Genomic DNA, 41,543 nt, shown 5'->3' on the forward strand with positions numbered 1-41,543 from the left:
GGGATTCCCACTTGGCATGGATGGCGCCGCCACGCAGCGTCTCGGCGAGCTGCTCGGGGCCGGGAGGATCGTTGAATCGGGCTGCGATGTCGCGGATCTGGCCCATCAGAGCGTAGGCCGCGTTGCCCGGGCACTCGGTGGCGCCGACGTCGCGGTGGGTGAAGATCGCCGGCAGCGTCGGCGACGAGCCGAACGGGAACTTGGTGAACGAGCCGCCCTCGGACGGCAGCACCACCGTGCCGAGCGGATCGACCCCGGACTGGCCCAGCACCCACCCCAGAAGCCTTGCGGTGTTGCGCAATTGGATCGGTGTCGGGGGGACGACGTCGAAGTTGCCCAGCATCGCCACGCCCCACGTGTTGTGGTTGAAGCCGCCGGTATGCGCACCCTCGACGGGTCGGTTCATGCCGCCCGCACGTCCTTCGAAGACCTGGCCGTACTTGTCGACCATCGCGTTGTAGGCGATGTCGCACCAGCCCAGGGTCCGGGTGTGGTACTCGTAGATCGATCTGATGATCCCCGCCGAGTCCTGCGGGGTGTAGTCGTTACTCCCCGCGGTGTGGTGCACCACGCCGGCACGGACCCTGCTGTCGTAGCGCGGTTCGCCGCACCGCATGCCTTCGTCGGCGCCCCATTCGGCCCGGTTGATGATGCGCGGCGGCTGACCTGCGGGCGTCGCGGCGTTGGGCATCGGCACCAGGTCCGGCGGCGCCTGCGGCGGGCTGATCAACACCGCGGTGATGTTCTGCGGCAGCGGTTGCTCGACGTTGGCCGGGATGTAGCCGAGTTCGGGGCCGGCGGGTGGCTGCCCGGGCGCGGCCGGCCCGGTCGCGGGCGCGTCGGCGGGGCGGGTCACCGCGATCTGCACGGTTGTGGTGCGCCCGACGAAGATCGGGTCGGTGCCTCGGACCCCGCCCGGTGCGGGCTGGTCGGCGCCGACACCCTCGAGGGGTTCGGCGTCATACCACGGCCCCCACGAGCCGTCGTCCTTTCTGGCGCGCAACCGCACGGTCGTGCCGCCGAAGTCCTGCGAGGTCAGGGCCACCATCGAGAACGGGGTGTCCTGGTGGACTTCGCGGATCGTCTCGCCGCCTCCGAGGTAGGCCAGCGGTTGCTCGACCACCTGCGGTGCGGCCGTCGACGGGGAATCGCCGGAGTCGGGGACTCCGGCGATCGCCAACGGCAGCAGCACCACTGTCGCCGCGAGCGCGGAAAACAGTATCGAAGGTGCGGGACGCCGATACAGCACGGACTGATGTTACTTATGTGCCGTATGTTGCTTGTGTTGCGACACGCGCGCAACGGCACCGCAGAGCGCTCAGGCGCTTCTGCGGTGCCGTTCCGCGACAGGACTGCGGCCGGGCGGTGCTACGCGCCCGGTTCGATCGCGGCCTCGGCGGCCCCCAGCGGGGCGGCCTCGGCCTCGGCGCCCGCTTCACCCGCGGCCTGCGCGACCGGAGCGGCGGGCGGGGCGACCGGCGGCTTGACCGCCGACATGATCGCCGGCATCAGCACGCCCTTGAGGAGGTCGATCGCTTCCCCGGCGCCCAGGGAGTTCGCCGCGCTGGTCAGATCCCCGAGCAGTCCGCCGCTGCTGGAGGCGACCGGCTGGGTCGCGGCCAGCGACGGATCGCCGAGGATCGGGTAGGACCCGAGGGCGGGATCCAGGCCGACCGGCGCGGAGATCGGAATCTCACCGGTGGCGGGCAAGCCCGACGTCGAGATGGGCAGCGCCCCGAGCGCCGGATCGGTCAGCGCCGGCGGGGTGGACAAGCCCGGCGTCGACAGCCCCGGGGTCGCCAGGCCGGGGTCAGCCAGCGACGGCGTGGTCAGGCCGGGGGAGGCCAGTGCCGGGTCGGTCAGGCTCGGGGTGGCCAGGCCGGGGTCGGCCAGCGACGGGGTGGTCAGACCCGGGGTCGCCCCGGTCGGGCTGGTCAGCGCAGGATTGGTCAGGGCCGGATTGGCCAGCCCCGGATCCGTCAACGCCGGAGCGGTCAGGCCCGGCATGGTCAGCCCGGGGGAGGCCAGGCTGGGTGTGCCCAGACCCGGTGCGTAGGTGGTCGGGGACGAGGCTCCGGTCCCGGTGAGCAGACTCGTCGGCATCGGCGGCAGGTTGATGCCGAACTGGGAGAGGCCCTGCGAGAGCGCGGAGATCAACTCGCCGGGCAGGTCGGCGATGGACGCGGCCTGGACGAACTCACGGTGCTCAGGCGCGCCGTCACCTGACGGTGGCGCGGACAATTCGGAAACGGCAAGAACTGCTACTGGACTCGCGACTGCCAGAGCCGCGACTGTGCTCATGGCTGTCGAGAGCCGGCGGCGACGTCGGTTCGGCACGGAATGTCCTCTCAAATATGAAAAAGCTCGGATCACGTACTGGGGTACGCGGTCGATGTTACTGACGTGACTGGAGTGTCCAGAGTGACGAGACTGAATCGTGAGCGAATCGCGACCTGCACGGCTCGGTCGTTTCGGGTCGGGCAGCCCCGGTCGGATACCCTTGCTGCCGATGATCTCTCCTGATCCCCGGGCCGCAGCGCGCCCGCAGGCCGACGGATTCGACCTCTTCGTCGTCGGTTCCGGCTTCTTCGGCCTCACCATCGCCGAACGGGCGGCCACGCAACTGGGCAAGCGTGTCCTCGTGATCGAACGCCGTCCGCACATCGGCGGCAACGCCTATTCGGAGGCCGAGCCGCAGACCGGCATCGAGGTCCACAAGTACGGCGCCCACCTGTTCCACACCAGCAACAAGCGGGTCTGGGACTACGTGCGCCAGTTCACGGACTTCACCAATTACCAGCACCGCGTGTTCGCCCTGCACAACGGGCAGGCCTACCAGTTCCCGATGGGCCTGGGCCTGGTCAGCCAGTTCTTCGGCAGGTACTTCACCCCCGACGAGGCCAGGGCGCTGATCGCCGAGCAGGCCGCCGAGATCCACACCGCCGACGCGCAGAACCTCGAAGAGAAGGCCATCTCGCTGATCGGCCGCCCGCTCTACGAGGCGTTCGTCAAGCACTACACGGCCAAACAGTGGCAGACCGACCCCAAGCAGCTGCCGGCGAGCAACATCACCCGGTTGCCGGTGCGCTACACGTTCGACAACCGATACTTCAACGACACCTACGAGGGCCTGCCGGTCGACGGTTACACCCGGTGGCTGGAGAACATGGCCGCCGACGAGCGCATCGAGGTGCGGCTGGACACCGACTGGTTCGATGTGCGTGACGGGCTCCGCGCCGCGAACCCGGACGCCCCGGTGGTCTACACCGGCCCGCTGGATCGTTACTTCGGCTATTCGGAGGGCCGGCTGGGGTGGCGCACGCTGGACTTCGAGGTCGAAGTGCTGCCGACCGGAGATTTCCAGGGCACCCCGGTGATGAACTACAACGACGCCGACGTGCCCTACACCCGCATCCACGAGTTCCGGCACTTCCACCCCGAGCGGTCCTATCCGACCGACAAGACGGTGATCATGCGGGAGTACTCGCGGTTCGCCGAGAACGACGACGAGCCCTACTATCCGATCAACACCGATGCCGACCGCGCGGTGCTGGCCGCCTACCGGGCGCGGGCCAGGGCGGAGACGGCGTCGTCGAAGGTTCTCTTCGGCGGCCGCCTCGGCACCTACCAATACCTGGACATGCACATGGCGATCGCCAGCGCGCTGAACATGTACGACAACACGCTCGCGCCCCACCTGCGCGACGGTGCGCCGCTGGCGGATCCCGAGACAGAAAGCAGTGGAGCATGAGTGACATCCCGTCCGGTGCGCTCGACACCGAGCAGTCACGGGCGGTCAGCCCCCTGGCCCGGATCATCCTGCCGCGGCCGGGCGAGCCGCTCGACGTCCGCAAGCTCTATATAGAGGAATCGGACACCAATGCCCGGCGTGCGCACGCACCGACCCGCACCACACTGGAGATCGGCGCCGAATCCGAGGTGTCCTTCGCCACCTACTTCAACGCGTTCCCGGCCAGCTACTGGCGGCGGTGGTCGATTCTGGAGTCCGTGGTGCTGCGGGTGGAGCTCACCGGCAGCGCCCGTGTCGACGTCTACCGGTCCAAGGCGACCGGCGCCCGGATCACCGTCGGCGGCGCCCCGATCGCCGGCCCCGAGGACGGACCGCCCGCGGTGCTCGAGTTCGAGATCGAGCTCACCCCGTTCGAGGACGGCGGCTGGATCTGGTTCGACATCACCACCGACGCCAAGTCCACGCTGCACCACGCGGCCTGGTACGCGCCGATCGACGCCCCCGGGCGCGCCAACGTCGCGGTCGGCATCCCGACGTTCAACCGACCCGCCGACTGCGTCAACGCGCTGGCCGCGCTGACCTCCGATCCGCGTGTCGACGAGGTGATCGGCGCGGTCATCGTGTCCGACCAGGGCACCAGCAAGGCCAAGGACCACCCGGGCTTCGCGGAGGCGGCCGCCGCGCTCGGCGACCGGCTGGCGATCCACAACCAGCCCAACCTCGGCGGCTCCGGCGGCTACAGCCGGGTGATGTACGAAGCGCTGAAGAACACCGACTGTGAGCAGATCCTGTTCATGGACGACGACATTCGCATCGAACCGGACTCCATCCTGCGCGCGCTCGCGCTGAACCGGTTCGCCAAGCGGCCCACACTCGTCGGCGGTCAGATGCTCAATCTGCAGGAGCCGTCGCACCTGCACGTCATGGGCGAGATGGTCGACTCAGCGAACTTCATGTGGACCAACGCGGTCAACACCGAGTACGACCACAACTTCGCGAAGTACCCGCTCAGCGACGAGGAGAGCGAGCGCAGCCGGCTGCTGCACCGCCGCATCGACGTCGACTACAACGGCTGGTGGATGTGCATGATCCCGCGGCAGGTCGCCGAGGAACTCGGCCAGCCGCTGCCGCTGTTCATCAAGTGGGACGACGCCGACTACGGGCTGCGCGCCGGGGAGCACGGTTACCCCACGGTGACGCTTCCCGGGGCGGCGATCTGGCACATGGCGTGGAGCGACAAGGACGACGCGATCGACTGGCAGGCGTACTTCCACCTGCGTAACCGGTTGGTGGTCGCCGCGCTGCACTGGGACGGCAACATCCGTGGCCTGCTGACCAGCCACCTCAAGGCGACGCTCAAACACCTTCTGTGCCTTGAATATTCGACGGTCGCCATCCAGAACAAGGCGATGGACGATTTCCTGGCCGGCCCGGAGAACCTGTTCGCGATCCTGGAGTCCGCGCTGCCCGACGTGCGCAAGATGCGCCAGCAGTTCCCCGACGCGGTGGTGCTGCCGAGCGCGACGGTGCTGCCGACACCGTCGGACACGAAGTGGCGCAAGAAGGTGCAGATCCCGGTCGGGCCGGCGGCGATCTCGCTGCGGCTCACGCGCGGGGTGCTGCACCAGCTCAAGGCGCACGACCCCGAGCATCACCGCCGCCCGCAGATCAACGTCGCCACCCAGGACGCCCGCTGGTTCTCGCTGTGCAAGGTCGACGGTGTCACCGTCACCACCGCCGACGGGCGCGGTGTGGTCTACCGGCAGCGTGACCGCGAGAAGATGTTCGAGCTTCTACGGGAGTCGTTGAAGCGGCAGGCGCTGCTGGCCCGCAAGTTCCACCGGATGCGCAAGGCCTACCGCGCCGCGCTGCCCACGCTGACGAGTAAGCAGAAGTGGGAGAGCGTGCTGCTCAACGAGTTCGGTGATGACTGACGCTGCGCGCGGCGAAGACGCCGTGCTGGTCGCCGTTCAGCATGCGCTGGCCGAACGGCCCGGAGTGCTTCCCGCGGCGCGCGGGCTGTCGCATTTCGGCGAGCACAGCCTGGGCTGGATCGGCATCGCCGCGCTCGGCGCGCTGCTGTCCCCGCGCCGGCGCCGGGACTACCTCGCCGCGGCGGCCGGGGCCTTCGCGGCGCACGCCGCGGCCGTCGTGATCAAGCGGGTGGTGCGCCGGCAGCGGCCGCACCACCCGGCGATCGCGGTCAACGTCGGGACCCCGAGCCGGCTGAGCTTCCCGTCCGCGCATGCCACGTCGACGACCGCGGCGGCCGTCCTGCTCGCGCGCCCGACAGGGCTGCCGCTGCCGGCTGTGCTGGTACCGCCGATGGCGCTGTCGCGACTGGTGGTCGGCGTGCACTATCCCAGTGACGTGCTCACCGGGGTGGCGGTCGGGGCGGTCGTCGGAAAAGCAGTCGGCAAGCTGGCGGACACGGTCGCCGACCGGGAGCGTAGGAGGGCACCGCGATGAGCACGTCCGAGGTGGGCCAGGAGACCGGTCCGACCCAGGGTCCGCCGCGGAACTTCGCCGCCGGCGTCGTCAAGGCGCTCCGCCCGCGCCAGTGGGTCAAGAACGTGCTGGTGTTCGCGGCGCCGGTGGCTGCGCTGGCCGATGCCAGCTTCGTCGACCGGCTGCGCGAGGACCCGCTGTCGGTGCTGCTGCCCGTCGTGATCGCGTTCGTGGTCTTCAGCCTGGCGGCCTCCAGCGTGTACCTGGTCAACGACGCTCGAGATGTCGAGGCCGACCGCGCCCACCCGACCAAGCGGTTCCGGCCCATCGCCGCCGGGGTGGTCCCCGAGACGTTCGCCTACGTGCTCGCCGCGATCCTCGCCGCGATCTCGCTGGTGGTCTCGTGGCTGGTCACCCCGAACCTCGCGCTGGTGATGGCGGTGTACATCACCGTCCAGCTGGCCTACTGTTTCGGTCTCAAACACCAGCCCGTCATCGACATCTGCATCGTGTCGTCGGGCTTCTTGATCCGCGCCATCGCGGGCGGTGTCGCCGCCGATGTGCCACTGTCCCAGTGGTTCCTGCTGACCATGGCATTCGGGTCGCTGTTCATGGCGGCCGGAAAGCGGTACGCGGAACTGCAACTGGCCGAGCGCACCGGCGCCAAGATCCGCAAGTCGCTGGAGAGCTACACCAGTTCGTACCTGCGGTTCGTGTGGACCCTGTCGGCCACCGCGCTCGTGCTGTGTTACGGCCTGTGGTCCTTCGAGCGTGACGCGACCGGAGGCACCTCCTGGTTCGTGGTCTCCATGGTCCCGTTCACGATCGCCATCTTGCGCTATGCCGTCGACGTCGACGGCGGCCTTGCCGGTGAGCCCGAGGAGATCGCCCTGAAGGACCGGGTGCTCCAGCTGCTGGCGCTGGCGTGGATTGGAACCGTCGGTGCCGCAGTCATCCTCAGTTGAGACGCTGATCGTCCCGGCGGCCGTCCGCCGGCCCGCGATCCCGTCCGATCTGCCGCTGCGGGTGAGCCTGTGGCTCTCGGTCACGCTGGTCGCCGTCCTGTTCGGCTGGGGCGCATGGCAGCGCCGCTGGATCGCCGACGACGGCCTGATCGTGTTGCGCACGGTCCGGAACCTGTTGGCCGGCAACGGCCCCGTGTTCAACGCCGGGGAGCGCGTGGAGGCCAACACGTCCACGGTGTGGTCTTACCTGATGTACCTCGGCGGCCTGGTGGCCGGCCCTGCCCGCCTTGAGTATGTGGCGCTGGTGCTGGCTCTGCTGCTCAGTGTGCTGGGGGCGGTGTTCGTGATACTGGGCACCGCCAGGCTGTACCGGCCGACGCTCAAGGGACGCCGGGCGATCCTGCTGCCGGCCGGGATCCTGGTCTACATCGCGGTGCCGCCGGCGCGCGACTTCGCGACCTCCGGACTCGAGAACGGGCTGGTGCTGGCCTATCTCGGGTTGCTGTGGTGGATGATGGTGGTCTGGGCGCAGGCACTGCGCGGGACGCGCGAGCGCCGGCCGGAGCGCAAGACGGCCACCTCGCGCCCGTTCGACCTGGCGCTGGCGTTCCTGGCCGGCCTGTCGGTGCTGGTGCGTCCAGAGCTCGCCCTGATCGGTGGGCTCGCCCTGCTCATGATGCTGATCGCCGCCAAGGACTGGCGCGCGCGGGGGCTGATCATCGTCGCGGGCGGCCTGCTTCCGGTGTCCTACCAGATCTTCCGGATGGGCTACTACGGCCTGATCTTTCCCGGCACCGCACTGGCCAAGGACGCTTCGGGTGCCAAGTGGCAGCAGGGGTTCGTCTATCTGGCGAACTTCAACCAGCCCTACCTGTTGTGGGCGCCGGCGGTGCTGCTGATCGGTCTGGCGATCATGGTGATGCTGCTGTGCGGAAGGCGGCCCGGGGCCGACAGGCGTGCCCCCGCCGATTCCGGCTGGGTGGCGCGCATGGTGCAGAGCCCTTCGGCGGTGGTGCTTTTCATGCTTGTGAGCGGACTGCTGCAGGGCATCTACTGGATCCGCCAGGGCGGCGACTTCATGCACGGCCGGGTGTTGCTGACGCCGCTGTTCTGTCTTTTGGCTCCGGTTGCGGTGATCCCGCTGATGCTTCCCGACAGCCGCCGGATGGCCAGGGGCGCAAGCTATCTGTACGCGGGCGCTACCGCTGTGCTGTGGGTGGCGGTCGCCGGATGGTCACTGTGGGCGGCTCACAGCCCGGGGATGGGCGCCGACGCCACCCGGGTCACCTACACCGGCATCGTCGACGAACGCCGGTTCTACTCGCAGGCCACCGGGAATGCCCATCCACTGACCGCGGCGGATTATCTGGACTACCCGCGGATGCGCGCGGTGCTCACCGCGATCCGGAACACCCCCGACGGCGCCCTGTGGTTGCCGTCGGGCAACTACGACATGTGGGACGTGGTGCCGGCCTACCCGCCGCCGCCCGACGCGCCGCCGGATTACCGCGGTCCGCAGACGGTGTTCTTCACCAATCTCGGGATGCTCGGCATGAACGTGGGCCTCGACGTGCGGGTGATCGACCAGATCGGCCTGGCGAATCCTCTTGCGGCGCATACCGCGCGGATCGAGGACGGTCGAATCGGCCACGACAAAAACCTGTTTCCCGACTGGGCGGTCGCCGAAGGGCCGTTCCTCAAAGAACCTCCATACATCCCGGCCTATCTGGACGAGGACTGGATCCGCCAGGCCGAGGCGGCGTTGAAGTGTCCGGAGACCGAGGCCGTGCTGAACGCGATCCGGGCGCCGATGAGTCCGAGGCGATTTCTGTCCAATCTGATGCATGCGGTGGAGTACACGAGGTACCGCATCGACCGGGTGCCGCGCTATGAGTTGCAGCGGTGCGGGCTGCCGGTGCCGGAGCCGGTGAATCCGCCCTATACCGGGCTGCCTGCGACCGGACCGTAGCGATTTGTTGGCGGCGAGGGGTTTCTGCTTACGTAACGCTTTAGGTAACGCTGAAGCCATGTCGGTCAGATAAGGCATGTGAAGGGGTCCGTGAGGGCCTCACACCGCCGCAGCGCCCGCGCTCGCGGAAAGAGAGATCACCACAAAGGTGTGGTTGACTACACGGGCAAAGTGGCCGGTTTCTACGACCGTCCGTTCCGGACGGGCGGCCCGTTGCTGCTTACGACAGATGGGAAATAGACAAGCATGAAGCTCGTTGGGAAGCTGCGCGAGGTAGGTCGCCGGCTCACGGTGGCTGCGCTCGCGGCGATTGTGCTGCCCGGCCTGATCAGCGCGGTGGGTGGGTCGGCGACCGCCGGTGCGTTTTCGCGCCCCGGTCTGCCGGTGGAGTACCTGATGGTGCCGTCCGCCGGGATGGGGCGCGACATCAAGATCCAGTTCCAGAGCGGAGGCCCGAACGCCCCCGGCGTGTACCTGCTGGACGGTCTGCGCGCCCAGGATGATTTCAACGGCTGGGACATCAACACCGCCGCGTTCGAGTGGTACGTCGACTCCGGCCTGGCGGTGATCATGCCCGTCGGCGGTCAGTCCAGCTTCTACAGCGACTGGTACAAGCCCGCCTGCGGCAAGGCCGGCTGCAGCACCTACAAGTGGGAGACGTTCCTCACCCAGGAGCTGCCCGCCTACCTGGCGGCGAACAAGGGTGTGAACCCCAACCGCAACGCCGCGGTCGGGCTGTCGATGGCCGGTTCGGCGGCGCTGACGCTGGCGATCCACTACCCCCAGCAGTTCCAGTACGCGAGCTCGCTGTCGGGCTTCCTGAACCTGTCCGAGGGCTGGTGGCCGATGCTGGTCGGCATCTCGATGGGCGACGCCGGCGGCTACAAGGCCGAGGACATGTGGGGTCCCTCCAGTGACCCGGCCTGGAAGCGCAACGACCCGATGGTCAACATGTCCAAGCTGGTGGCCAACAACACCCGCATCTGGATCTTCTGCGGCAACGGCAAGCCGTCGGAGCTCGATGCCGGCGCCACCTCGGGCAACCTGTTCAACGCCAAGTTCCTCGAGGGCTTCACGTTGCGCACCAACAAGACGTTCCAGGAGGAGTACATCGCCGCGGGCGGTAAGAACGGCGTGTTCAACTTCCCGTCCAGCGGTACCCACAGCTGGGGGTACTGGGGTCAACAGCTGCAGCAGATGAAGCCCGACATCCAGCGGGTGCTCGGCGCTGTGCCGCAGCCCTCGGCCCCGGCCGAGCCGGTCGCCGAGCCGGTCTCGGGCGGCTAGCAACTTCACGCATGCGACGGCGGTGATCCTCGAAAGAGGGTCACCGCCGTCGGTCGTATTGGGCACCGGCGGTCGCCGGTGATGTGATTCACTACTGCGGAGCAGGGGCGGGATCCGGCGGCGGCGCGCGAAAGATGAGGTGGCAGATGCACGCGGTGTTTCGAGCGATCGGGGCGGCAGTGCTGGCCGCGGCGGCGATCTTCGGGGGCGTGAGCGCACCGGCCGCCAACGCCCAGGGCGTCGAGATGCTCATGGTGCCGTCGGCGGCGATGGGCCGGGCGATTCCGGTCGCGTTCCAGGGCGGCGGACCGCACGCGGTGGTGCTGCTCGACGCGTTCAACGCCGCCCCCGACGTCAGCAACTGGGTCACCGCGGGCAACGCGATGAACACGCTGTCCGGTACGGGCCTCTCGGTCGCCGCGCCGGCCGGCGGGGCGTGGAGCATGTACACCAACTGGGAGCAGGACGGCAGCAAGCAGTGGGAGACCTTCCTCGCCGACGAGCTGCCGAACTGGCTCGCGGCGAACAAGGGTCTGGCCCCGAACGGGCACGCGATCGTCGGCGCCGCCCAGGGCGGGACCGGAGCCATGACGATGGCCGCGTTCCACCCGGACCGCTACCGTTTCGCAGGGTCCCTGTCGGGTTTCCTGACGCCGTCGGCGACCGCGCTCAACGGCGCCATCACCGCGGGCCTCGCGCGGTTCGGTGGGGTGGACACCCGCAACATGTGGGGATTGCCACAGCTCGGGCGCTGGAAGTGGCACGACCCGGACGTGCACGTGCAGCTGCTGGTGAACAACAACACCCGGCTGTGGGTCTACAGCCCGGCGACGACGACCTGCACCGACGTGCCCGCGATGATCGGGTACTGCGACCAGGCCCAGGGCAGCAATCGCACGTTCTACCAGCACTATCGGGCTGTCGGCGGCGGCAACGGCCACTTCGACTTCCCGACCTCGGGCAATCACGACTGGGGTTCGTGGAGCGCCCAGCTGGCCGCCATGTCCGGCGAACTCGTCGCGACGGTTCGCTGACCATAAGTCGTCTTCGAGCCCGGTACCTTGGGAGTCGTGCAACACGGTTCACGCGCGGCGAAGGCGGGAATGGCCGGGCTGTCCGCCCTGCTCGCACTGCCGATCGCGTGCCTGACCGGGTGTTCGCTGGACAGCGGCATGATCGCCGGTATGGGATCGGAGATCGAGACGGCGCCGCCGCACGGCCGGTCGACCGCCGCGCCGCCGGGCCCCGGTGATCACGCCGCCGCCTCCAATGCGCTCGTCGTCACCCCGCGCCAGCGTGAGTACCTGGACGCGCTGCACGGCGCCGGGGTGACCCCGTCCAGCGATCTGTCCGCGCTGAGCATCGGGACGTACGTGTGCCAGGCCCGCGCGGCCCGGCAGGACGAGCAGGCGGTCTGGGACTTCGTCGCCCCACTGGTGCGCAACGACGTCGATGACGCCGAGGATGCCGTCAACGCGCACCCGCAGACGCCGGCGGCGCACGACGTCGACACCACCACCGCCGACTACATTCGGATCGCCACCGAGCGACTGTGCTGAGCACCAGCCCGCCCCGCGCACTCACGGACCACAGGAGCACCTGACGCATGGCCAAGACCAACCGGTCGACCAACCAGCGAAAACGCCACCGCCTGCTGGCGATGTTCGCCGCCGCAGCGGTGGGCCTCGTCGTGGTGCTGATCATCGCGATCGTGATCGTGGTGCTGCGCAGGCCGGACACACCGCCCACCGCGGTTCCGCCGACCGCGGTGCCCCCGACGGCGGCGCCGCCCACGTCGAAGCCGCGCCCGGAGTTCCAGGACGCCAGCTGCCCGGACGTGCAACTGATCTCGATCCCGGGCACCTGGGAGTCGTCGGTACAGCTCGACCCGTTCAACCCCGTGCAGTTCCCGGCCGCGCTGCTGCTGAACGTGACCAACCCGATCCGGGGCCAGTTCGGTGGCGACCGCCTCGAGGTATTCACCGTCCCCTACACCGCGCAGTTCCACAATCCGTTGTCGGCGGACCGGCAGATGTCCTACAACGACAGCCGCGCCGAGGGCACCCGCGCCGCGGTCCAGGCGATGACGGACATGAACAACCGGTGCCCGCTGACCAGCTACGTGCTGGTCGGGTTCTCGCAGGGCGCCGTCATCGCCGGTGACATCGCCTCCGACATCGGCAACGGCCGCGGTCCGGTGGACCAGGACCTGGTGCTCGGGGTGACGCTGATCGCCGACGGCCGTCGCCAGCCCGGCGTCGGCCAGGACGTCGGCCCCAACCCGCCCGGCCAGGGCGCGGAGATCACGCTGCACGAGGTGCCCACGCTGTCAGCTCTGGGGCTGACGATGAGCGGCCCGCGCCCCGGCGGCTTCGGGGCGCTCAACGACCGGACCAACGAGATCTGCGCGCGCGGCGACCTGATCTGCGCGGCCCCGGAATCGGCGTTCAACATCACCGCGCTGCCCAAGACGCTGGAGGTGCTCTCCGGCGGCGCGGGACAGCCGGTGCACGCGATGTACGCCACCCCGCAGTTCTGGAACCTCGACGGCCGGCCGGCGACCGAATGGACGCTGGACTGGGCGCAGAATCTGGTGAACAACGCCCCGCAGCCGAAACATGGCTGACCTGTGACCTGATCGATTCTCATCGAATTTGGCCAGGGCCACGCAGGTCGCCTAGCATTATCTGAGTTTAAGGAAAATCTAAGAGCGGATGCTGGCGGCTGATGGGTGGGCAGCCCCCTTCCCGGTAGGATGCACGGGGTTTTTCGGGACAGAGAGCCCGCTTGATTGGAGTAACGAATGGCCTTCCACAACCCGTTCATCAAGGACGGATTGATCAAATTCCCCGACAGCGGGAGCCTGGTCAAACACGTCGAGCGATGGGCGAAGGTGCGTGGCGACAAGCTGGCCTACCGCTTCCTCGACTTCTCCACCGAACGCGACGGGGTGGCCCGCGACCTGAACTGGGCCGACTTCGGTGCCCGCAACCGCGCGGTCGGCGCCCGGCTGCAGCAGGTCACCCAGCCCGGCGACCGTGTCGCGATCCTGTGCCCGCAGAACCTGGAGTACCTGGTGGCGTTCTTCGGCACCCTGTACTCCGGCCGCATCGCGGTGCCGCTGTTCGACCCCAACGAGCCCGGACACGTCGGCCGCCTGCATGCCGTCCTCGATGACTGCACCCCGTCGGCGATCCTGACCACGACGGCCGCCGCCGAAGGGGTGCGCAAGTTCTTCCGCACCCGCCCGGCCAACCAACGCCCGCGCGTGATCGCCGTCGACGCGGTGCCCACCGAGGTCGGCGCCACCTGGGAACCGATCGACGTCCAGCACGACACCATCGCCTACCTGCAGTACACCTCAGGTTCCACCCGCATCCCCACCGGTGTGCAGATCACCCATCTCAACCTCGCCACCAACGTCGTGCAGGTCATCGAGGCGCTCGACGGCCAGGAGGGTGACCGCGGCGTCTCGTGGTTGCCGTTCTTCCACGACATGGGCCTGATCACGGTGCTGCTGTCGCCGATGCTCGGCCACAACATCACGTTCATGACCCCGGCGGCGTTCGTGCGCCGGCCCGGACGATGGATCCGCGAGATGGCGCGTAAGCCGGGAGACACCGGCGGCACGATCTCGGTGGCCCCCAACTTCGCCTTCGACCACGCCGCCGCGCGCGGCGTGCCCAAGGACAACGAGGAGGCCGAGCCGCTCGACCTGTCCAACATCAAGTGCATTCTCAACGGCAGCGAGCCCATCTCGGCGGCGACCGTGCACAGGTTCAACGAGGCGTTCAGCCCCTTCGGCTTCAAGCCGGAGGCGATCAAGCCGTCCTATGGCCTGGCCGAGGCCACGCTGTTCGTGTCGACCACCCCGATGCACGCCGAGCCCCGGATCATCCATGTCGACCGCGACGAGCTCAACAGGCACCGCTTCGTCGAGGTGCCCATCGATTCGCCGAAGGCGGTCGCCCAGGCCGGCGCCGGAAAGATCGGTGTCGCCGAGTGGGCCGTGATCGTGGACGCGGAGTCGGCCTCCGAGCTGCCCGACGGCCAGATCGGCGAGGTGTGGATCAGCGGCCAGAACATGGGCACCGGTTACTGGAACAAGCCCGAGGAGAGCGTCGCGACGTTCCAGAACACGCTCAAGTCGCGCACCACTCCGACGCACGCCGAGGGCGCGGCCGACGACGCCACCTGGGTGCGCACCGGTGACCTCGGTGCCTACCACGACGGTGAGCTGTACATCACCGGCCGCACCAAGGACCTGGTGATCATCGACGGCCGCAACCACTACCCGCAGGACCTGGAGTACTCCGCGCAGGAGGCCACCAAGGCGCTGCGGACCGGTTTCGTCGCGGCGTTCTCGGTGCCGGCCAACCAGCTGCCCGACGAGGTGTTCGAGGACTCGCACGCCGGACTCAAGCGCGATCCCGACGACACCTCCGAACAGCTGGTGATCGTCGGCGAGCGCGCTCCGGGGGCGCACAAGCTCGACATGGGACCCATCGCCGACGACATCCGCGCCGCGATCGCCGTCCGGCACGGGGTGACCGTGCGCGACGTGCTGCTGACCCCGGCCGGTGCCATCCCGCGCACCTCGAGCGGCAAGATCGGCCGCCGCGCGTGCCGGTCTGCCTACCTCGACGGCAGCCTGCGCAGCGGCAAGGTGGCCAACGCGTTCCCGGACGAATCGGACTGACGCTCAAATATTTTCGGCGGCCGTGCCGGTCGCAACGCAATCGTGAGGTTGAGTAGACATGGCGCAAGCACAAGAAGATTCGGGTAAGTCCGGGCCGGACATGACGGTCGCCGAGATGCGTGAGTGGCTGCGCAACTGGGTGGGTAACGCCACCGGCCAGGCTCCGGACTCGATCAACGAATCCGCACCTTTGGTGGAGCTCGGTCTGTCGTCGCGCGACGCGGTGGCAATGGCCAGCGACATCGAGGATCTGACCGGGGTGACGCTCACCGCGACGGTGGCGTTCCGGCATCCGACCATCGAGTCGTTGGCGACGGTGATCATCGAGGGTGAGCCGGAAGAGGACACCGAGGCGCTCGACGCCGAGGACTGGTCGCGCGACGGCGACGAAGGCCGGCTCAATATCGCGATAGTCGGTGTGGGAACGCGCTTCCCGGGCGACATGAACACCCCGGGCGAGATGTGGGACGCGCTGCTGGAGGGCCGGGACGCGATCACCGACCTGCCCGAGGGCCGCTGGTCGGAGTTTCTGTCCGAGCCGCGCATCGCCGAACGCGTCGCCAAGGCCCGCACCCGCGGCGGCTACCTGTCGGACATCAAGGGCTTCGACGCCGAGTTCTTCGCGCTGTCGAAGATGGAAGCCGACAACATCGACCCGCAGCAGCGCATGGCGCTGGAGCTGACGTGGGAAGCGTTGGAGCACGCCCGGATTCCGGCATCGAGCCTGCGCGGCCAGAATGTCGGCGTCTACGTCGGCAGCTCTACCAACGACTACAGCTTCCTCGGTGTCGCCGACCCGTCCACCGCGCATCCGTACGCGATCACCGGCACCGCGAGCTCGATCATCGCCAACCGGGTGTCGTACTTCTACGACTTCCGCGGTCCGTCGATGGCCATCGACACCGCCTGCTCGTCGTCCCTGGTGGCGGTGCACGAGGGCGTCAAGGCGCTGCGCGCCGGTGACGCCGACGTCGTACTCGCCGGTGGCGTCAACGCGCTCGTAACCCCGCTCGTCACAGTCGGTTTCGACGAAGTCGGCGGCGTTCTGGCCCCGGACGGCCGCATCAAGTCGTTCTCCAAGGACGCCGACGGTTACGCCCGTTCCGAGGGCGGCGGCATGCTGGTGCTCAAGCGCCTCGCCGACGCACGCCGCGACGGCGACCAGATCCTGGCTGTGATCGCCGGCGGTGCGGTCAACCACGACGGCCGATCCAACGGTCTGCTGGCGCCCAACCCGGACGCCCAGGAAGCCGTGCTGCGCAAGGCCTACAAAGACGCCGGCATCAACCCGCGCAGTGTCGATTACGTCGAGGCCCATGGCACGGGCACCATCCTGGGTGACCCGATCGAGGCCGACGCGCTGGGCCGGGTGATCGGTCGTGGCCGCGCCGCCGACCGGCCCGCACTGCTCGGTGCGGTCAAATCCAATGTGGGACACCTGGAGTCCGCCGCCGGTGCGGCCAGCCTGGCCAAGGTCGCGCTGGCGCTGCACCACGACAAGATCCCGCCGTCGATCAACTACGCGGGCCCGAACCCGTACATCGACTTCGACAAAGAACATCTGAAGGTCACCGACACGCTCACCGACTGGCCCCGCTACAGCGGCCACGCCGTCGCCGGTGTGTCGGGCTTCGGATTCGGCGGCGCGAACGCGCACCTGGTGGTGCGCGAGGTGCTGCCCACCGACCTGGTGGAGCCCGCGCCGGAGCCCGATGTCGCGGTGGTGACCCCGGCCACCGACGAGGCGAAGGCCGTGTACGTCGGCGGGGTCCGGATGGACGAGTACGGTGAATTCCTCGATGAAGACGACGACGACCGCGGTGACGACGAGTTCTACGGCCGGGTAGCCGATGAGGAGCCCGAGCTTCCGGGGCTGACCGATGAGGCGCTGCGCCTGCTGGAGGTCGCGCGCGAGGAACTCGCCGCGGCCGAGGCCGAGAACCCCACGACTCCGATTGTGCCCATTGCCGTCTCGGGATTCCTGACCTCGCGCAAGCGGGCCACCGCCGCCGAGCTCGCCGACTGGATCGACAGTCCTGAGGGCCGCGCGGCTTCGCTGGAGTCGATCGGCCGGTCGCTGTCGCGGCGCAACCACGGCCGGTCCCGCGCGGTGGTGCTGGCCCACGACCACGATGAGGCCGTCAAGGGGCTGCGCTCGATCGCCGAGGGCAAGCCCAACCCGATCGTGATCAGCGCCGACGGCCCGGTCACCAACGGCCCGGTCTGGGTGCTCGCCGGTTTCGGTGCGCAGCATCGCAAGATGGCCAAGAGCCTGTACCTGCGCGACGAGATCTTCGCCGAGTGGATCAACAAGGTCGACGCGCTGATCCAGGACGAGCGCGGACACTCGATCCTCGAGCTCATCCTCGACGACGCGGTCGATTACACCGACGAGACCACCGAGCTCCCGATCGAGAAGGTGCAGCTGGTCATCTTCGGCATTCAGGTCGCGCTCGGCGAGCTGCTCAAGGCGCACGGCGCGAAACCCGGCGCGCTGATCGGCCAGTCGCTGGGCGAGGCAGCGGCGGCGTACTTCTCCGGTGGTCTGTCGCTGGAGGACGCGACCCGCACCATCTGCTCGCGCGCCCACCTGATGGGTGAGGGCGAGGCGATGCTGTTCGGCGAGTACATCCGGCTGATGGCGCTGGTGGAGTACTCGGCCGAGGAGATCGAGACTGTTTTTTCAGACTTCAAGAACCTCGAGGTCTGCGTGTACGCCGCACCGACCCAGACGGTGATCGGCGGCCCGCCCGACCAGGTCGACGCGATCATCGCCCGCGCCGAATCCGAGGGCAAGTTCGCACGCAAGTTCCAGACCAAGGGCGCCAGCCACACCTCGCAGATGGATCCGCTGCTCGGTGAGCTCGCCGCGGAACTGCAAGGCATTCAAGCGCATCCGGTGCAGGTGCCGTACTACTCGACGGTGCACGAGGGCAACCTGATCCGCGCGGGCTCGGACCCGATCCACGATGTGGATTACTGGAAGAAGGGCCTGCGGCACAGCGTGTACTTCACGCACGGCATCCGCAACGCCGTTGACAACGGTCACACCACGTTCCTGGAGTTGGCTCCCAACCCGGTCGCGCTGATGCAGGTCGGGTTGACCACTGCCACCGCCGGACTGCATGACGCCCAACTGATCCCGACGCTGGCGCGCAAGCAGGACGAGGTCGACTCGATGACCACGGCCATGGCGCACCTGTACGTGCACGGCCACGACCTGGACATGCGCACGCTGTTCCCGCTGCCGACGGATCGGCCGGTGGATCCGGCGGTCGACTACGCCGACATCCCGCCGACGCGGTTCAAGCGCAAGCCGCACTGGCTGGAGGCGCACTTCACCGGTGACAGCTCGGCCGTGATGCCGGGCAACCACGTCGCCACCCCGGACGGCAGGCACGTGTGGGAGTACTTGCCGAAGGGTCAGACCGATCTGGCCGCGTTGGTGAAAGCCGCTGCGGCAGTAGTCCTTCCGGATGCCAAGTTGACCGCCTCCGAGCAGCGCGCGGTCCCGGGTGAGGGGTCGCGGCTGGTCACCACGCTGACCCGGCATCCCGGCGGAGCCAGCGTGCAGGTACACGCCCGAATCGAAGAATCCTTCACTCTCGTCTACGACGTCATCGTGACCCGCGGCGGCGCCCAGACCGCGCTGCCGACGGCCGTCGGCGCGGGCACCGTCGCCGAGATCGCCTCTGCCGCACCGGCAGAGCCGGAGCCCGAGGATGATGCAGCCATCCTGCAGGACAACCTCACCGCCGGTGCCGGCCTGGCCGCCGGCTTCGCGAAGTGGTCGCCGGATTCCGGGGAGACCATCGGCGAGCGGCTCGGCACCATCGTCGGTGCGGCGATGGGCTACGAGCCCGAGGACCTGCCGTGGGAGGTGCCGCTGATCGAGCTCGGGCTGGATTCGCTGATGGCGGTGCGCATCAAGAACCGCGTCGAGTACGACTTCGACCTGCCGCCGATTCAGTTGACCGCGGTCCGCGACGCCAACCTGTACGCGGTCGAGAAGCTGATCGCGTACGCGGTCGAGAACCGCGATCAGGTCGAGGAGCTCGCCGAGACGCAGAAGGGGCAGAGCGCCGAGGAGATCGCCGCGGCCCAGGCCGAGTTGATGGGCGGGGCGACCACGGTTGCCGAGCTCGAGGCCAAGCTGGCCGAGGCGGGCCATCCCATCGCGGCCGAGGTGAACGCCGCGGCGATCGCCACCGACGCCGTCGAGGCCCAGGTGCCGGCTCCGCCGACCGACCCCTCGGGTCCGTCCATCCCGGCTCCACCGAGCGACCCGTCGGGACCCGTGGGCGAAACGGCTACCGGCGACAAACCTTCCGCCGCAGGCCTGGCCGCCAAGGTCCTCACCCAGGAAGCCGTCACCGAGGCGCTCGGCGCCGACGTGCCGCCGCGTGACGCCGCCGAGCGGGTCACGTTCGCCACCTGGGCGATCGTCACCGGCAAGTCGCCGGGCGGCATCTTCAACGAGCTGCCGTCGATCGCCGACGACGTCGCCGAGAAGATCGCCCAGCGGCTCTCCGAGCGCGCCGAGGGCACGATCACCGTCGAGCAGGTCACCTCGGCCCGCACCATCCAGGACCTCTCCACCGCGGTGCGCGACGAGATGGACTCCGGTGAACTCGACGGGTTCGTCCGCACCCTGCGGGCACGGCCGGAAGGGTCCACCCGGGTCCCGGTGTTCGTGTTCCACCCGGCGGGCGGTTCGACCGTCGTCTACGAGCCACTGATGAAGCGGCTGCCGGCCGACACCCCGGTGTACGGCATCGAGCGGGTCGAGGGCTCCATCGAGGAGCGGGCCCGCGAGTACGTGCCGAAGCTGATGGAGATCCAGGGCAACGGCCCCTACATCCTGGCCGGCTGGTCGCTGGGTGGGGCGCTGGCCTACGCATGCGCGGTCGGGCTGAAGAGCCAGGGAGCCGACGTGAGGTTCGTCGGGCTGATCGACACGGTGCGCGCCGGCGAGGAGGTGCCGCAGACCAAGGAGGAGATCCGGGCCCGCTGGGACCGCTACGCGCTTTTTGCGCAGCGCACCTTCAACGTCGAGATCCCGGCCATCCCCTACGAGCAGCTCGAGGAGCTCGACGACGAGGGCCAGGTGAAGTTCGTCCTGGACGCGGTCAAGGAGAGCGGCGTCGACATCCCCGGCGGCATCATCGAGCACCAGCGCACGTCCTACCTGGACAACCGGGCGCTCGACACCGCGGTGATCGAGAACTACGACGGCCACGTCACCTTGTACATGGCCGACCGCTACCACGACGACGCGATCATGTTCGAGCCGCGCTACGCGGTCCGCCAACCCGACGGCGGCTGGGGTGAATTCGTCGCCGACCTGGAGGTCGTGCCGATCGGAGGCGAGCATATCCAGGCGATCGACGAGCCGTACATTGCAAAGGTCGGCGCGCACATGAGTGAAGCGATCAACGCTATTCAGGCTGAGAGCGAGAGCAAGTGACCACCGAGGTTTCTCCCACCCACCACCCGAAAACCACCGCCGAACTCCTGGCCGAACTCCGCGAGAAGCTGGAGCTGGCCAAGGAACCCGGTGGCGAGAAGGCCGTCGCCAAACGGGAGAAGAAGGGCATCCCCAGCGCCCGGGCCCGGATCCACGCGCTGCTCGACCCCGGCAGTTTCCTGGAGATCGGCGCGCTGGCCAAGACGCCCGGCGACCCCGACGCGCTCTACGGCGACGGCGTGGTCACCGGCCACGGCACCATCAACGGCCGTCCGGTCGGCGTGTTCAGCCACGACCAGACGGTGTTCCAGGGTTCGGTCGGCGAGATGTTCGGCCGCAAGGTGGCCCGGCTGATGGAGTGGGTGGCCATGGTCGGCTGCCCGATCATCGGCATCAACGACTCCGCCGGCGCCCGCATCCAGGACACCGCGACGTCGCTGGCCTGGTACGCCGAACTGGGCCGCCGGCACGAGCTGCTGCGCGGCCTGGTGCCCGAGATCTCGCTGATCTTCGGCAAGTGCGCCGGCGGTGCGGTGTACTCGCCGATCCAGACCGATCTGATCGTCGCGGTCCGCGACCAGGGCTACATGTTCGTCACCGGCCCCGACGTCATCAAGGACGTCACCGGTGAGGACGTCACCCTCGACGAGCTCGGCGGCGCCGACGCCCAGGCCCGGTACGGCAACATCCACCAGGTCGTCGAATCGGAGGCCGCGGCGTTCCAGTACGTCCGCGACTACCTGAGCTTCCTTCCGGCCAACACGTTCGACGACGCGCCGATCGTCAACCCCGGTCTGGAACCGGAGGTCACCCCGCACGACCTTGAGCTGGACACGATCGTGCCGGACGCCGACAACCAGGCCTACGACATGATGGAGATCCTGCTGCGGATCTTCGACGACGGCGACGTGTTCCAGGTGGGCGAGAACGCGGGCCCGGCGATCATCACCGCGTTCGCGCGGGTCGACGGCCGCCCGGTCGGTGTGATCGCCAACCAGCCGATGTACCTGTCGGGCGCCATCGACAACGAGGCCTCCGACAAGGCGGCCCGGTTCGTGCGGTTCTGCGACTCGTTCAACACCCCGCTGGTCTTCGTGGTCGACACGCCAGGATTCCTGCCCGGTGTGGCGCAGGAGAAGGGCGGCATCATCAAGCGGGGCGGGCGCTTCCTGAACGCGGTGGTGGAGGCCGATGTCCCGAAGGTCACGATCACGATCCGCAAGTCCTACGGCGGGGCGTACGCGGTGATGGGCTCCAAGCAGCTGACCTCGGACTTCAACTTCGCCTGGCCGACCGCCCGCATCGCGGTGATCGGCGCCGAGGGCGCGGCCCAGCTGCTGGTCAAGCGATTCCCCGATCCGACCGCACCCGAGGTGCAGAAGATCCGGGCCGATTTCATCGAGGGCTACAACACCAGCCTGGCCACGCCGTGGATCGCGGCCGAGCGCGGCTTCATCGACGGCGTCATCGAGCCCCACGAGACCCGCCTGCTGCTGCGCAAGTGCATGCATCTGCTGCGTGACAAGCAGATCAACCGTGTGCAGCGCAAGCATGGCCTGACGCCGATCTAGACCGGCGGGTGCTGTTGGATGGAGCCACCGACGAGCGCTTGCGCGAGGAGTATTGCCGTGTCGACTGACTTCACCGGGCTCAGGAGGGGCGCGCCGCTCGGCGATGCCCGGCTGGACCTGTGCGATCTGTTCGTGTTTCCGTCGCCGAAGGATCCTTCGCGCACCGCGCTGATCCTGACCGCGAACCCGGACGCGGACACGATGCATCCCGGCGCCGTCTACCGCATCGCCATCGACAACGACGGCGATCTGCGCAACGACATCGCGTTCAACTTCGTCTTCAGCGAGCCTTCCGCGGGCCCGTCCGGTCAACGTCAGTGGGTGGACGTGTATCTGGCGTTGCAGGCGGACGCCCGAGTGGACGCGGCGGCCGGGTCGCGGATCTTCGGCGACGTGGAGGTGTCGTTCGACGAGACCCCACACATGTGGCAGTCGGGGTCCTACTCGTTCTTCGCGGGTGTCCGCGGCGACGCGTGGTTCGCCGACACCAATGTGATCGTGATGGCGGTGGAACTGCCGACGGCCTATCTGGGTGCCGAACCCGATGTGCGGATCTGGGCCCGCTGCAGCGTGCTGGGGGACGACGGCTGGGTGCACGCCGACCGGGTCGCGCATCCGTGGGTGAGCGGCTTCTTCGCCGCCGACGACGAGCTCGCCGAGTACAGCGCGGGAGAGCCGAACCAGGACCGGGCGCGCTGGATGGGCCATCTGATCGAGTTGATGGCCGACACCGGCGGCTACAGCCGTGACGACGCGATCAGCGCGATCGAGGCCGAGGGGACGCTGCCCGACGTGCTGACCTACAAGCCGTCGGACCCGCCCGGGTACCCGAACGGGCGCAGGCTCACCGACGACGTCGCCGACTACCGGTCGAGATTTCTGACCAACGGGCAGAAGGGCTTCACCGGCCTGAGCGCGCCGACCGAGCTGCTCCCGGAGTTCCCCTACCTCGGCGCCCCCCGCTGAGATCATGGACGACGACACTGCAGCGCCACCATCCCTGCTGATCTCCGCGTATCGGACGTGTGAGGCGTTGCCTCTGGTGGGCGGTCTGTTCACCCGGGGCCGGCAGGAGGCGCACGCGGTGCTGTCGGTGGTCGTCGCCGCGGTGGTCGACGAACTCGACCTCGACGAGATGGTGCGGCAGCGGATCACCGCCGAGACCGTCGACGCGGTCATCGCGCGGATCGACGTGGTGGCGCTGGCCAACAAGGTCATCGACGGTGTGGACCTGCGGGCCATCATCCGGGAGTCCACTGCGCTCCCCACCGTCGACCCCGACACGCTGGCCGGGTTCGTGGACCGGATGCGCGGCCGCCGATCCCGTTTCCGTGACCGTTCCTGACGCCGCCACACGATTGGACATAGGATTCCGCGCATGCCGCTGAGCGACGGCGAGTTGATCTCGGGGTACACGATCGTGCGGCTGTTGGGTTCGGGCGGCATGGGTGAGGTTTATCTGGCCAGGCATCCGCGGTTGCCGCGCCACGACGCGCTGAAGGTGCTGTCGGCATCGGTGAGCACCGACGACGAGTACCGGCAGCGGTTTGACCGCGAGGCCGACATCGCGGCCACGCTGTGGCATCCGCATATCGTGGCCGTACACGACCGCGGCGACTTCGACGGCCGGCTGTGGATCTCGATGGACCACGTGGAGGGGACTGACACCGCCGCCCTGCTGGCCGACCGCTATCCCGACGGGATGCCACCCGATCTGGTCATCCGGATCGTCACCGCGGTCGGGGAGGCGCTCGACTACGCGCACCAGCGCGGCCTGCTGCACCGTGACGTGAAACCGGCCAACATCCTGATCGCCGACCCGGAGACGGAGCGGGAACGCATCATGCTCGCCGATTTCGGGATCGCGCGCCGCGTCGGTGAGGCCAGCAACCTCACCGGAACGAACATGACCGTCGGCACGGTGGCCTATTCGGCGCCCGAGCAGCTGACCGCCGACACCGGCATCGACGGCCGCGCCGACCAGTACGCGCTGGCGGCCACCGCATATCAACTGCTGACCGGGACGCCGCCGTTCCGGCACACCAACCCCGCGGTCGTCATCAGCGCGCACCTGACCGCGCAGCCTCCGCCGATCTCGGTGCACCGTCCCGAATTGTCATCCCTCGGAACGGCTTTCGACAAGGCGCTGGCCAAGTCGCCGGCAGACCGGTTCGATCGCTGCGTGGACTTCGCCCGCGCGCTGGCCGGCCGCAGCGCGGCGGGCGCCCCCGGGGGTGGCGCTCGACCCGGACGCGACGATGCTCGCCGCGGCCACGGCCGGACCGCGCCACGCCAGACCCGGCGCGGCGCCGAACTCACGGCGGCGATACCTGCTGGCCGGTGCGGGGCTGCTGCTCGTGCTGCTCGCGGTTGCCGCGGTGGTGTTCCTGGCCCAGTACGAGCGACAGGAAGGCCGCGGCGAGGCCGGGCCCACGACGTCGGCCGGCGCGCCGCGGAGCGCCCCGTCGGGTGTCACGCTGCCGGTGATCGTGGTAGGGGCGGACTGCGCGACGCTCGGCGCCGCCGGTGTCACCGAGGGCGGCGAGCCGGCCTACTGTGCCCGGCTGGCGTCATCGGGGGCACCGCTCTGGTCGCTGTATCCCGGTGAGATCCCGCATCCCACAGCGACGTCGGTGGCCGGTCCGGGAGAGTCGAATCCAGACACCCCGGTGCTGGTGTGCATGCAGCAGACCGGCAAGAGTCAGGTGGACTGCCACGACGACATTCTGCAGGAGAACAGCGACCCGACTGCCAACGACAGCTGACCGTCCCCGCCGAAATCGCATTCCACGTTGACTTCTCGCGACTTTCGCCGCGTGGAATGCGATTTCGGCGAGGTCAGGGTTGGAAGCGCATCGGTCCCGGCGACCACAATCCGGAGTGCGTGGACGATCCCAGGTCGATCGCGGCGGGCTCGGCGTCGACGATGGTGTCGAACCGGCGCAGCGAACCCCAGTCCTGGCCCCAGTCGTTCGACAGGTACGTCGACATCACCGACGCGCGCAGCAACAGGTCGGTGATGCCGAGCAGACCGCCGTTGATGCCGTCCTGCCAGGTGTCGGTGCTCTGCAGCTTCGCGGAGTAGTCCGGCGAGATGCGGAACCTGGGGATCTCGGTGACGCCGTTGGCGTGCAGCATCGGCTGCTGGCACGGGAACGCCAGCCCGACCGCCCAGTCCATCAGCACCGGTTGCTCGGAACCGATGTACTCCTGCACCGAGCGGACCTCGGGCACCCGTGGCGGTGTCACCGCCACCCAGTCGCCCTGGCCCAGCGACAGATCCTCGGCGACGACCCGGACCGCGACGGCGTCGGCCGGGATCTGGGCCCGCGGGTAGCGCAGATTGCGCCACGACGGGGTCGGACCGATGTCGTACGGGCTGACCCGTCCGGCAGGCACCGGTACCCCGTCGGGCCCGGCGGTGGCGTATTCCAGGTCGACGGTCTGACCGGAGGTGAACGCGTTCGCGACGCTGGTGCCCGAGATCGTTCCGGCGGCGGTGATCACCACCAGCGGGTGCGCGTCGTCGGCCGGCGGAAGCGCATACCACGCCGACGCGAGGCGGCTTTCCTGTTGCGGCCCGGTCGAATACGTGCCGGCGACCGGAACCCGTGCCGGGTCCAGACCGTACGGCAGCGGCACCCTGGAGCCGTTGACACCGGGCCGGGACAGCTCGATGGGCCGGTTCCAGTCGTAGTCGGTGCCCGGCTGCGGGTTGTTCAGCCGGATCGCCTCGGCGATGATCCGGTCCGGGACACCGTTGGGGGAGAAGCCTGCCGGGTCGGTGCCGCCGAGCGGGCCCAGCGGGCCGTATCGGCCCGGGATCGGTTGCAGGAAGCCGTCGTTGGAGTCCGGCTCGACCAGCACGTCGTCGGCCAGTCCGCAACCCCCGGCGAACGCGCGGATGTTGGCCCAGCCGTTGGAGTAGGTCGGGTACTGCCGTACCACGCCGGTCGCCAGCGAGGCCACCATGAACACCACCATGAAGCCGGCGGCGACCGGGATCGGCGCCGCGGTGAGCGCGTCGATCACCCGCGACTCCTGCCTGTTGCCGACGTGCAGCCAGAACGCCCACAGCGCCGCGACGCCGAACAGCACGAAGAACACCGTGCTGGCCGTCACCCCGCCCAGCTGCGGCACCGAAGTATTGTACGGCACACCGAAATTCGACACATACCACCAGCCGTTGGTGGACGCGAAGCACAGCGCCAGGATGAACAGCACACCGGCCAGGAACGCCATCCGGTTGCGCGCCGAGCGCAGTACCACCGGCGACACCAGCACTGTCGCCAGCGCGGCCATCGCGCCCCCCACCGCGGCGAACAACCCGAAGTGGTGGATCCACTTGGTGGGGGTGAACATCAGGAAGAAGATGGTGGCGAAGATGACGCCCATCAACCGCCAGGCCGGTCCGCGCGCGACACCGGGAACCCGCTTGCGGCGCAACATGATGAACAGGGACGTGAACAGGCACAGTGCGGTGAACAGGAAGGCCACCCGGCGCGCGATCGCGCCGTCGACGGTCGGCAGGATCAGGTAGTAGTAGCGCAGGTTCTCGGTGTACCACTCCTGGCTCGGCCCGATCGCGGTGCGGATCTTGGTGGCTTCCAGCACCGTCGCCAGTGTCTGGTCGGCGAACACCACCGCCAGCACCACCGTGCCGGCCGCCAGCAGCGGCGCCAGCAGCGGCCACAGCCCGACGCTCTGGCGGCGCCGCATCAGGATGCGCAGGATCGGGCGCCCGCCGGCGACCAGCGCGGCCACCGCGATCAGCCCGGTGGGCTGGATGCCGAGGGTGAACGCGGCGGAGGTGATGGCCAGCGCGGCCGGGGTGAGCCGGCCTGACGTCACGGCACGTTCGATCAGCACATAGGTGATCAGCGCGCCGGTGGCGATCTGCCCCTCGGGGCGCAGGCCGTTGTTGAACGGCATCCAGGCCGCCATCAGCACCAGCCCGGCGGCCCACAGCGCGGCCCGGCTGCTCGACACCGCCGGCCCCAGGCGCGGCAGCACCTCACGCGACAGCAGCAGCCAGCACACCAGCGCGCAGATCAGGTCCGGCAGCCGAATCCAGATGCTGGCGGTGCTCACCTGCGTCATCAACGCCAGCAGGTTGTAGTACCAGCCGAACGGGTCCTCCGGGCTGCCGAACCAGCGGAAGTAGTTCGACATGTAGCCGGCGTGTTCGGCGACGCGGGCCATCTGCAGGATGTAGCCGTCGTCCGACGAGTTCGCGCCGATCACGTACCAGATCGCGAAGCCGCCGACGACGACGCCGTCCACGGCGGTGACGGTGCGCCAGCGCGTCGGGATGAGGCGGTGCATGCGGCGCCCGTCGAGCCGGTCCAGCCGCCACAGTGCCAGCAGCGCGAGCACGGTGCAGGCGATGGCCAGCACGATCGCGGCGAGCTTCACGGGGGTCGGCTCCGTGGTGAACCGGGTGTCGATGGTGGCCGAGACTGACAGGCCCGGCGGCGCCGGACCGGTCAGGTCGGTGAACACGCCCACGATCGCCGGACGCAGGTTGGGGTCGGGGTAGCCGGTGCGCTGGGGTTGGCCCGCGTCGGCACCGGAGACCTGGGTCAGCCCGACGAAGTCGGCGTAGGTGCCGTCCAGGTTCGAGGTGATCTCGATCGTCGAGCAGCCCGGCGATCCCGTCACCCGGTCCCGGTCCACGCTGGCGACCACGACGTTGCGCACGATCACGTCGACCCGCGACTCACTGACGCTGACCAGCATCGCGTTCAGCGCCGCGTCGCGGCCCTCGGCGGGCGCGGTGCCGAACACCAGACCGCCGTCGGCGGGCATGTCGCGGATGACGTCGCACGGCACGGTCGCGGTCAGGCTGACCGGCGCCTGCGAGATCAGCGGCGCGGTGACGTTACTGAGCTGCCCCTGCTGTGGCCAGTTCAGCGTCGCGGTGGTCTGGGTGACCGGCAGCAGCGGGATCGAGACGGCCAGCACGAAGCCGAGCAGCCCGGCGATCGTCGCGACCCAGCGGGCGATCCTCACATCGTTCTTCATCGTCGGTTCGTTCGCAGGCTCTCTCACGGGAGCGCCCTGATCGGTCCGCCACGGTTCCAGCCGAACACTCGCGTCGACCCCTCCTCGATCACGGCGTCGGGCGCCTCGTCGGACGGCACCACCCGCAGGTAGCGCTCCAGCGAACCCCAGTCCCGATACCAGTCCCCACGCAGGTAGGTCGGAATGGCTTCGGTGCGCAGCAGCGCCTGGATGAACAGGAACGGACCGCCGTCCTGCGCGGCCTGCCACTGGTTGGACGACACGATGATCTGCTTGAAGTTGGGCATGATCCGGTACTCGGGCAGTTCGGCGACCCCGAGGCGTTCGGCGAACGGCCGCTGGCACGGGAAGTGCGCTGCGGTGGCGATGTCCATCAGCACCGGGGTGTCGCGGCCCAGGAACTCCTGCGCGGTCTGCAGCACCGGCACCCGCGGCGGGGTGAACGCGAACCACTGGTCCTCGGACAGGTTCGGGTCGTCGGCGACGATGCGGGCCACGTTGGCCTCCGGCGGCGCCCACTCCAGCGGGAACCGCAGGTTGCGCCACGCCTTCTGGACGAAGATGTCGATCGGCTGCACCTCGCCGAGCTCCTGGTAGGAGCCGTCGGGCCGGTGCACGCCCCACTGGAGCTTCAGCGACTGCCCGTAGTTGAACGAGCCGTCCTCGTTGTAGTACCAGATCGCGCCCGCCGCGGCGACGCTCACCAGCGGCCGGTCCGGCGTACGGGGCGGCAGCTGGTACCACGCCGAGGTGGCCTTCGCCGCCACCCCGGCCTGATCTGAGCCGGGCTCGGCGAAACTGCCCATGACCGGGGTGGTGGCCGGGTCGAGCCCGAACGGCAGGAACACCCGGGATCCGTTGACGCCCTCGGGCCCGTAGCCGCCTCCGGTGCCGGCCGCGTAGCCCACCCCGATGTTGGGTTTGTCGACGGGACCGTCCGAGTTGACCGTGCCGGGGTTGGCCGCGACAGGTTCGGCCGGCTCGAGAGTGTCGCTGACGCCGTTGGGGGTGAAGGCCACCGGGTCCTCGCCGCCGAGCGGGCCGTACTCGCCGAACCGCTGGCCCGGCACCGGCTCGAGCATGCCCGCGTTCGTGTCGGCCTCGACCAGGACGTCGTCGGCCATGGCGCAGGAGGCGTCGCTCAGGCCCGACCGCAACGCCGAGATGTTGGCCGCTCCGGTGGTGTAGACGGGATAGCGGCCCACGGTGGCCTTGACCATCGAGCCCAATTCGAGGATCACCATGATCACCGCGACCACCAGCAGCGGCGACGACGCCAGCGCCCGGTTGCGGCCGGTGTCGGCGACCTGGGTGTGCCCGGCGTAGTCGATCCGGAAGTGCAGCCAGGCCGCCAGCAGTCCGCCGGCGATGGCCAGCACCAGAAAGATCGTCGTCACCGGGTAGCCGACGATCACCGGCTGCTTGTCGAACCACGGCACCCCGTAGTTGCCGACATAGAACCAGCCGTTGATCCCGGAGGTCGCCCATGCCAGCACGAACAGCAGCGCGGTCACGTACAGCGCCAGATTGCGGCGGCTGTGCAGGCCGACCCGGGCCAACGCGAACGCGGTGACCGCGCCGAGCGCGCCGGCCAGACCGGCGAACACACCGAACTGCACCGCCCACTTCGTCGGCGTCAGCGTCAGCAGCAGCAGGCCGATCGCGGTGGTGCCGGTCAGCCGCCACACCGGGGCGTTGACCGCGCCGGGCAGGCTGCCGCGCCGCAGCAGCACCACGAACAGGCCGACCACGCACAGCAGCAGGATCAGTACCGAGAAGCGGCGCGTCAGCGACCCGTCGACGCTTTCCTCGACGGTGAGGAAGTAGTAGCGCAGAAACTCCTGGTACCAGGGCAGTGTGGGACCGACGACGTACTTGATGCGCACCGATTCGGCGACGGTGGCCAGGGTCTGATCCCGGAACACGACGACGAAGATCAGCGAGGCAGCGCCGGCCAGCGGCGCCAGCTGGGCCGCCAGACCGTCGACCGGGCGTCGGGCGGCGACGATGCGCGTGACCCCGCGGGCCCCGACCAGCAGCGGCGCGAGCGCGACCAGGCCTTGCGGGGCCAGTGTCACCGAGAACACCGCGACCACGATCGCCAGCGCGTAGGGCCACAGCCGGCGCGTCGCCAGCGTCGTCTCGGTCAGCATCCAGATCGCGACCACGCCGAACGCGATCAGCGGCTCGGGACGCAACCCGTTGTTGAACGGCAGCCACGCGGCCAGGAACACCGCGCCGGCGGTGAGCACCGCCACCCGATTGGCGGCCAGCCGGTGGCCGAGCCGCGGCAGCACGCAGCGGCTGACGATCAGCCAGGTGCCGATCGCCGCGGCGGTGGCCGGCAGCCGTAACCACACGCCGGCGGTGCTGATCGACGCCAGCTGGGCCAGCACGCTCTGGTACCAGTCGAACGGGGCTTCCGAGGCGCCGAAGTACCGGTAGTAGTTGGTGATGTAGCCGGCCTCCCCGGACACCCGGGCGATGGTGGTGTTGTAGCCGTCATCGGAGGACAGTGCGCCCACGACGTGCCAGATCAGCAGGCTGCCGATCACGGCCGCGTCGGTGAGCCAGGTCCACAGCCCGGCGCGGCGGCGCCGGCCGAGCCCGCGCGGGATCCGCCGGCCCGACGTCCGGTCCAGCACCGCGAGCGCGACGATCGACGCGATCACGCACAGCACCCCGAGCACCATCACGGCGAGCTTGAGAGTCGTCGGGGTGCTGATGAAGCGGGTGTCGACGTCGATGCGGGCACGGATGCCGGAATCCGGGCCCGTTTCCAGGTCGGTGAACACGCCGGAGACCTGGGGTCGCTTGTCCGGCGCCAGGGTGCCCGTCGCACCCGGGATCCCGACGAAATCGGCGCCGACGGCACCCACGTCCGCCCAGATGCGCAGCTCGCTGCAGGCGCCGGAGTCCACCGCCTCACGCGGGGCGACCGCGGCGACGGTGTCGCGGAAGGCGACGTAGACGACGTCGGGATTGGCGCGCACGAACAGCCCGTTGCGGCCGGCGTCGATGCCGCCGGCGGGGTTCGTGGAGAACACCACGCCGTCGTCCTCGGGCAGGGTCGCGACCGCCGCGCACGGGATGGTGACCTCCAGTGCGCGCGGCGCGCCGGACACCAGGGGCGCGGTGACGTCGCGGACGAAGCCGTCCGCGTCGACGGCCTGCGGCCACAGGATCGTCGCCGTGGACTGCTGCACCGGCAGCAGCGGAGTGAGCCCGCACAGGAGCATTCCGAGAAGCCCCGTAAGAACGGCGACGACGCGGGCGGACGGGGCAGGCACGAGGCTCGATGGTAGCGAAGTTCTTGTGCACGGAACGTCGGCGTGCCCGGGGGGCGGCCGAGTCGTCAGCTCAAACGCAGCGGCGCCGGGCTCCACAGCCCGCTGCGCTCGGTTGTCCCGAGGTCAAGCCGGGCCGGCTCGGCGTCCGGGTAGAAAGGCAGCAGTCGCTGCAGCGCGCCCCAGTCGCGGAACCAGTCGTACTTCAGATAGGTCGGGACCGTCACCGGGCGCACCAGCAGCTCGATGATGCCTAGCGGGCCACCGCCGAGGTAGTCCATCACCGGCGAGTTGGCCTCGGCGCCGAACCGGTCGGGCAGGATCCGCCACTTCGGGACCTCGATGACGCCGTTGCGGTGCCCGAACGGGCGCTGGCACGGGAACGCCAGGCCCACCAGCCAGTCGAGCATCACCGGGTCGCTTGAGCCGACCACGTCCTGCAGGGTGCGCAGCTCCGGGATACGCGGGGGGGTGATCGCGATCCAGTGCTCGGGGCTGAGGTCGTCGTCACTGGCCACCAACCGGATCTGGGTGGCCTCGGCCGGGATCGCCGACAGTGGCGCGCGCAGGTTGCGCCAAGCCGGGGCGGCCCCGACGTCGCCGAACTCGATGCTGCCACCGGGCTCGCCGTCCGGGCCGGCCCACTGCACCACGACCTCGCCGGAGTCAAAGCGTCCCGCGGCGGCCACCACCAGCAGCGAGTCGGAGCGGTCCCGGTCGCTCCAACCGGTCGGCAGCTGGTACCAGGCCGAGCGCAGGAACGCGGGCTGCTGCGTGCCGCTGCGCCAGCTGCCGAGCACCGGGGTGCGGGCGGGGTCGAGACCGAACGGCAGCCGGGCGCGCGAGCCGTTGACGCCTGCGGCGGCGGTGGTGCCGCCCTCGGTGCCGGCTTCGCTGCCGGTGTCGCCGCTGGTGTTGTCGGTGTCGGCGAAGTTGGTCGCCCCGGGCTGTTCCATGACCGGGTCGGCGGACAGGTCGGATGGAACACCGTTGGGGCTGAAGCCCTCCGAGGTCACCTCGCCGAGTGCGTCGCCGACCGGGACGCCGATGGGCGCGAGCAAACCGGTGTTGACGTCCTCTTCGACCAGGACGTCCTCGGCCATGCCGCAGGTCTTGCCTGTCAGCGCCTGCAGGTTGGATCGGCCCACGGTCCACGCCGGGTACTGGCCCAGCATCGCCACCGTCAGAGAGATCACCTCGAAGGTGACCAGCGCCCAGGTGGCGATCGCCAACGGCGCCTGGGCGATTCGCTTCCAGCGCGGCGGGGTTGCGCCGGAAGGTGGCACGTCGCGACCCGAGAAGTGCAGCCAGGCAGCGACCAGCAGTGCCAGCACGGACAGCCCCAGCAGAATCGTGGTGAAGCCGAACTTCCACTCCGGGAACGCATTCGACCAGGGCACCCCGAAGTTGGAGACGTACCACCAGCCGTTGACGGTCGCGAACGACAGTGCGGTCAGGAACAGCACCGCGGCGGTGAAGATCGCGCGGTTGCGCGGCGAGCGCATCGCGGCGGCCGAGATCGCCACCGCGGCCAGCGCTCCGAGCGAACCGGCCAGCCCGGCGAACACCCCGAAGTGGTGGGTCCACTTGGTGGGAGTGAACATCATGGCCAGGAACGAGATCACGGTGATGCCGATGATGCGACGGCTCGGCCCGGCCGCGGTGCCCGGGATCCGGCCCTTGCGCAACGTCATCGCGACGGCGACCACCAGCGCCAGCAGCAGCGTGAGCACCGCGAAGCGGCGCGCCACCGAGCCGTCGGGGCTGGTGGTGAACAACCGCGAGTAGCGGATGTGCTCGTCGAACCAGGCCAGGCTCGGGCCGACAGCCGACTTGAAGCTGCTGGCCTGAAGTTCGGAGGCCAGGGTCTGGTCACGGAAGATCAAGAAGATCGTGACCGAGCCGGCCGCCGCGATCGGGGCCAGCAGCGCCCAGTAGCCGAAGCGCGAGACATGCGCGGCCACAATGGTTTTCAGCGGACCGATGGCGACCAGAAGCGCGCCGACCGCGGCGATGCCGGTGGGGCCGGAGAACAGGGTCAGCGCGCCGATGATGATCGCGACGGCCACCGGCAGCAGTCGGCTGGTCGCCACGCCCCGCTCGACCGAGCACCAGGTCAGCAGAATCCCGAGCGCGATGATCGGCTCCGGGCGCAGGCCGTTGTTCAGCGGCAGCCAGAACGCCAGGAACAGGCCTGCGGCCGTCCACGCGGCGGCGCGGCTGTGCTTGGCCGCCGAACCGAGTCGGGGGATGACCTCACGGCTGATCACCCACCAGCACGCCAGCGCGATCAGCAGGGTCGGCAACCGCATCCACACGCTGGCGGTGGACACATGCGCCCACAGCGCGAGCAGGTCGTAGTACCAGCCGAACGGCGCCTCGGGGGTGCCGAACCACCGGTAGTAGTTGGCCATGTAGCCGGCGTCCTCTGAGACGCGGGCCATCGTCAGGATGTAGCCGTCGTCGGCGGTGTTGGCGCCGACGAAATGCCACCACACCAACACGGCCGCGACCAACCCGTCCAGCGGGGACATCGACCACCAGCGCGGCGGCAGGAACCGCTTGTGCCTGCGGCCGTCGGCGCTGTCGAGCACGTGCAACGCGCCCAGGGACACCACGGTCATCGCCACCCCGATGATCATCGCGAGCAGCTTCAGCAGCGTCGGTGAGGTGCTGTAGCGGGTGTCGACGGTCGCGGAGAACTGCAGGCCGGGCGGGGCGGGACCGGACAGGTCGGTGAACACGCCGACGATCTGCGGACGGAAGTCATAGCCGCCGCGCTCGCCGCGCAGTGGTTGGGCGGGCTCGGCCGGGGCGGCCGGGTCGGGTTCGGCCTGCAGGCCTACGAACTCCCCGGTGACCTTGTCGGCGTGCGCGGTGAAACGCAGCTCCTGACAGTCTGGGCTGAGCACCTGGTCCAACGGCGCGCTGACCACGGGCGTGTTGCGGACGATGACGAGGAGGTCGTTGTTGACGCGCTCGATGAGCAGACCGCGGTCAACGGCGTTGGGCGCCTGCTTGGGAACCGTGGACAGCAGCACGTTGCGGCCGGGTCGGTCCAGCCCCGCCGCGGCGCTGCACGGGACGGTGATCTCCAAGTCGGTGGCGACGTAGCCGATCAGCGGGGCGTTGACGCTCTGCACCACGCCGTTCTGCGGCCAGTTGAGCTGCGCGATGGTCTGGTTGACCGGAAGCAGCGGGGTGACGACGGCGAGCAGCGTGCCCAGCAGGCCCGCCACGATCGCAACGAGGCGCGCGGTGCGGTGGTTACGTACCGGCGCCTGCTGCGTCGGCTCTGCCGACCGAAATGGCTGTGGCACCACGGGGCTAGATCGTAGAGGGCTTGCGGATGGCCAGCACAAACGGCCCGACGGTGGACACGTCGAAGCGCGGATCGTCGAACAGCGCGTCGTCGAGGGCGACGTGATAGCGCCGCACGTTCGGCTGGTTGGGGTAGACGTCCTCGGCCAGCCGCAGCGTGTAGGTGTCGTTGGCGCCGCGGCGCATCAGAAACACCGACGGCGGTTCCCACGGCATGCTGTCGAGCGCGTCGACGAACTGGTCGGCGTCGGTCAGCATCCTCCAGCCCTCGATCGCGCCGGCGCGCTGGTCGAACTGCGCCAGCGGGTTGGCGTAGTGCGACGTCAACGCCTGGAAGCCGTAGTAGGGGTAGTAGGACAGGAAGCTGTAGTCGGCGGTCAGCACCACGGTCTCGTTGCGGGGCCTGCCGGTCACCTCCAGGATGCGGGCGTCGACCTCCCGGTAGTACTGCTCGGCGCCGGGCGGACGGCGATCGGCACGCTCGCCGTAGCCGTCGGAGTCGGTGTAGGCGACGACGATGTCAGGGCGCAGCACGTCGGGGATGTCCTGGCTGAATGTCACCGCGCCGAGGGCGCCGACGGCGGTGGCGACGGCCACCACCCTGGACGCGTTGCCCGGCCGGACCCGGGCCGCCGCGGCGCGGGTCATCTCCAGGAACCCGAACGCCCCGGCGGCGGCCAGCAGGATCGTCAGTGCCGGCTGCAGCCGGAACGACAGCAGCGTGGTGCCCAGCAGGGTGGTCAGCATCGACAGCAGAGACCAGGCGTAGACGGTCAGCACGGCGATGGCCAGCGCACCTCCCCGAGTCGAGGTCCGCGCGCGGATCACCAGCCACACCGTGCCGAGCAGGCACAGCGCACCCAGCAGGGTGAACTGCAGCATCGGGAAGGACAGCTCGGCGCCGTCCTTGGGCAGGTAGTGCTGCGCGGTGCCGGTCTCGGCCGGGGTGCCGCGGGCGGCCGCCAGAAGGTAGGGGCCCCAGCCGATGAGCGCGATCAGACCGGAGATCACCGCGATCACGAGCAGTCGCAGCAGCGGATCCCAGTGCCGGCGAGTGACGGCCAACAGCACCGCCATCACCGTCAGCGTGAACGCCGCGTAGGCCAGCAGCAGCGTGTAGAACAGCCCGGTCACGCCCAGGAAGATTCCGGTTCCGACGACGGCGGCCCAACCCCCGTTGCGTGTCCGGCCTCTCAGACCGGACCAGGCCAGCACGAACACCGGTGGCAGCAGCACCGCGACGATCGCGGCGTAGGGCTCGGCCGGTGAATAGGCCAGTGCCGCCGCGGCCGTCGCGGTGGAGACGACGAGCGCGTACTCGAACCGCACCATCGCCGCCCACAGCACCAGCGCGAGCACGATCGCGACGGTGATCGAGATGATCGACCAGGGTTTGAACATCTCCCACGCCGGCGTCCCGGTCAGCGCCGCCAGCCGGCCGCCGAGCCAGAACCAGCCGGGCGGGTAAAACGGCGGCAGCCCGATGTAGGTCATGTCGTTCAGTGCCGCCTGGTCGGCGAAGCGGGTCAGATACTCGGTGCGGAACTGCTGGTCGACGCTGATGCCGAACAGGTACAGCCTGGTGGCGCCCAGTGGCATGGCCAAGGTCACCACCGAGAACGCGGCTAGGAACACCACCGCGGCGAGCCGGGCCACGGTGTGCCGGCCGCGGCGCCACAGCAGCCCGGCGGCGAACAGGCCGACCAGGCAGCCGACCTGCCCGACGGTGGTGAGCGCGTGCAGCTGGTTCGACGAGTTGTAGGCGGGCCATTCCACACGCGCGATGGCGACCAGACTCGCGACCGCGACCACGACGGCGACGCCGGTGGCGATCACCATCTGGGCGGCCGTTCTCATCGGCGCGGCCGAGAGGACACCTGCGTTCGTATCCGGGGTCGCTTCGCTCCTGGCCACCGGATCAGAGGGGAAGCTTGCGGAAGACCGGGCGCGGGATGTGGCGCAGCACCATCATCACGTAGCGGAACACCCCGGGCGCCCAGATCAGATCCTTGCCCCTGTTCGACGCCGTGACCGCCAGCTCGGCCACGTCCTCTTTGTCGACGGTGAAGGGGGCCTCCTTGGCGCCGGTGGCCTTCCAGTGCTCGATCGTCGTCGTCGTGCGCACCTGCCCAGGCCGGATCACCAGGACGCGGACTCCGTACTCGCGCAACGCCTCTCCGAGACCGAGGTAGAACCCGTCCAGGCCGGCCTTGGTGGAGCCGTACACGAAGTTGGAGCGGCGGACGCGTTCCCCGGCCGCCGAGCTCATCGCGATGATGCGTCCGGACCCCTGTGCGCGCATCTTCTCGCCGAGCAGCACCCCGACCGATACCGCGGCGGTGTAGTTGATCCCGGCGATCTGCACGGCCTTGCGCTGGTTCTGCCAGAGCTCCTCGGCGTCACCGAGCAGGCCGAACGCGACGACGGCGACATCGACATCACCGTCGGCGAAGGCGGCGTCGATCACCGCGGGGTGGCTGTCGGTGTCCAGCGCGTCGAAGTCGATCCAGTCGACGGCCCTGGCACCCGCGGCCCGCAGCGCTGCGATGGCGACGTCCCTGCGCGGGTGGCCGGGCAGGTCGGCCAGGATCACCCGGGCCGGGGCGTTGCGCAGATACCGCTCGCCGATCGCCAGGGCGATCTCGGACGTGCCACCCAGAAGCAGGATCGTCTGCGGGTTGCCGGTCGCATCGAAAACCATCTAGAGGAGCTCCAGTCGTCGGGCCATGTCGGAGGCGAACACCCCGTCGGGATCGACCTTGCGGCGCAAGGCGATCCACTCGTCGATGCGGGAATACATGGCGTGGAAAATCGCGGCGGTGGTGCGAGAGTCCTTGGCGGTATAGAGCCGGCCGCCGAACTCGAGCACCCGCCGGTCGAGCCCGTTGAGGAACTCGTTGAGGCCGGCGGTGATCGGGAAGTCGACGCACACGTTCCAGCCGGGAATCGGGAAACTCAGCGGCGCTTGGTTTCCCGGGCCGAAGAGCTTGAACACGTTGAGGAACGAGTGGAACCCGGAGCGCTGGATGTCTACCAGGATCGCCTTGAACTCCTCGACGGCGTCGGTGGGTACCACGAACTGGTACTGCGCGAAACCCGAAGGGCCGTAAGCCCGGTTCCACTCTCCGAACATGTCGAGCGGGTGGTAGAACTGCGTCAGGTTCTGCACCTTGCCCCGGTAGGTGCCCGACTTGCGGTACCAGAGTTCACCGATCGGCACGAACGTGTACTTGTTGGCCAGCCCGTTGGGAAACAGGTCGGGAAGCGTCAGCAGTTGCGGCGCATCGAACTTCAGCGGGTTCTTCTGCAGTTTTTTCGGCAGCTGGTCGAGGGTGGCCAGGGATCCGCGCGAGATCGCGGCGCGGCCCAGCTTCGGCGGCGGGCTGATCGCGTCGAACCATGCGCTGGAGTAGGTGTAGTTGGCCTCGGTGCCGTCGCTGTGGAACGCGATGGTCTCGTCGAGGCTGTGGGTGACGTCGCCGTCGGCGATGAAGTAGGCCGTCTCGGTGGGCGTCATCGCGATGGTGGCGCGCAGGATGATTCCGGTCAGCCCGTTGCCGCCGACCGTGGCCCAGAACACATCGGCGTGCGGCCCGTCCGGGGTCACGGTGCGGACCTGACCGTCGGCGGTCAGCAGGTCCATCGAGCGCACGTGGTTGCCGAAGCTGCCGGCGCTGTGGTGGTTCTTGCCGTGGATGTCGCAGGCGATGGCGCCGCCGACGGTGACCTGCCGGGTGCCGGGCAGCACCGGTACCCACAGCCCGAGCGGCAGCGCGGCGCGCATCAACTGGTCGAGGTTCACCCCGGCGTCCACGTCGACGAGGTGGCTGTCGGCATCCATGGAGTGGATCCGGTTGAGCGCGTTCATGTCGATGACGAGCCCGCCGCCGTTCTGGGCGTTGTCGCCGTAGGACCGGCCCAGCCCGCGGGCCAGCACGCCCCTGCCGGGGTGCTCGGCGGCGCGCGCGACGGCCTTGGCGATCACCTCGGGATCCGGTGTCGACAGCACCTGGGCCACCGACGGGGCGGTGCGGCCCCAGCCGGTCAACCGCTTGGCGGTGGTCGGAAACTCCGTGCTCAACATCGTCACAGAGGGTACCGCGACGGCCGCGATGGTCCGCGCAGCGCGAGGGTTTCCCCGGTCGCTAGGCCCCTGCCAACCGGAAGATCACGGCGCGCTGCACGATGAAGTTGATCACCGTCGCCGTGCCCTGGGCGATGACGAACGCGACCGGAACCCGCCAGGGCTGATCCTCGAACTCCATGTAGAAGACGTAGTTGATGCCGACCTGCACGGCGTAGGTGAGGGCGTAGAGCACGCACACCGCGATGAACCGGGCCTTGCTGGGCGGCGCCTGGAACGTCCAGCGCCGGTTGATCAGGTACGCGGTGGTGGTGCCTGCGATGAAACTGAGGGTCTTGGCGATGTTCACGTGCAGCCCGGCGGCCAGAAGCGCCACGTACAGGCCGAAGTCCACGACCGCCGACAACCCGCCGGTCACGAGAAATCGCCAGATCTGCGTCTTCAGGCTCAGCTGAGGTGACATCGGGGGCTCGGCCACCCGGGCAGCTTACGACCACCCGGCGAACTCGCATTCCACGCGGCCGTTCTCCCGGAGTTTCCGCGCTGCGCGCAATCTCGACGCGTGCGGGCTACAGCCCGGCGGCGCGCAGCACCTCGCACAGCGCCTCGACCGCCGCCGGAAACGCATAATCGGCCGGGGCGGCGAAGCCGACGACCAACCCGTCGCGTTCCCGCAACCCGGGCCCGGCCAGCGGATGGCGCATGAGCGACAGCCCCGACACCGCGATACCCGCATCACCGGCGCGGCGGAGAACTTCCGGCTCGGCGCCGTCTGGCAGCGTCACGAGCAGATTCACTCCGGCGGCCAGTCCGCCGACCTCGACGTGCAACGGTGCCAGAGCCGAGACCAGCGCGTCACGGCGGCGCCGGTAGCGCATCCGCATGCGCCGGATGTGCCGGTCGTAGCAGCCCCGCGCGATGAAGTCGGCGAGGGTCAGCTGGTTGATCGCGTCGACGTAGAACTGCTGGCCGCCCGCGGCGGCCACCGTGGCGTCGACGAGTCCGTCGGGCAACGCCATCCATCCCAGCCGCAGGGCCTGGGACAGGCTTTTGCTCGTCGATCCGAGGTAAGCCACCCGGTCGGGGCGCAACGCCTGCAGCGCTCCGACGGGCTGCCGGTCGTAGCGGAACTCGCCGTCGTAGTCGTCGTCGAGGACGAATCCCCCTGTGCGCTGCGCCCATTCGACGACGGAGGTGCGCCGGGTGGCGTGCAGCGACATTCCCAGCGGATTGTGGTGGGCGGGGGTCAGCAGCACCGCGGGGACCCTGAGAGCGTCGAGTTCCCCCACAACAGCGCCCTTTTCGTCGACGCCGATGGGGACCGTGGCGGCGCCGGCGGCCTCGATGGCGTCCCGGAACAGGTGCAGGCCGTAGCCCTCGACCGCGAGCGGGCCGCCCAGCACGCGGACCAGCAGTTCCACACCGTGGCGGACGCCCGCGCAGATCACGATGGACTCCGCGGTGGTGCGCACCCCGCGGGCACGGGTGAGGTATTCGGCCAGCGCCGAACGTAATTCGGGCCTGCCGCGCGGGTCTCCCATGCGTAGGGCCTCGGACGGGGCGGCGGTCAGCGCCCGGCGCGTGCTGGCCAGCCACTGGCTGCGGGGAAACTGCGCGACGTCAGGCGAACCGGGCATCAGGTTGTGCGTCGGGGCCACCCGTGCGCCGCGGGGCCGGGTCGGCGGCGCCGCGGGGGTGTGGGTGTGGTCGATGACCCACGTCCCCGCCCCCTGGCGTGAGGCCAGCCACCCCTCGGCGACCAGGTCGGCGTAGGCCTCGGCGACGGTGTTGCGCGACAGGCCCAGGTCGGCGGCCAAAGCCCGCGACGGCGGCAGCCTCGTGGCCGGTGCCAATCGGCCCGAGCGGGCCGCGTCGCGCAGGGCGGTGGTGAGCGCATCCCTGGCGCCTCGGGCTCCGGGGACCAGGGCCTCGCGCAGGTCCAGGTGGAGATCCCGACTGCCACGATTGGCCCACGAACTCATGCCCGAATTGAACCATCTTCGTAGTCCATTCGGCCTTAGCGTCGAGGACATGACACAGACACTGACCACCCGGGACCGCCTCACGATCTACAAGGCATCGCCCGAGCTGTATGACGCCATGATGACTCTGTCCGCCGCAGCGGCCAGGGACGTCGACCCGAAGCTCGGCGAGTTGATCAAAATCCGTGCCTCGCAACTGAATCGCTGCGCGTTCTGCCTCGACATGCACACTCGCGACGCGCGCAAGCGGGGCGTCGGCGAACAGCAGCTCGACATGCTGGCCGCATGGGTTGAAGCCGGCGATGTCTTCGACGAACGGGAGAGCGCCGCGCTGGCGCTCACCGAAGCGATCACCGAACTCGGCAGCCACGGCGTGCCCGACGAGGTGTACGACGCCGCGGCGCGGGTGTTCTCCGACCGGGAGCTCGGACAGGTCATCGCGATGGCCGTGACGATCAACGCGTGGAACCGCATCAACGTCACGGTGCGGATGCCCGCCCCGCGCCGCTGAGATCCACAGCCGAACTCGCATTCCACGCGGCTTTTCCGGGGGTTTTCCCACGCTGGGCGCGGTCTCGGCGATCGATTCCGGCCACCCGTCGTTCAATTTCTGCCAGGCGAAATGAACACCCGCGGCGGCGGGTTTAACCAGTCAGATCCACCAAGATCAACCACCACCGAAGTCGAA

The 41,543-nt window shown here is 69.2% G+C and carries 25 protein-coding genes and 1 pseudogene (1 of these 26 running past the window's edge); 16 read left to right on the top strand and 10 right to left on the bottom strand.

The genetic code is table 11. From position 1 onward, the window contains the following. Both ACXMYJ_RS06945 and ACXMYJ_RS06950 read right to left on the bottom strand, forming a co-directional pair. Nucleotides 1–1,249 carry the 5' portion of an N-acetylmuramoyl-L-alanine amidase gene (locus ACXMYJ_RS06945; RefSeq protein ID WP_460354925.1) on the bottom strand. It extends 380 nt beyond the left edge of the window, so 1,249 of the gene's 1,629 nt are visible here — the first part of the coding sequence; its start codon is at nt 1,247–1,249; its stop codon lies off the left edge, out of view. Nucleotides 1,250–1,368: 119 nt separating this feature from the next. After that, on the bottom strand, nt 1,369–2,337 hold the full coding sequence (locus ACXMYJ_RS06950; protein WP_460354927.1) for a hypothetical protein: 969 nt from the start codon (nt 2,335–2,337) through the stop codon (nt 1,369–1,371). A 172-nt stretch (nt 2,338–2,509) separates the two neighbouring features. Here ACXMYJ_RS06950 and glf point away from each other — a divergent pair, with 172 nt between their 5' ends. The 15 genes and pseudogenes from glf (at nt 2,510) to ACXMYJ_RS07025 (ending at nt 24,922) form a co-directional block, all read left to right on the top strand. Beyond that, nucleotides 2,510–3,751 carry a UDP-galactopyranose mutase gene (gene glf / locus ACXMYJ_RS06955; protein ID WP_260755816.1) on the top strand — a complete coding sequence of 414 codons (1,242 nt, stop codon included), beginning with the start codon at nt 2,510–2,512 and terminating at the stop codon, nt 3,749–3,751. Beyond that, complete coding sequence (locus tag ACXMYJ_RS06960; protein ID WP_260755815.1) at nt 3,748–5,685, top strand: glycosyltransferase; 1,938 nt, start codon at nt 3,748–3,750, stop codon at nt 5,683–5,685. The genes glf and ACXMYJ_RS06960 overlap by 4 nt, the downstream gene beginning before the upstream one ends. Further along, on the top strand, nt 5,678–6,220 hold the full coding sequence (locus tag ACXMYJ_RS06965; RefSeq protein WP_260755814.1) for a phosphatase PAP2 family protein: 543 nt from the start codon (nt 5,678–5,680) through the stop codon (nt 6,218–6,220). The genes ACXMYJ_RS06960 and ACXMYJ_RS06965 overlap by 8 nt, the downstream gene beginning before the upstream one ends. Continuing rightward, nucleotides 6,217–7,164 (top strand): decaprenyl-phosphate phosphoribosyltransferase, encoded by a 948-nt coding sequence (locus tag ACXMYJ_RS06970; RefSeq protein WP_260755813.1) that lies wholly within the window; start codon nt 6,217–6,219, stop codon nt 7,162–7,164. Before ACXMYJ_RS06965 ends, ACXMYJ_RS06970 begins: the two co-directional genes overlap by 4 nt. Continuing rightward, nucleotides 7,142–9,133: a flagellar motor control protein ZomB gene (zomB, locus tag ACXMYJ_RS06975; RefSeq protein WP_396884692.1), complete on the top strand. Its 1,992-nt coding sequence runs from the start codon at nt 7,142–7,144 to the stop codon at nt 9,131–9,133. The genes ACXMYJ_RS06970 and zomB overlap by 23 nt, the downstream gene beginning before the upstream one ends. A gap of 246 nt (nt 9,134–9,379) precedes the next feature. Then, nucleotides 9,380–10,420 carry an esterase family protein gene (locus ACXMYJ_RS06980; protein ID WP_260755812.1) on the top strand — a complete coding sequence of 347 codons (1,041 nt, stop codon included), beginning with the start codon at nt 9,380–9,382 and terminating at the stop codon, nt 10,418–10,420. A gap of 146 nt (nt 10,421–10,566) precedes the next feature. Then, on the top strand, nt 10,567–11,454 hold the full coding sequence (locus ACXMYJ_RS06985) for an alpha/beta hydrolase-fold protein (protein ID WP_260755811.1): 888 nt from the start codon (nt 10,567–10,569) through the stop codon (nt 11,452–11,454). A 69-nt stretch (nt 11,455–11,523) separates the two neighbouring features. Next, the gene (locus ACXMYJ_RS06990; RefSeq protein ID WP_260757851.1) at nt 11,524–11,979 is read left to right on the top strand and encodes a DUF732 domain-containing protein; all 456 of its coding nucleotides are present in this window, start codon (nt 11,524–11,526) and stop codon (nt 11,977–11,979) included. 47 nt (nt 11,980–12,026) lie between these two features. After that, the gene (gene culp6 / locus ACXMYJ_RS06995) at nt 12,027–13,046 is read left to right on the top strand and encodes a carboxylesterase Culp6 (RefSeq protein WP_260755810.1); all 1,020 of its coding nucleotides are present in this window, start codon (nt 12,027–12,029) and stop codon (nt 13,044–13,046) included. A gap of 177 nt (nt 13,047–13,223) precedes the next feature. Then, complete coding sequence (gene fadD32, locus ACXMYJ_RS07000) at nt 13,224–15,119, top strand: long-chain-fatty-acid--AMP ligase FadD32 (RefSeq protein WP_460354935.1); 1,896 nt, start codon at nt 13,224–13,226, stop codon at nt 15,117–15,119. Between the two features lie 58 nt (nt 15,120–15,177). Further along, nucleotides 15,178–20,586 (top strand): polyketide synthase Pks13, encoded by a 5,409-nt coding sequence (pks13, locus tag ACXMYJ_RS07005; protein WP_460354937.1) that lies wholly within the window; start codon nt 15,178–15,180, stop codon nt 20,584–20,586. Further along, on the top strand, nt 20,583–22,157 hold the full coding sequence (locus ACXMYJ_RS07010) for an acyl-CoA carboxylase subunit beta (RefSeq protein ID WP_443188232.1): 1,575 nt from the start codon (nt 20,583–20,585) through the stop codon (nt 22,155–22,157). Before pks13 ends, ACXMYJ_RS07010 begins: the two co-directional genes overlap by 4 nt. 57 nt (nt 22,158–22,214) lie before the next feature. After that, nucleotides 22,215–23,123 carry a DUF4331 family protein gene (locus ACXMYJ_RS07015; protein ID WP_443188233.1) on the top strand — a complete coding sequence of 303 codons (909 nt, stop codon included), beginning with the start codon at nt 22,215–22,217 and terminating at the stop codon, nt 23,121–23,123. 4 nt (nt 23,124–23,127) lie between these two features. After that, on the top strand, nt 23,128–23,502 hold the full coding sequence (locus tag ACXMYJ_RS07020) for a hypothetical protein (protein ID WP_460354941.1): 375 nt from the start codon (nt 23,128–23,130) through the stop codon (nt 23,500–23,502). Between the two features lie 33 nt (nt 23,503–23,535). Continuing rightward, nucleotides 23,536–24,922, top strand: a pseudogene (locus ACXMYJ_RS07025) (serine/threonine-protein kinase). A 73-nt stretch (nt 24,923–24,995) separates the two neighbouring features. On the opposite strand, the gene ACXMYJ_RS07030 reads toward ACXMYJ_RS07025, so the two are convergent. The 8 genes from ACXMYJ_RS07030 to pdxR form a co-directional block, all read right to left on the bottom strand. Then, complete coding sequence (locus tag ACXMYJ_RS07030; RefSeq protein WP_460354944.1) at nt 24,996–28,181, bottom strand: arabinosyltransferase domain-containing protein; 3,186 nt, start codon at nt 28,179–28,181, stop codon at nt 24,996–24,998. 23 nt (nt 28,182–28,204) lie between these two features. Further along, nucleotides 28,205–31,420 carry an arabinosyltransferase domain-containing protein gene (locus ACXMYJ_RS07035; protein ID WP_443188240.1) on the bottom strand — a complete coding sequence of 1,072 codons (3,216 nt, stop codon included), beginning with the start codon at nt 31,418–31,420 and terminating at the stop codon, nt 28,205–28,207. Between the two features lie 116 nt (nt 31,421–31,536). Continuing rightward, nucleotides 31,537–34,791 carry an arabinosyltransferase domain-containing protein gene (locus ACXMYJ_RS07040; protein ID WP_460354947.1) on the bottom strand — a complete coding sequence of 1,085 codons (3,255 nt, stop codon included), beginning with the start codon at nt 34,789–34,791 and terminating at the stop codon, nt 31,537–31,539. A gap of 4 nt (nt 34,792–34,795) precedes the next feature. After that, nucleotides 34,796–36,646: a galactan 5-O-arabinofuranosyltransferase gene (locus tag ACXMYJ_RS07045; RefSeq protein ID WP_460354949.1), complete on the bottom strand. Its 1,851-nt coding sequence runs from the start codon at nt 36,644–36,646 to the stop codon at nt 34,796–34,798. A gap of 61 nt (nt 36,647–36,707) precedes the next feature. Then, entirely contained in the window at nt 36,708–37,490 is a 783-nt protein-coding gene (locus ACXMYJ_RS07050) for a decaprenylphospho-beta-D-erythro-pentofuranosid-2-ulose 2-reductase (RefSeq protein WP_260755800.1), read from the bottom strand. Then, entirely contained in the window at nt 37,491–38,873 is a 1,383-nt protein-coding gene (locus ACXMYJ_RS07055; protein ID WP_460354952.1) for an FAD-binding oxidoreductase, read from the bottom strand. It lies immediately after the preceding gene. Nucleotides 38,874–38,934: 61 nt separating this feature from the next. Then, complete coding sequence (locus ACXMYJ_RS07060; protein ID WP_260757849.1) at nt 38,935–39,336, bottom strand: GtrA family protein; 402 nt, start codon at nt 39,334–39,336, stop codon at nt 38,935–38,937. Between the two features lie 106 nt (nt 39,337–39,442). Further along, nucleotides 39,443–40,855, bottom strand: coding sequence for a MocR-like pyridoxine biosynthesis transcription factor PdxR (pdxR, locus tag ACXMYJ_RS07065; RefSeq protein ID WP_460354954.1), 1,413 nt, complete (start codon nt 40,853–40,855; stop codon nt 39,443–39,445). A gap of 49 nt (nt 40,856–40,904) precedes the next feature. On the opposite strand from pdxR, the gene ACXMYJ_RS07070 reads away from it, so the two are divergent. After that, nucleotides 40,905–41,366, top strand: coding sequence for a carboxymuconolactone decarboxylase family protein (locus tag ACXMYJ_RS07070; RefSeq protein WP_460354957.1), 462 nt, complete (start codon nt 40,905–40,907; stop codon nt 41,364–41,366). Nucleotides 41,367–41,543: the final 177 nt, after the last annotated feature.

The sequence above is a fragment of the Mycobacterium sp. ZZG genome, assembly GCF_054786995.1.

Coding starts and splice junctions, on each gene's coding strand:
- ACXMYJ_RS07030 (WP_460354944.1), bottom strand. CDS start 28,181: ATGAAGAACGATGTGAGGATCGCCCGCTGGGTCGCGACGATCGCCGGG.
- ACXMYJ_RS06960 (WP_260755815.1), top strand. CDS start 3,748: ATGAGTGACATCCCGTCCGGTGCGCTCGACACCGAGCAGTCACGGGCG.
- ACXMYJ_RS07070 (WP_460354957.1), top strand. CDS start 40,905: ATGACACAGACACTGACCACCCGGGACCGCCTCACGATCTACAAGGCA.
- culp6 (WP_260755810.1), top strand. CDS start 12,027: ATGGCCAAGACCAACCGGTCGACCAACCAGCGAAAACGCCACCGCCTG.
- ACXMYJ_RS06985 (WP_260755811.1), top strand. CDS start 10,567: ATGCACGCGGTGTTTCGAGCGATCGGGGCGGCAGTGCTGGCCGCGGCG.
- ACXMYJ_RS07055 (WP_460354952.1), bottom strand. CDS start 38,873: ATGTTGAGCACGGAGTTTCCGACCACCGCCAAGCGGTTGACCGGCTGG.
- ACXMYJ_RS07020 (WP_460354941.1), top strand. CDS start 23,128: ATGGACGACGACACTGCAGCGCCACCATCCCTGCTGATCTCCGCGTAT.
- ACXMYJ_RS07050 (WP_260755800.1), bottom strand. CDS start 37,490: ATGGTTTTCGATGCGACCGGCAACCCGCAGACGATCCTGCTTCTGGGT.
- ACXMYJ_RS06970 (WP_260755813.1), top strand. CDS start 6,217: ATGAGCACGTCCGAGGTGGGCCAGGAGACCGGTCCGACCCAGGGTCCG.
- pks13 (WP_460354937.1), top strand. CDS start 15,178: ATGGCGCAAGCACAAGAAGATTCGGGTAAGTCCGGGCCGGACATGACG.
- fadD32 (WP_460354935.1), top strand. CDS start 13,224: ATGGCCTTCCACAACCCGTTCATCAAGGACGGATTGATCAAATTCCCC.
- ACXMYJ_RS07045 (WP_460354949.1), bottom strand. CDS start 36,646: ATGAGAACGGCCGCCCAGATGGTGATCGCCACCGGCGTCGCCGTCGTG.
- ACXMYJ_RS07060 (WP_260757849.1), bottom strand. CDS start 39,336: ATGTCACCTCAGCTGAGCCTGAAGACGCAGATCTGGCGATTTCTCGTG.
- glf (WP_260755816.1), top strand. CDS start 2,510: ATGATCTCTCCTGATCCCCGGGCCGCAGCGCGCCCGCAGGCCGACGGA.
- ACXMYJ_RS07035 (WP_443188240.1), bottom strand. CDS start 31,420: ATGCTCCTGTGCGGGCTCACTCCGCTGCTGCCGGTGCAGCAGTCCACG.
- ACXMYJ_RS06965 (WP_260755814.1), top strand. CDS start 5,678: ATGACTGACGCTGCGCGCGGCGAAGACGCCGTGCTGGTCGCCGTTCAG.
- ACXMYJ_RS06980 (WP_260755812.1), top strand. CDS start 9,380: ATGAAGCTCGTTGGGAAGCTGCGCGAGGTAGGTCGCCGGCTCACGGTG.
- ACXMYJ_RS06990 (WP_260757851.1), top strand. CDS start 11,524: ATGGCCGGGCTGTCCGCCCTGCTCGCACTGCCGATCGCGTGCCTGACC.
- pdxR (WP_460354954.1), bottom strand. CDS start 40,855: ATGAGTTCGTGGGCCAATCGTGGCAGTCGGGATCTCCACCTGGACCTG.